We start from the raw sequence: 57,671 nt of genomic DNA on the forward strand, positions 1-57,671 counted from the left end.
TCAAAGCTTTGTTCAATCCTGTTGGTGTAATGCCATGTTTTGTATTGTATTCTATTTGTTTCTCGCGCCTGTATTCGGTTTCGTCCATTGTTTTTTGCATACTTTTCGTAATTCTATCCGCATACAAAATTGCTCTTCCATTCACGTTTCTCGCAGCTCTACCAATAGTTTGTGTTAGTGATCGCGCGGAACGTAAAAAACCTTCTTTATCCGCATCTAAAATCGCTACTAATGATACTTCTGGTAAATCCAATCCTTCACGAAGTAAGTTGATACCAACCAACACATCAAAGATACCTTTTCGCAAATCTTGCATAATTTGTACACGTTCCAACGTATCAACATCACTGTGAATGTAGCGACATCGAATTTGAATTCGCGATAGATATTTTGTCAATTCTTCTGCCATTCTTTTGGTTAAAGTTGTCACCAACACACGTTCATCTTTTTCGGTGCGAAGATGAATTTCTTCTACCAAATTATCAATCTGATTTAAACTTGGACGCACTTCAATAATCGGATCTAATAATCCTGTCGGACGAATTACTTGTTCTACAACTACGCCTTCTGTTTTGTGCAATTCATAATCCGCAGGCGTTGCACTTACATAAATTACTTGGTTTTGAATGACTTCAAATTCTTCAAATTTCAAAGGTCGGTTGTCCATTGCGGCTGGCAATCTGAAACCGTATTCTACTAAGTTTTCTTTTCTACTTCTATCGCCGCCGTACATCGCATGCACTTGCGAAATAGTTACGTGACTTTCATCGACAATCATTAAATAATCATCTGGAAAATAGTCTAACAAACAAAAAGGACGCGTTCCTGGCGCTCTTCCATCTAAATATCTAGAGTAGTTTTCAATTCCAGAACAATAGCCTAATTCACGAATCATTTCCAAGTCAAAATTTGTGCGTTCTTCCAAACGTTTTGCTTCTAAATGTTTTCCTATTTCCTTGAAATAATCTACTTGTTTTACCATATCTTCCTGAATTTGATGAATGGCATTTTGCAACACATCTTGCGAGGTTACAAACATATTTGCAGGATAAATGGTGAGTTCTTCGTATTTTTCCAACACATTATTTGTGGCAGGATCAAACGATTCTATTTCTTCTATTTCATCGCCAAAGAAGTGAATTCTGAATGCAAAATCGGCATAACCAGGAAAAACATCCACCACATCACCTTTCACACGAAACGAACCGCGTAAAAAATCGGCTTCCGTTCTGGAATATAAACTTTGCACCAAACGATGTAATAATTTAGTTCGTGAAATCACTTGCTCACGTTCTAAAGTGATGACATTTTTCTGAAATTCCACAGGATTTCCAATACCATATAAACAGGAAACTGACGCAACTACAATGACATCGCGACGTCCCGAAAGTAGGGAAGAAGTTGTGCTGAGTCGCAATTTTTCAATTTCTTCGTTAATGGATAAATCTTTTTCAATATACGTTCCCGAAGACGGCATATACGCTTCTGGCTGATAATAATCGTAGTAAGACACAAAATATTCCACTGCATTTTCAGGAAAGAATAGCTTAAATTCTGAGTACAATTGTGCTGCCAACGTTTTATTATGTGCTAAAACAAGCGTTGGTTTTTGAACTTCTTCAATCACATTGGCAACGGTAAATGTTTTTCCCGATCCGGTAACTCCTAACAAGGTTTGATAGCGTTCGTCAGCTTCAATTCCTGCAATTAATTCTTTGATGGCTTGCGGTTGATCTCCAGTAGGGGAAAAGTCAGATACTAATTTGAATTTCATAAAATGTATTTGCTTATGTCTGTATTTGGGCGTTACCACAAGGGTCAGGCTTTCGGCAGTCGCTTTTTGCATTGTCATTCCTGCGAAGGCAGGAATCCAACACAAAAGAGCTCCAACAATGCCTTAATCCTTAACGCGCTGAAGTGCAAAAATAATGAAAACTACTGAAGAAGTTGCAGTTGTGAGGAAATGTGTCTGTAAAACTTTAAACTAAAAAATCAGTATTTCGCATTTCATAATTGAGACCTTGATAATTTTCTTTGTCAATCTGTTTTAAAACAAAATCTAAATGCCAAATTAATCTATTGTATGATCCATTATCAATAGCTCTTTGACCAGTAAGCATACTTGTGAAAAATACAGGAGTACCTTCCAACTCTGAATTGTTTATAATAATTTCTGTTCCTAATTCTGGATTAAATTCAAACTCAAAGTTTGTAGATATTTTGTGTTTATTTTGTTTCATAAAATATCTGGCAGCAGTATTAGAAACTACAATAATTTTTGGCTTTGCAGATAGGATTATTTCTCTTGAAATTTGTAATTGCTTATCAAGGAAATCCTTACTGATATTATCTTTCAGTAATTCATCTACAAAACGTTGTTTTGTTTCTCGAAAGAAAAAAAAATCTAAATGAGACCATTTAATGCTTAGTTTATTCGAAATATCAACAAACTTTTTAAAATAAGGATGAATTTTTCCTTCTAAATTGTTTTCAGTCTGATCCATGCTAAAAAAGTGACTTTTTGTATCTGATCCTTTTTTAAAAGATGGATTGATACCAATAAAAAGAATCGAATTCTTAATTACTTCTTTGTGAATTGCATAACCTCTAGATATAATTCTGTCATGAACTTTGTCAGCATTATTCCAAACTGTTATTTCTTGAAACTTTGGGTTTTTCCAAATTTCTTCAATTTCATCAGAATACTTTTCTTCAATTTGAACCATATATATAGTATTATGAAATGATTTTTAGGTTGAATGTTGTAAGCTAACAATTGTTTCTTCCCCAAAAAATAAACCTAAAATGAATACAACTATTTTAATTTTTCCCATAGATATTACCGTTTCAACGTAAAATGACCTTTTACATCAAATGATGTTGGACCATCTTTTATTTCTGCTAAAAACCAATAATCGCTTGAAGGCAGTTTACGACCTCTGTACGTTCCGTCCCAACCACGATCGCCAGCACGTAAGGTTTTGATGAGTTTTCCATATCTGTCAAAGATATATACTATCGATTTTGGAAGCGTTTCGATTCCGATAATGTGCCAAGTGTCATTGAAACCATCATTGTTTGGCGTCACAAATTGAATGTAATCAATGACTACAGCTTCTTCGCTTACTTCGCCACAACCATTTACATCTGAAACAGTTACCGTATGATATCCTGGGCCGACAAATTCAAATACATTTGAAACTTGCGGCGTTCCACCATCTAACGAATATAAGTAATCTCCGTTTCCACTTGCGGTTACGGTGATTGTATTGTTGTCAGAGAAGTGTACGACATCAATATCAACAATAGTAGCCAATTCCGATTCGTTTACCGTAAAACTTGCCATTGCTGAACAACCAAACGGACTTGTGACAGTTACGTCGTAGGTTCCGATGGAAGTAATATTAATAGAAGCTGTCGTTTCACTTGTTGACCAAGCGTATGTGTTTCCAGTTGCCGAACCTGCGGTTACTGTTAGTGGAAGATCGTTTAGACATAAGGTAATATCTTCTGGAAGATTTACTTCTGGCAAAGGGTGAATTATGGTATTGAATTGAGTTGTGTCATAACAACCTGTTGTATTGTTTTCGACACGGATATGAATAATTTGTCCGTTAAACGCGCTGTATAATGTTGGTAATGGAGCTACATCATTTTGTGCATCTTCAATACTTACATGATAACTTGCTGTAAATAATGCTGGATTTTGCGCTCCTAATACGGTTGCTGTTTGTTGTGATAGATTGAATACTTGCGTAGAATCTGTACTGTTACTGATACAGGCTTCCATATCACTGACAGGATTTGCATCTGGATTCGGATTGATGTTAATGTCAATACTATCTACAAAATAACAAGTTGTATCATCATTTTCTGCTCTGATAAAGATTGTTTCTGGATTTGTAGCATAGGTGTAAATATCAGGAAGCGGATTGGTTTCAGTGTCTGCGTCTGCCGCCGAATTGTAATATGATAAGGAAACACCTGTAGCATCATCAATGATGATTTCGTCTATTTGGCGTAAATCGACTGTTCCAGGTATTTCGGCTTCACAGAAAGTAGCTTCTGTAACATTGTTTAGCAATGGTGGTAAATTCACATGTAATGTAAACGGAATTACGACATAACAACCCGAAATGGTATTGATTAATCGTACAAAAATTGGTTGCGGATTGGTTACGTTTGTATAATTTGTTGGGTCAGGAATTGCGTTGGTTCCATCGTCTGCATCTTCTTGTGTTTCGTGATAGGTGATGACAACATTATCTTGTCTGATATTTAATATAAAGAATTCAGCTTCTGTCAAATCGAAAAGAACTTGTCCATCATAATCTGTATCACAAACCGTTACATCTGGTGCCGGATTTGTTTCAGGAACTTGAATTACATTTAATTCAAAATCGACCACAATCATACAGTCAGAATCATTTGTAATTCTGGTATATATTGCATGCGGATTTGTAACGTTGGTAAATGTATTTCCAATCGGATCTACATTATTCGTTGCATCATCAAAAGATAAGTGAAAAGAGATGACTAAGTTTTGTGAAATTCCCGCACGGATTTCTGCTTCTGTGTCGGTAAGATCAAACGTGTCAATTCCGTCATTACTAGCATCATCACAGACAAAAATATCTGTTGGCTCATTATACATTGGCGCAGGACTTACTTGAATTACAAAGGAAGAAACTGCAAAACAATCTGGATCTGTATCATTTTCAATACGCACATGAATTGTTTGCGGATTTGTTTGGTTTGCGTATGAAACCGTTTTGTCAATTTCGTTTGTTTTGTCCAAAGCATCTTGATCCGTTGGATAGTAGAAAACTGTCATTGCTGTTTGACCATTTAAGATTTCATCATCTTTGATCTCCATAATGAAGTTTTCAGTTTGATCTGCATCTGTTTCACACAATTGATAAAAATCTGTGGCAATAACTTCTGGAATTGTATTTACAATAATCGGTAGTTCTACTACTGTAAAACAGCCTGTTGTAGCATTTTCTACACGAACATATGCAGATGATGTTGCTGTATTATAGACAGTAGGATCTGGAATTATGTTGGTATTCTCAAAAGCATCTGCTTCCAAGGAATGATAGCTAATGTTGATATTGGTTAAGTCTGCAATAATTTCTGGTTGACTTTGCGTTAAATCTACATCTGCAATACCGTCAGTATCTTCATCACATCTTAACAAGGTAGACGGTTGCATAACTGTTGGTGCTGGCAATATTTCAATAAGAAACGATGAAATTTCTGTACAGTTCGTTGCAGGATTGGTATACCTATAAAATATTTCTTGTGGATTGGATGAGTTTACATACGGAGCTACAATAGGATTGGCAAAAACGTTCGCATCGCCTGGTGTTTCATAATAAGATATAGTATATGTGGTATTTGCGCCTTGAATTGTGGATGTAAATGTAGTTAAATCAATTGCTACAACGAAGTCATCATCGGTGTCGCAATACGTTAACGTGCCAAGGTTTGGAGCCGTAACATTCGGATGCACAGTTAAGGTAATCTCAGCAAAATCTTCACAGCCCATATCATCTGAAAGTGTTAGGAAAATATCTTGCGGATTGGAAGTGTTTGAATATAGAACTGTAATGTCAATAGGATTTACAGCATTGGTTCTATCATCTTCACTTTCGTAAAATACAATACCCACATAATCCAAATTATTTTGAATCCTATCAAAAACCGTTTGAAGGTTGAATTCAAAAATACCATCATTACTCGGATCATCACAACGAATGACGTTTTCAATATTTGTAGCGGTTAATAACGCATTACTGTGTACCACAAATTGCGTGACCGTAAAACAACCAGCAGCATCCACAACTCTAATATATAGTGTTTGTAGGTCAATAACGGTATTGTCAAAAGCTGTTACGTCAGGAACCGGATTGGCACCAGTATTAGCATCATCAGAAGAAGTATGTACCGTAGTTGTAACGCCCGTTAATCCCATGGTAACTTCATTGAGGAAATCTGTAAAGTCAAATGTTGCAAAGCCATCGTGATCAGCATCACAAGCGTCAATTAAGTTTCGGTCAGGAGGATTCAACATAGGCGAAGTGCTAACATTTACTTGTAATGTTGTCGTTATTGCACAACCAGTTTGTGTATCTACAACACGCACAAAAACAGTATCATTTGGTGATGAATTTGTGTAGTTTCCAATGATTGGATTCAAATTGTTGTCCGCATCATTTTGCGAATTGTGATAGGTAACTCCAAGTACAGGATTCATTCCTGTGATTTCATCGTTTCGTACCGTTAAATCGATAGCAGCCGTACCGTTATCAGAACAAATATCAAAAGGTGTTGGTTGTGTAATGATAGGCATCGGATTTACCACTAAGTTGAAACTTGTAAACGCCAAACAACCATTGTCAATGTCTAACACACGTACAAAAACTTCTTGTGGCGATGTTGTATTTTGAATTGTATTTGGATGTGCATTTGTATCGTTATCGGCGTCGTTTTGTGTTGGATAATACGTAACCGTATAATTTGCAGGCGGCACAGTAGTTAGAATTTCAGCTTCTTTAGTGGTTAAATTGAAACTCTCAATTCCATCTAGTGAAGCATCATCACACAATTCAAAATCTGTGATTGGTCCAGCAGATTGAGGAGAATTTAGCGTTATTTCAACAGTATCTTCAATGACACATAGCTCAGTTCCTATCGGAATTGTGATTTCAACTCTGTGTGTTCCAGTCAGTACAGCATCATGTGTACTAGCAACACTTCCAGGAATGGTAACTCCGTTTCTAAACCATTCAAAAGTTGCTAAAGGGTTTCCAATATCTGCATTTAGTAAGTATGAATCTGCACATGTAATTACATCTGGACCTAAATCAACCGTGGCATTGAAACTATTTCCTTGAATAAAAATAGCAGAATCTGCATTTTGGTCGGTTCCGTCTGCAATAATTAATTTGATATGATACTGTTGATTCGGAATTAAGCTCGCTGTTGCTGTCAATACCGTAGTTCGTCCGTTGTAGTTGGTGTCGCCTAAGTTATAGCCTTCAAAAAATTGTTCGTTTTCGGCAGGGCAGAAGCCAACAATTTCATCGTGAATAACACTTGTACTTACAGAAATAGTTGTTCCTGGTACAACTGCAATGTTTGTATATGGTGCTGTACTTCCCGTTTCTCGGATTAAGAAAGCAAAACTATCAGAAAATCGACACGGAAAATCCTCCGCATATTCTTCCGAAGCTAATAAATAATTAAAACTTATTTGATTCGTAGCTGAGATAAAATCGAATTCTATGGAAGTTGCATTTATAGTATTCATCACGCCCAAAGCGGTTTCAATATCTGGATCCGTTCCCCAAGTTGTAGTTCCACTATTCAATGGCGCTGTATTTACGGGAGTTCCAGCTTCAGATGCACGACCAGAAGTTAGTACCAAACCATTTGCAAAAGGAAAGCCAGAACCAGCTTGATCGAAATAGGCATAACTATTAAAACCATTTACATTTCCGTTGATAGAGGATGAAACATTTGAAACTTCTACACATCCTTGAACCAATTGATCTACCAATTCTTGTAGTGTAAATGACTCGTTTGTAGTTACTTGCTGGGCAGAAACTATTTGGTAAGCGAAAAGGGTAAAAAGTGTGAAAAAAACTTTTTTCATAGGAATGGGGTTAAGTCATTGTTTCCGACAAACATGATTTTAGTTGGGCAAACTGCAATCATTCGTGTTGTATAGGCTATATAGATTATGCGCAAATATATACATAATATAATGCCTGTGAAACTATTTTTGGAGGCAACGACTTGTTTTTTAATTAACTACACATTAATACTAAAATACAGAAATCCTATGATATTAACGTAAAATGAGCTTAATTATTCTGTAAATAAACCCAACCTGTATACGTTTGTTCAAGTAATAAAGGACTTGCTAAGGTATTTTGGTCATTCAAATACAATACATAAAAGTAGGTTCCTGTGGGTAATTTTTTATCTTTTGGAGTTCCTCTATTCGCGTAACCATTCCAGCGAGAAGTTGCTTTGTTACCAATAAATATCAGCGTTCCGTACCTGTTATAAATATGAATTTCATGATTTGGATGTGCTTCTAGGTTTAGAATATTAAACACATCATTTTTTCCATCGCCATTAGGCGAAAAACCATTTGGAATGTAAATTTCACAATCTTCAACTAGGATCTCAAAAGAAGTAGAATTTGTACAACCATTTGTATTTGTAACAATTATATAAATTGTTTGTGGATTGAATGTGTTGTCGTAAGCAGTTGGCATTGTAATTTCATCTTGAAACGTTCCGTCAGCATTTGCCGTTTCGTAATACGTAAAAATGTTATTTGCTGTTGAATTTATAGTGGATTCGTTTAATGTTAAATTAAAAGTAACGGAATCTATATCGTTTAATTTACACGCGATTAAATTTGCTGGTTCATTTGCTGTTGGACTTTCTAAAAGGAGCAATTCAAAATCTCCAATAGAAGTACACAACGTAGTACTGTTTGTAGCTTTTATATACATTGTTGTTGGATAATTTACACTACTATACGAATCAGCATTGATAATCATATTCGTATTGTTTGAAGCATCTTGGAACGTTTCAAAATACCCAAATGTTAGCGAAGTTTCGGTGAATAACGCTTCTTGCGAAGTCAAATTGAAAAGTAGATTCTCGCTATTGTCACACAATTGCAGAGAAGGCAAAATTGGAAGAATGGGCGAAGTTGGAAGCAATGTCAATTCTAAGGCATTGTTATTATCTTCATTAATTTCATCAACAGTTCCTGTACCAGTTCCATCATCATCAACGACAATTAGTAAATCAAAAGTATTCGGAATCGTTGCAGGAATTGTAACCGTAATCGTTTGTTGAATGTTTCCGCCAATTGGAAGTTCTACCTGAGTTACATCGGTTGCAATCAAAATTCCATTTGCATAAAAAGCAATCGGCGTATTTTGAGGTAAAGCCGCAGTACTATTCGTATTCGAGATTGTATAGGTAAGGTCTAATTCTCTGGAATCGCATGCTGAATCAACTTGATTAATCGTAACAGTTGCATCAGGAAGTTGACTGTTTAAAACGGTGATAATATTATTAATCATCACAAAATCCTGTCCAGAAGTCAATGAAATTGTCGCTTGTGTATCGCCAATCGCTATAAAATTTTGAATGCCGTACACATCAATATCCATGTTGTATAAATTGGTCGCGCCTGTAAAACTATTTGTTCCGTTGAATGCATTATCTGCTGGATTTAGCGGAAAATTTTCTATAATATTTCCATTAATTCGCAACGTTTCGTTTACGCTTATAGCACGATCACCTTCCCATGCAATAAAGCCAATTTTTGCGCCCATATTGTCAAAAACGTTGAGGTTGGAAAGCGTAATTTCCAACATATCAGGCACACTTTCCAAACCATCATATACATTGAGTTGATTCAGCGGAAGCGCAGGATTTTCATAAATTACTGTCATTGCCCAACCGCCAAAATTCGTTCCTGTCGGGCAATACGGAGCAATCACGGACGTTAAATCGAATTCACTTACCGTATAATTTCCATTGCCTATCGTTTGCACAATGCTTGTGACATCGGCAAAAGCTGCAAAAAACGTTCTATTTGCATTCAAAGAATCACTAAACGTACGTTGTGCTGTGACGGGAATTCCGTTGAGTTCTATATTAAAATCGCCATCGTCCGAACCTGCCCAATATAAATAGGCGGCAACCATAGTTTCATTTGGATTTAAAAATAAGCTTGCGCTAGAAGATGTATTGATTACGCAAATGCCTCCAGCACCATTTTCGACAGTATTGAGTGTGTTTCCAAGTGCTGTATAATCGTACCGACCATTGAATTGTTGGAACAGGGAAATATCTTGCGCAGCCGTTTTGAACGTGTTTAAAAAACAACCTAAAAAGAGAAAAATACTGATGTACGTTAGCTTGTTCACACAAAATTGATTAATGCTTTCAAAGTAACAAATTCTGAGTTGATAAAAAAATGGGAGTTGTTTTTCTTTGGGATTTGGGTGTTTTTGGAGTATAATAATTTGTATGTTCTTCTTTGAAAACTCAAGTATTTGTTAATATTACGCTAGCGAAACCATTAATATTTACTTATGTAGTTCAGGGCAGAATCATACTTTTTAAGACAATATAATCATTTATTTGCCTGATTATTAATTGTTTAAGTTATCAATTATTCGTATATTATACTGATAATCAATTACTTAACTCAATGAAACCATCTGATAACTTAAAAGACATTTTTGGGCAAATACAAGACCACAGAAGCCATATAAACAAGCTTCATAATTTAGTAGATATCCTTCTTATTGGTATAATTGCAGTGATTTCTGGGGCAGAAACTTGGGAACAAATGGCTGGGTTTGCCAAATCAAAAGAACCTTTTTTAAAGAAATTCTTAGAATTACCTAACGGTATTCCTTCGAAAGTAACTATCAATAGAGTCTTTTCAGCTATTGATAGTGAACAATTTGAATCTTGTTTTATTGATTGGGTCAATTCAATTGCAAATTTAAGTAAAGGTCAAATAATTGCGATTGATGGTAAAACGATACGTGGCGCAAAGTCTCATGGTAAAAAATCGCCAATTCACATGGTTAGTGCTTGGGCTTGCGAAAACAATCTTGTTCTAGGTCAAGTTAAAACAGCTGAAAAGTCAAACGAAATTACTGCGATACCAGAATTACTGAACATCCTTAGTATTGCAGGAAATACTATTACAATAGATGCTATGGGAACTCAAAAAGAAATTGCAAAAAAAATAATTGAACTAGATGCTGATTATATTTTAGCAGTTAAAGCAAATCAACCGCAGTTATTAGAACATATTGAAGATGAGTTTCGGTTTTCCAAACAACTAGAAACATACACTAAACATGATTTAGATCATGGGCGTATTGAAACTAGAACATGTAGCGTAATTACTGATTTTAAGTTTATTGAACAGGACAATCAATGGAAAAATTTACAAAGTATTATAAAAATAGATAGCATTCGTGAATTTAAAAATAGTGATAAAGCGACAGAAAAAGCGACACGATATTATATTTCAAGTTTACGAAATGATGCTAGTGAATTTCAATCTAAAATACGCTCGCATTGGGCGGTAGAAAATAAATTACATTGGACTTTAGATGTAGCTTTCTCTGAAGATGCTTCTAGAAAAAGAGCAGGAAATGCTGCTCAAAATTATTCTATTCTGCTTAAAATTGCTTTAAATCTATTGAAAAATGAAACCTCTAAAAAGCTATCTATGAAAAGCAAAAGACTTGAAGCTGGATGGAATGAAGACTATTTACTCAGAATATTAAATTTAAAAGTATGATTCTGCCCTGTTATGTAGTTGCTTCTACTTTCAGATTCATTAAAAAACGGTTAGATTTGTAAGAAACATATATTTTATAATGAGCATGTGTTCATTATAAATACGTTAGCTATAATACGAAAAAATGAAAAGAACCTGCTTTATTATAATGCCAATAAGTGATAACCCCAATTATTCAAAAGGTCATTTCTTAAGAGTTTACGAATACATAATTAAACCTGCTTGTATATTGGCTGACTTCAAACCTGTAAGAGCGGATGATGTACTTAATACAAACCACATTGCGTTAGATATTTTAAAAAGAATTATTGATTCTGATATGGCACTCTGTGATTTAAGTACACAGAACCCTAATGTACTATATGAGCTTGGTATTAGACAAGCATTTAATAAGCCAGTCGTTTTAATAAAGGATTCTAAAACAAATAGAATATTTGATATTCAAGGATTCAGAGATTTAGAATATGATGAAAATTTAAGAATTGATAACGTGCAAGATATTGTCGAAAACTTAGCAGAAATTATAAAAGTAACTTTTAAAGAAAAAGACACACAAATAAACTCATTAGTAAAATTACTTGGAATAACCCCAGCAGAATTAAATGGCTCAACAAATATCTCTATTGAAACTGAATTAATTCTGAATAATTTAAGTTCTATCGACAAACGATTAAACAATATTGAAAACTTTTCAAAACCTCAAACAAGAGACAATAATCCTAAACCAGTTAATGAAGAACCTTTATTTGATGAATTTGATTCTAGCGAAGAGAAATTAACTGTAACAGAAATCAGCCAATTAAAAAAAGGAGACAAAGTTGCTCATATTCGATTCGGAATAGGTACACTAGTTAAAATTGAAGGAAATCTAGAAGATTTAAATTCTTTTATTGGAGAATTCAACTTTAAAAAAGGTGGTTACAAAAAGCTTCTATTGAGATATGCCAATCTATATAAATCCAGTAGGTAATAGCTGTTCGTTGGACAAGCCTATAATGCTTACTATGAACCTGAGTTCGATCTAAAATTTCAGAGTATTTTTTTGTCTTTTCCGCAGTATAGCAGGGATTTTTCGTTAAGAATTTTCGAATCCTTGGAGAAAATTTAGAAAAATTCATGCGGTTTTAGTTTTTCCCTAAAAGAAAAACTAAAAATACCTCTGGAAAAGCGCACTTTCTTTTGTTTCTTTTCTTTGTGCGAGCAAAGAAAACGAAAATAATGATATGAAAATGAGATACTTATTACTTATTGCGAAAATGTGTTCAAAATTTTATTTGAGTAAACTTATGTCGAACTCACGTTATGAAGTTATAAGTCAATCCAACTTCATAAAAAAACCGAAGAGTTTTATATGCTTCGGTTTTTTTAAAATATCTTTTTTTGCTCAAAAACACTAAAATACACTTCGTTGAGAAAGTCTATTATCTTGTGTCTTTCAGCAAAGCGGTCTAAAGTCTTTTATCTAAACTATCTCTTCAACGAAAAATGATTTATAAATTCTTTTAGCGTTCCACTAAATGGATCTACATATTCTACTTTAAACCAATAATCCGCTGATGGCATTGGCGTTCCGTTGTATGTTCCATCCCAACCTTGTCCTGCTGGACTTATTTGTTTCAATAGTTTTCCATATCTGTCAAAGATGTAAATTCGTGCACCTGGTTGATTTCTAAGTCCGATAATATTCCATGTCGGATGGTATTCATCGCCGTTTGGTGTAAAGAATTGCATAAAGTCGATTAACTCGAAGGTTCTTACCAATTCTCCACAACCGTTAGTATCTCTTACTGTTACAGTATGTTCACCTGGTTGTAAGTCTAAGAATGTTCCATCTATTTGCCAATTTCCATCATCTAATTGATATTCGTAATTGCCTGATCCGCCACTTGCCGTTGCCACAACATTATGCGTATCTGCAAAAGCTGGTGTGGTCACTTGTATGTCTAAAATACTTGGCGCTGATGATGCCTGATACGTCACACTATCATCAAAAGTACAATTGGTTGCATTGTTTCCATCGGTCACAATTACGCTGTACGTTCCTGCCATATCTACAGTAACTGTTGCGTTTGTTGATGTTCCATTTGGTGTTGTCCACTGATAGGTGAATCCTGCGCCAAAGTCTGAACCAATAGTCCTGATATCTGATGCGATTCCTGTATTTGCATTGACACACAGAATATCATCTGCTGGCAAGCTAAATATAGGCAATGGATTTACTTGTAACATTACTAGTATTGGATCGGATAAACAACCTGTTATGGTTTGTCTTACACGTGCAAATAGCGTTTGTGGGTTTGAAGTGTTTGTATAACTCGTTGCATTTGCAATTGCGTTGCTGTCTGCGTCTGCATCTGTCATGTTTTCATAATACGCTACTGCCATGTCCATTTGCCCGTTTATGATTGTAGCATCAAGCGAAGTTAAATCAAATACGGCGGTATTTTGATCTGCTTGATCTGTTGCACAAAGTTCATAGGTTGGTGGCGCAGTTGCCGTTGGAATTGGTTCTACACTGAGCTCCAAACTTGCAATGTTATTGGTGTTTACACATCCTGTAGTTGTATTTACTACGCGAATGAAAACCGTTTGTGGATCGGTGGTGTTTTCAAATCCGTTGGCTAATGCCGCTGTTCCTGCTAATGCATCTGCCACAGTTGGATGATACGTTACGGTAAAGTCTGCTACATCTTGCGGAGTTGTTAATAAATCTAGCGAAGCTGTGACAACATCCCAATCAAATTGACCTACATTATCATTGTCATATTCACAGAAAACATAGGTAAAAGCAATATCTGTAAGCACAGGAAGTGGATTTACCACAACTGGTAATTCTACAATTTTATAACATGGAAGCATGTTGCTATCAATCTGAATGTCGCTTTCTACTCGCACATAGATAATGACTTGTCCGTTTGCATTGGCGTTTGCCATGTCAACGTTATACATCGTTGGATCAATAATTGGATTGATATCATCATCTGCGTCCATTTGTGTAGTATGATAACTTACGCTCACATTACTTTCATTGTCTACAATTTCATCTTCTGATTGAGTTAAATCGAAAATCAGCATTCCGTTAGTTGCATCTCCATCGCTGTCGTCATCACACGCTTCTAAGATTGTTGGCGTAGTGTTTGGTGTTGGAATTGGAAGTACACGAAGTGTCATGGTAATATCTGTAGTACATCCTGCTGGATTAGTTGCTTGAATGTAAATCACTTGCGGATTCGTTACGTTTTGATACGCTGTTGGATCTGCTATTGGAGTATTACTGTTTAAATCTGCTTGATTTGCGTAATAAGTCAATGTTAAACTCGTATTTCCACCTGTGATTTCGATGTATTTTTCAGTAAGATCGAAGGTTGAAATTTCATCACTTTCATCGCCACTTTCGAGGTCATCACATAATGAAAATGCTGTTGGTTGCACAAGTACTGGCGGACCAACTACAATGATATCAAAGTCTTCAATTGCATAACAATCCGTTGCATTGTCTTCTAATCGCACCCAAATTGTTTGTTGATTGATTGTGGTATTTGTGTAATTGGTAAGATTTACAATTGGCGAAACATCATCAATGGCATCTTGTTCAGTTTCGTGATAGCTTAGCGTGAAGTTTCCTGGCGTTTGTGTTCCGTAGATTTCTGTTTGTGTTTCTGTCAAATCGAACATTGCAAAACCATCTAAATTGTCTGCATCGTCACATTCTTCTAAATCTGTGATGTTGAGTGGCAATACAGGAATTGGAATGACATTTAATTGTAATGGAGTTACCGTGAAACAACCTGTAACCGTATTTGTAGCAAGCACATAAATCGTTTGATTATCCATTACAATGTTTGTATATGGACTATTTAGCGCGTTTAAGTTATTATTCGCGTCCGCTTCTGTTTCATGGAAAGTGTAGACTACATCTGGTTCGTTGTTGATAATATCGCTGATTAGGGCATTTAAATCAAAAGCAGTAAAACCGTCATTGTCATCATCACACGTTTCTGTATCAAGCATTCCACTTGGATTTAGTGTTGGACTTGGCAGTGGATTTACTCTAAGATCAAAAGTAATTGTGTTTTCACAGCCTGTAGTATCGTTCGTCGCTTTTACAAAAATGGTTTGTACGCCAATTTCTGTATTGCTATACATGGTTGGCGTAGCAATTGGCGCATCGTTGGTTAAATCAGCCATGTTTGCATAGTATTGCAAGCTGATTCCTGGAACGTTGTTTAGTAATTGTTCTGCTAATGAAGTTAAATCAAAAACTTCAATTCCGTTGTTTAAAGAAATCGCATCACAGGCTTCTAATCCTGCAAGTTGCATCAGTACTGGAAGCTCGTTTACAATCAGCGTTAAGTTTGTAATACTAAAACAGTCTGTTACTATATCTTCCACACGAACCCAAATCACTTGTGGACTTGGTGGAATGTTGCTGTAAGCGTTTGTATTGTTAATTTCTCCTGTGTTTGTTCCCGCAATAGCGTTTGCTTGCGTATTGTAATACCGAACTGTATGCGTGGTTGGATCTTCTCCATTTAGAATGTCTGTTTCACTTTGGGTGAGGTCGAACTGCGCAATATCATCTGCGGAAGCGTCATCACATTCTGCTAAACTTACCACATCTAACCCAGCAATTTCTGGAGAATCATGCACAATCAGCGCAAGTGGAACTACATTGAAACAACCTGTAATTACATTTTCCACACGAACATAAATTGTTTGATTGTATGCGTTGATATTTGTATATGTATCAGCAAGTGGATTCACATCATTGTCTGCATCTTCTGGAGTTTCGTGGTAAGTAACTGTTACTTGCCCTGGAATTACGCCGCCTGTAACTTCACTTTCTGTACTTCTGATATCAAAAATACCAAAACCGTCGTTGTCTGTGTCGCAGTATTCTAAAGGTGTTGGAGTGTTTGCTACTGGTGCTTCACTCACAATGATATCAAAGTTAGTCACACTAAAACAACCTGTTGTACCATTTTCAACTCTGACATGTATGGTTTGTGGATTACTTGTGTTTGCATATGGGCTGGCAAGTGGATTTGTGTCGTTTAGGGCATCATTCGGAGTCAGGTAATATTGAACAGATACACCAGTTTGCGAGCCAATTATTTCTGCTGATTTTATGTTTAAATCTACGGAAGTGAACCCATCAAAAGGAGTTTCGTCACACACATTTAAGTCTGTTGGCATGTTTGCAACAGGGTTTTCATTGATTATCAAATCAAAATTCATGGTCGTATTTACACAACCAGTTACATTGTTTACCGCGCGAACATATATTGTTCTAGGAAACGTTGTGTACGGACTTGGAATTGCGCCTGTATTTGCTTCCGCTTCCGCTTGAGATTCGTGATAAGTAACATCAATATTTGATTGTCCGTTGATAATTTCTGCATCTTTCGTAGTTAAATCAAATGTAAATTGATTGGCAACATCACTACAAACAATATAGTCCGTAATTGCATTTTGAACTGGTAACGGATTTACTGTTAGTGTAATGTGTTCTCCTAATCCTAAACATGCATTGTTAGCGTCACTATCTACACGAACTACAATGTTTTGAACATTTGGCGACGCGTCATTTCTGTGATTACTAATATCTGGAATCGCGTTTATTTCCGCTAATGCATCTGCAAAGTTTTCGTAATATGTGATTGTTAAGTTTTGACCAACTGGAAATAATGCGTTGATTTGCGCTTCCGCAGAACTAAAATCGAACGTAGCAATTCCGTTTGTGTTATCATTGTCTATTTCTTCATCGTCACATACTTCATATGTTAATTGAAACGAGTTTGGAATTTGAGTTGTGGTAACGACTAAATTTACTTCTCCAGTTCTGAAACAACCATTTACCGTTTCAATTCGAGCAAAAACTTGTCCGCCATTTCCGCTATTATATGCAGTATCGTTTGGAATTGCATTCACAGCATTTTGCGCATCTGCTAAATTTGTATAGTATGTAAATGTTTCATTAGCTGAATCATTAGATAGTAACGGATTTGCTTCTGTAAGATTGAAATCAGAAAAACCATCCGTATCATCATCACATTGACTTAACGCAACAGGTTGCATGATTACAGGAAGCGGATTCACCACAACATTAAATGGAATTGTACTGTAACAATTAGCATTATCTACATTTTCAATACGCGCTACTACTGGATTTCCGCCAGCAGTTGTGTTTGTGTATGTTGTTGCTAATACATTCATAGAATCGTCTGCATCTGCTTGATTTGCATAATACGAAACATTGAATTGCATTGTATCTTGAGTCAATACTACTTGTGTATCAATTGTTGTTAGATCAAAGGTTGAAAAACCATTGGTATCATCGCCATCAGTTGCATCATCACAAACTTCATAGTCTGTAACGGCGTTTGCAGTTGGCTGATCGAACACATCGAAATCAAAAGAAATGATAGCATTACAAGTAATATTGTCATTATTTTCAACACGAACAAAAATAGTTTCTAAAGCATATGCAGTTTGATTTGTATATGGACTCGGTAATGGATTTGTGTTTACGTCAGCATCAGCTTGACTTGAATGATATGTTACTGAAAATAACATAGGATCTTGCGCTCCTAAAGCTGTAGCCGTTAGCGCATCTAAATCTAAGTTCCAAAGTCCGTCATTGTTATCATCACATATAAATTGATCGTCAACCGCATTTGCAACAGGAAGCGTAAATATAAAAACCGTTGCTTGTCCAATTAGAGGACATTCTCCATTGTTTTGATCTATTCTAACGTCATATAATCCTGCATCTGCAAGTGTCACATTTGTTAAGTTTAACTGAAAAGTGGTTTCCGCTAACGGATTTCCTTCAAACGTCCATGTATAAGTTGCTCCAGGAATATTATCAGCCATTAGCGTGTAATCTTGCGTGGTACACAATGATAAATCTGTAGTTGAAACTCCATTCTGAATAATATCTACGGGAGTGGCAAATAATGATTGAATAAAAGGCGGAAGTCCAATTCGCGAAAGATTTGTATTTGTATTCGTAATGTCTACTAAAATTCCATTTTCATTGTAAACAACTAAACCAGCAGCTGCTTCAGGGTTTTCAATAATACCTAAAAACCGACCTGATCCATTGATATTGTTAAAATCGAGTAAAGCTCTATAAATTCTTCCATCAATTCCTACTTGAATCGCTCCAGCAGAAAATGTAGAAGAATTATCCACGGTAAATTGTGATCCAGGAATGTCAGCAGCCAATAAGTCATATTGTAATAATAAGCTGTTTCCAGTTCCGCTATTTCCCAATCCTACAGTAGCGTATAATTTTGTAGCTTCAGGAGAAAATTCTACACCATAAGGCGCATCTCCATTATATAATTCTAATTCATTACTTACTACTCCAGAAGTGTTATTAAAATCATACAACATTACTTTTCCAGGCGCATTTCCACCTTCAACAATCGCTAGACCTAAGTGTGCTGCAGCTAGTTTGTCTCCTTGCGGAGAAGCTTTTAAATATCCTAAAGCATTTCGTCTGTAACCAGAAATAGGAACTTCTAACGGAGTATTACTAATAACTGGCGTTGTGTTCACTCCTGCGATATCTACTTTAAACGCGTAAAAATTATCAATAAAGTGTGTTAATACCCAAAATGATTCGCAGTCTGAACTTTTTACTGCGGATATTTTTTCGGAACATTTAAAACGAGTTTCAGCTGGATTCCCAGTATCATATGTAATTAATGGAATGTTTTTTTGTGAATTATCTACAAAACCAATTCCGTCTGTCATGTCGACTACGGAATAATTTAATCCGTTGTTAACGCCGCCATCATTATGATGTGGCTCATCAACCGTGAAAATATAGTAAATGTTTGGATCTTGTGGTTTTGGAACAATTAGCGCGGAAGATGTACTTGAACTATCGCCATTCAAACCATTTCCATTAACCATGATGTTATGATTTTGGTTCCAAACTGTGATTCCATCGGTATAGAATAATAAGCCACCATCTGGATCTGAAATAGAAGCACAACCTTCAAGCGTATCCAAACTTCCGTTTGTAACTGCGGTTACGGTTCCTGTCATAGGATCAAATTGCAATCCTGCATTCTGACCAAAATACCAGTTTGCGGCTTCGCCTTGCGCGAATATAAAAATTGGTAATACTGTAAAAATGAATAGTAAAAGTTTTTTCATCTGTAATTGATATTTTTCAAAGCATAAAAAATGCCCAATAATCTGCTATAATAACTCTTTTCTAAAGCTATTATTTTATGATTTTGAGAATTGTTATTTTTCTAAAGAGAGTACATTTGAAATAACAAATTATAAAAAATACCTACGCTTACTCGTTTTAGGGAAATAAGAGCAATTTTATAGTGAGATACTTCATAGCAATTTTGAACACTCTACAACTGCCAAATATACTAATTACGAAACAAAAAAAGAGCGAATTTATCCGCTCTTTCTGTTAAATCTGTATAATTTGTATGTTTTTTATAAATCTCTACGTTTTAAAAGCTTGTATGATAAAAAGATGTAAATAAAAACCCAAACAGCGGCAATTACAAGTTCGTACCAATGTACAGCAAAGTCAGATGTAAATGTTTTGGTAGGTTCATGTATACTTGCAAGTCTGTACGCTGGCTGATTGATTAAGTTATACATTGATGTAAACGGAAAAAACTGCGCAACATTGTCGGCAATTTGTTCATTAAACAATTCAAAACGCATTAATGGATATGCAATCCATTCTACAATATTTACAACGAATAAAAACGCCAATGCAAACACTGAGCGTTTTGTTAATACACTCGCAAATAAACAGAAACTAAAGAATGTTAAAATCTTTAAAAAGTAAGCCAGTATAAATTCGGTATCATTGAAAACGATGTCTAAATATAAATCTTGCGATGGCGCATTCAAAACACCAATAATAAGTGTAATGATAAATACTACAGTAGTCATAGCAAGGCAATATGCTACAATAAAGTAAAACTTAGAAAGGATAAGTTCTTTTTTACTTAAACCATCAATAAGGTTTTGCTTTAAAGTTCGGTTACTGTATTCGTTTCCAATCATGAATACGACGACAATAGCAAAAAATATTTTGAAATAAGCGACAAAAAATGGCACAACATGCCAAATGTATGGGAACTCAAATATCTTGGTTTGAGATAAATCAATAGGATATCCGAAGAAATTAATTTTTACAGAGGAAAGGATTAATATGGAAAGCGGTAAAATAAACGAGATGTAAATTAACACTTTACTCATTTTATTTAACCACAATTTTTGAAATTCTATTTTTAATAAACGGATCATAGTCGGTAAGGAATGAAATTAGTTAGATTGGTTTTCAGTAAGGATTAAGAATTGCTCTTCCAAGCTTTCTTTTCGTTGCACTAAGTGTGATAATACAATGCCTTCTTGAAACATTTTGGTGTTAAATTCGGATGAACTCAATGGTGCATTTAAGAAAGCAGTAATAAGTCCGTCTTCTTGTTTAATTTTACCAAAAGTGGAATCATTCTCTAAATAAGAAAGTAATTTGTCTTTATGCTCCGTTTTGAGTTCAAAAAATCCTTGACTCGAAACCATTTCATCTACACGACCCGAATATATTTTTTCTCCTTTTCGTAAAATTACAACGTGCGAACATACTTTTTCAACTTCATCCAAAAGGTGAGAAGCTAATAAAATGGTTGTTCCTTGTGAAGCAATTCGTTTTATAATCTCTCTAATTTGATGAATTCCTTGCGGATCCAATCCGTTAGTTGGTTCATCTAAAATTAAAATTTCAGGATCATTCAATAGGGCAGAAGCAATGGCTAAACGTTGTTTCATTCCTAAAGAATAGGTTCGGAATTTACTATTTTTTCGTTCTAACAAACCAACGAGTTCCAATTTGTCGTTAATTTTATCAGTAGATACATTTTTAATCCTACACACTAACCTTAAATTATCGAAAGCTGACATGTACGGGTAAAAATTTGGATGTTCAATAATAGCACCGACTTTCTTTAACGCATCGTGTACAGCAACATCGCCGTTGAACCAATGGAAATCTCCAGAAGATTTATTGACAACATTTAAAACCATTCCTAATGTGGTAGATTTTCCACTTCCGTTAGGCCCCAAAATGCCGTATACATTTCCCTTTTCTATGGTAAATGATAAGTTTTGTACTGCTTTTATATACCCGAAATTTTTACTCAGGTTTTGCAGTGATAGAATAGAATTCGAATTTTTCAATATAAATTGGTTTTTTGATTGATTGTATATAGTTGACGACTCAAATTAGGATTTGTTACAAAAGATAAATAAAAAGCCCTTATTCGTAAGGAATAAGGGCTTTTCTATAATTGGAATAATTTACTAAGATTTCTCTTCTTTATTAAAATAAACCAAGTAATAATACATTTGCTTTTCTTCATCCCAACCTTTTTCTACAAACTTCTCTGCAGATTCTGGATTGATAAAGTCAAGCTTAATTTGAATATGTGTATCTAAATTAATCGTGTTCTTAATGCTCTTTCTTGCCGAAGAAACTGCTTTGTTAGCAATTGGGAAAGTTGAAATATCTTCAATGCTATATTTCGGGCCTTTTTCTACTTTGTAATGCTTAAATTCTGGAATCAAATCTGGGTTTTCAATCACGTCGTTTAAAAATTCTGTCTCTTCAAACGTATCGTTTTTGGCAAAATGATTCACGGCTCTGTTCATAAACATTACCTCTTCTTTTTTATCTTCCGCAGGAAAAACAACATCTTTTGCAAAATTTTGACAGAACTTTAAATATTTCTTTGTGTAAAAGTTTTCATCGGCAAATGCGTCAACTCCTAAAAAGTGATCCAACCAATATTTAGTATCGTATTTATTACTGTCAACAGAAAGAATTTTGTAACCTTCTTCTTTTTTTACATTAAAAATGATGCAACCTTTGTCCAACTTATTCAATGAAACTCCTTGTTGAAACAACACTTCTAAATTAGTTCCTTTTTCTTCGAATTGAAGGAAATCGTTTTTAATCTCTGATTTGAAAATTCCGATAGCGTCAACTTTCTCGTTGTCAATCACTACATTTTCAAAATAACCAACGAATACTTCACCATTTTTAATATGTGGATGTTTTGATTGTTCAAACAATAAAGAAGTGATCTTTTTTGAATTTTCATGAACTGAAGATGGATCGTTAAAAATAGCCGTTGCAATTGTATATAATTGATTGAATTCTAAATCAACTTCATTAACAAATTGAAAATAATTTTCTTCTTTCTCTCTAAATGGTTTAAAAAAATACTCTTTCAATAAAGGCGTCAATTCGTCTGTTAACTGATATGGCGTTTCCGAAAGGAATATTTCTTCATTTCTACTTTTGTTTCCTACTTTATGAATAGAAAGGGAATCTATTTGTGCACTGTATAAATTGATCATTATAGTGTGTTTGTTTATTTCGTGTAAATGTAGTCTTCGAGTGCCTCAGACTACGTTTTTGATACAATAATAAGTTTTATTTTTCAAAAATTAGTATTTCTAAAAACTGTCTAAAGAACTCAAAGAATGTTGGCTGAGCTTTTGTCGAAGCCGAAGCTAGTTCCAGTTTTCGTCAAAATTTAAACTATCATAATCGTTGACATCCAAATCGTCATCGTGTTCGTCAAATCCGTATGGATCTTCGTCTTGGTCAGCTTCAAACTGCTTGTCTGGCGCGCTATCAGGAAGTACTCCGTGAGAAAATAATAAGTTTGGATAAATCTGTCCAGTTAGCGGATCTGCAATTTCAGCAAGTTCGACCAAAAGTGTCCACATATTCATGAAATCGTATACGTAAATCATTTTGAGTTGCGCTTCCGAAAAAATACTATCTAGCTTGGTTTCATTCATCAATAAAATAGAATCGTGTCCTTCACTCATATCAAACTGAGAAATTTCTTCTCCTTGATTCCATTCATCATCACTCACATAAAAAGAAGCCATTTCCATTCCGTCAAATCCAAACGCTTGAATAATAGCGTTGTGGAAATCTTCAAAAGTGGCATCTTCTTGAATTTCAATATCTCTAAAGACATCTTCTTTTGCATCTAATATTACTCTGAATCTATAAATCATGCTCATTAAAAAAATTGGATTGCAAATTTACGAAGTTTTCTTTATTCTTCAAGATGCTTGTTGATATTTATTTAAAGCCATTTCGGTATAATAAATACTGCTTTTTTTCGCAATCCGTCCTTTTTCCGAAGTGTAGTATTTATTTTTCGTTAAGAATTTTTGAAGCCTTGGAAAAAATTTAGAAAAATGAATGCGGTTTTAGTTTTTCAGAGAAAAAACTAAAAACACCTCTGGAAATCGAAGATTCATGAGTTCTAAAATATAAAATAGAAATCACACGAACTAAAAACGCACTTTCTTTTGTTGACGCCTGTGCTGAACTTGATTCAGTATTCTTTGTGCGAACAAAGAAAAAGAAAATTAGAACCTGAAAATGAAGTTTAAATTTCTAAGTTTTGTTAAAAATTATCTATGTGTTATTTGAAAAACTCATATTGAATTTACATTATTTACTAAATCGATGCAACGTGTACGTCATAGCCGAAAGCAAGAAAAATGCACCAACCTGATGTGCAACACCTAATATAACGGGAACATTCAGTACTAATGTGAGTACGCCTAAGATAAATTGTACGCCAACTAATAACAACAATGCGTAAATTCCTTTCTGTTGCAATGTGTTAATTGTCATGCTTTTAGACTTTCGCCAAATGATAACAATAAGAATGACAACTATATACGCCAAATAGCGATGTACAAACTGAACACCACTTTTTCCTTGATAAAAATTCGCTAAAAATGAAGGTTGTTCTGAGTAAACGGTTTCATGAATCAACTTTCCATCAGTCATTAATGGCCAATAATTATGAATAAAACCTGCGTCTAATCCTGCGACAAATGCTCCGTAAATAATTTGAAGTATTAATATGGCGAGTGTCCATTTTAGGAGTTTTCTGAATTTTAAATCTACTTTTTTTAGTGTCGGATACATCAAATCTAACGCAACCCAAAATGTATATGCAAACGTAATAAAGGCAGTTGTTAAATGTGCCGCCAATCTAAAATGTGAAACATCTGGTCTGTCAACCAAACCACTTTTTACCATATACCAACCCAAAAATCCTTGAAAACCGCCTAAAATCATTAATATAATCGATTTCTTTATAGTTGCTTTGCTGAGTTGTTTCTTCCATAAAAAATATAAAAACGGTACAAAGAAAACGAGTCCTATAAAGCGTCCAATAACACGATGAAGCCATTCCCAAAAATAAATATCTTTAAAATCTTCTAATGAAAAGTGATTGTTTAATTTCTGATACTCAGGATATTGCTTATACAAATCAAAAGCTTCTTTCCATTCAATTTCATTCATTGGCGGAATGGTGCCTGAAATAAGTTTATAATTTGAAATGGACAATCCAGAATGTGTCAATCTTGTAATTCCACCAACGACAACCATGATGAAAATAAGTATGCAACCTGTTAACAACCAGTATATAACTCTTTTGTTATCTTTCATAAGTCTTAGTTTTTGACTAAACCTAATTCTTTTCCTTTGGCAAGCATAAATTGATATGCTGCTTCGTGTTCATTTAGAATTTCGCCTTCTAAAATGGCTTCTTTAATAGCATCTTTAATGATTCCGATTTCTCGGGAAGGTTTCAAGTTAAAAGCTTCCATAATCTCTTCACCAGAAACTGGCGGCTGAAAATTTCGCACATGATCGCGTTCTTCAACTTCCACAATCTTCTCACGAACAATCTTGAAATTATTGTGATACTTATTAAACTTTCTAGGATTTTTTGTAGTGATATCTGCTTCGCAAAGTGTCATCAAATCTTCGACATAATCGCCTGCATCAAATACCAAACGACGAACCGCAGAATCCGTAACTCCATCTTGTGATAACACAATTGGTCGCGAACTCATCATCACCATTTTTTCAACAAACTTCACTTTTTCATTCAGTGGCATTTTCAAACGCTTAAAGAGTTTACGAACCATTTTTCCACCAATAAATTCATGTCCATGAAATGTCCAACCAATCTTTTTATGAAAACGTTTGGTTGGCGCTTTTCCAATATCGTGTAACAAAGCTGCCCAACGCAACCAAACATCATTTGTGTTTTCAGAAATATTATCTACGACTTCCAACGTGTGATAAAAATTGTCTTTATGTGTTTGCCCATCTTTTTCGTCAATTCCTTTTAAAGCGACTAATTCTGGTAATATATGACCTAAAAGGTTAGTTTTTTCTAATAATATAAAACCAGTTGAAGGTGTATTACTTAATAAAATTTTATTCAATTCGACCACAATTCGTTCTTCCGAAATAATCTCAATCCGATTGGAATTTCGTGTAATTGCTTCCAACGAAACCGCATCAATAGTAAAATTTAATTGAGAAGCAAATCGGATGGCGCGCATCATTCGTAACGGATCGTCCGAATACGTAATATCAGGATCAAGTGGCGTTACAATCCGTTGATCTTCTAGGTCTTGCAAACCGTTAAACGGATCGAGTAAATCTCCAAAAGTGGTTTCGTTCAGGCTTAACGCCATTGCATTCATTGTAAAATCGCGCCGATTTTGATCATCTTGAAGCGTTCCATTTTCCACCGCAGGATTTCTACTTCCGCGTTCGTAACTTTCTTTTCGTGCGCCTACAAACTCGATCTCAATCTCTTTCGTTTTAATCATGGCAGTACCATAACTTTTAAACACTTGTACTTTTGGTTTTCCAGGAAGAAGTGAAGCTACTTTTTTGGCAAGCGCAATTCCGCTTCCAACAGCAACAATGTCAATATCTTTTGCGTCGCCGCGTTTCAATAAAAAATCACGCACAAAACCACCAATTACATACGTTTCAAGCTGTAATTCGGTTGCTGCTTTTGAAATTGTTGAAAATATATCGAGTTGTAATGCTTCTTTGTAATTCATTGAATTTTGTTGTTAGTTTTTTGTTGTTGGTTGTTAGCTTTCAAACAACTAATAACTAACAACGAGCGACTACATTACGCTCTAATAACCTTAATCTCTCCATTCGATCGCAATTGAATAATTGTTGAAGGTTTGGAGGCTTTTTTATTGTTTTGCAAATTTACAACATAGTCAACACCTTTTAAAATCTCAGGACTAATTTCTTTATAGGTTTTAGGCGTTGGTTGTCCTGCGATATTTGCCGAAGTTGACACAATTGGACGTTTGAATTTTCGAATGAGTTTCTGGCAAAATTCATCATCAGGAATTCGGATTGCCAATGTTTTATCTGCCGAAACTAAATTTTTAGCAATACCAACAGGATTATCGTAAATAATGGTAGTTGGAGTATTTGTTGCTTCCAATAATTCGTAGGCAACTTCTGGAATTTCTTCAATATAACGTTCCAACATGCGAATATCACTTACCAAACAAATCAATGCTTTGCTTTCTTCACGATTTTTCAATGCGTAAATTTTAGCGACAGCTTCCGCATTTGTAGCATCGCAACCCAATCCCCAAACTGTATCTGTTGGATATAAAATGGTGTTTCCCGATTGTAACTGATCAAATGCTTTGTTGATTTCTTCTGTCATGATTAAAATCGAATTTGCTGTTTTTGTTTCAACGATTCAGACAAATGTGCACCTTTCCAAACCAACGAAAGCATAAACCATTTTTTAGGTTTGATGAGGAAACTCAAACAATAATACATCCGAATAAAAAGATACTTTGCGTACGAGTAATTTTTTCGAATTACATACATATGTGACAACATTCCTTCTTTGCTAATTGCCTCAGAAACGCCTGTGCTGACGCCTTGATAATGCAGTATTTTTGCTTCTGGAATTAACACACTTGTATAATTATGCTGTCTCATGCGGAAACAAATGTCCATTTCTTCAAAATAGAGAAAAATATTAGTGTCAAATCCGCCAACTTTCTCAAAAATATCGCGTCTAAAAAACATAAACGCACCGTTTACGAAGTTTACTGAAATAGGTTCGGTATATTCTTTTTTGCGTTTTGGAAACTGCTTTGACCAATTTTTTTCTAAGAAACTTCTACCTAATAACAACTTTCTGATTCCTTTATCATGATCGAACGAAATCACATGTTTATTATGTTCGTCGTAGTTTTGAGCAGTTGTCACACCAACTTTTGGATGTTTTTCCATATAGGAATGCAAAATTGACAAACAATCATTTTGCAACATTGCATCATTATTCAAAAACAAAATATAGGTTCCGTTGGTAAATTGTGCACCAAACATATTTCCGCCGCCAAAACCAGTATTAATCACACTTCTATGTAAAGAAACATGTGCGTGTTTTGGGAAATTTTCTTCTAAATGTAAAAAATCTTCAAGTTTGGAATTATTATCAACTACAACAATCTCATACGACAACGATTTGTCTGTGAATTTAATAACGGAAGCTACACATTCTAGCGTGTATTTTGCCGTGTTGTAATTGATGATAACAATAGAAATATCTTTCATAAATGCAGTTGTTGAGCAAAATTACATAATTTGGATTGAATTTTATACTTTTGCGCAAACACAAACCACAATTATGGGACTTCGATCAAAATTAAAAAAATACCTTTTACATAAAAGATTACCAATGGAAACCTATGTTCCTATCAAAAAAACCAAGCCTGAAAAAATGGTGGAAATGGTTACAGCTTGGGCTGGATTGGAATTAATTATTGAAGATATTTTGGAGCGTTTCAATATTGGTCGCGATTCTTGTATCGAATTTGGAGTGGAATTTGGCTATTCTTCCGTTGTGTTTTCAAACTATTTCAAAGAAGTAAAAGGAATTGATATTTTTATCGGAGACGAACATACAGATCATAAAGGAGATCATTACGATAAAACTAAAGCTTCGTTAGCGGAGTTTACAAATATTGAATTAATCAAGTCAGATTACCGTGATTGGATTCAAAAAGATACAAAGCAATACAACTTTTCGCATGTAGATATTGTTCACAATTACAAAGAAACCTACGAATGCGGATTGTGGGCAGCACAACATAGTGAATGTACTGTTTTTCATGATACAGAAAGCTTTCCAGAAGTACGACGTGCAGTAATTGACATTGCAAAAGCGACAGGAAAACGCGTGTACAACTATCCACATTGCAACGGATTGGGAATTATTGTCTAATTGAATTCTCCTAAAAAAATACTCATCATTGCGCCTTTTGCGTTCGGTTACACGGCGCATATTCAAAAGGCTTTACAACAATATAAAACTATTGATGCGGAGATTTTATACCTAGATCAACCTGCATTTTCATATAAAAATACGTTTCACAAAGCGCAGAATTTCTTTTCGAAATTGTTTTTAGGAAAGAACTTGAAAAAGACGTTTGTCACGGATAGAATTAAAAAATCAATTGAAAAACTGGGCAAACAAGATGAAATTTTTATCATTCGTCCAGATATATTATCTGATGACTTATTGAATTTCATAAAAAGCTTCACAAACAAATTCATTGCGTATTATTACGACAGCACACGCCGTTTTCCACGAAAAGTAGATCTCATTCCAATGTTTGATAAAATATATAGTTACGATCGTTTAGATGTGTCAACATATAACTTGTCTTTTTTGACGAATTATATTTTTGAAGAAAGCAATCATGTTAAATACGACTATCAATTCTTCAACATTTCTACGAATGATTATCGTTTTCCATTGCTTGAAAATCTAGCAAACTATTTGAAGCAACACAAATGGACTTACAACATTCAGGTTTACAACGGAAGCGAAATGCCTGCGGAACATGTGGAAATTATCACGACGCAGAAATCAATTTTAGAAGTTTCCGAGTTGATTCAGAAAGCAAAAATCATTGTGGAAATTCAACGAACGGAACAAGTTGGTTTGTCATTTCGAATCTTTGAAGCGTTAGGACATCGTAAAAAGTTGATTACAACCAATAAAGATATTGTAAACTACGATTTCTATCATTCGCAAAACATTCTCGTTGTAGACGAAAATAACATAGAAATTCCCGAAGATTTTGTGACTTCTCCATATATGGAAATTGACGAAACAATTCTATCAAACTATAAAATTGAAAATTGGGTGAAGCCGATTTTTGGGGTTGCGAAGTGACGATTGTTCATTTATTCAAGGCGTCAGTTCGAGTTGAGTCGAAGACGAAGTATCGAGAACTAATTTGAAGTAAAAAAGGTATTTTAATTATAAAAGGACTTCTCGATACAATTTTCTTCATTTCATTCAAAAAATTACTCGAAGCGACGAAAGACCCAAAACCCAAAAGTAAAGCGACCTAAAGCAAACTAGATTCAGCTTCCCACAACGGTGATTTTTCAATCTTTCAATCTTTGAATTTTTCAATCTTTCAATTTATTAAATCAAACTCCGATACACATCTTCATATTGCTTCGCAGTTGCATTCCAATCAAATCTTTTTGCACGTTTTATGTATGCTTTTTCATAGCTTTCTTTGTTGTTTTCAAACGTATGCATTCCTTTTTCAAAAACTTCAGCCATATATTTCGGATCGTAATTTTCCCAAAAAAATGCGTGCTCGCCACCAATTTCTGGTAACGATGTATTGTGTGATAAAAAGACAGGTTTTCCGAATCGCATGGCTTCAATTGGAGGAATTCCAAAACCTTCTCGCAACGACGGAAATACAAAAGCAGTGCAATTTTGCAGGTAATATTGTTTGTCTAAATCGTCAATTTTGCCTGTAATTAGCACACGATCTTGTAAATTGTGTTTCTGAATCGTTTCTGCGAGTTTTCCGCTTGCGTATTCTGTAGTATTATTTCCCGAAAGGATTAAATTAAAATCGGGGAGAAGTGCCAACATTTCTACTAATGTATGGAAATTTTTCCGTGGAGTAAATTCGCCAATAGAAAATAAAAACGGTCTTTTAGAAATTTGTTTTGGTTGATGATTTTGAGGAAGTGTGACTTCACGAATCGGATTTCCGTTATAAATCACGTATTCAGGAACGTTTGGAACGTCAAAATGTTCATGCGTAGACGCTTTTGCAAAATTTGAAATATATGTAATTGCGCTACTTCGTTCTAGCTTTTCGCGAAAACGGACATTGCGTTCGTGATTCATATCGCTCGATTCTTCTTCAATGAAATTCACATCATGAACCGTCAACAAATACGGAATATCGTGATATGGTTCAATCTTTATATTTTGATTCAGCGAATGCCATAAATCATACTTTTTACGAATTCGTAACAATGGATATCGCCGAAATGATTGATATTTTTTATAATCAAAGTAATTTCCAAATTCGTTTTGTAATTTACTGAGGTTTTTCGCGTGAAGCGTCATTTTAAAATCATCAATTTCAGCTTGATACAGTCCTTTTATCAAATGATAATTAAACTGTCCAAACCCAAAATGTAGGTTTTTAATATTGTGAGATTCTAAAAAAACGTTCTTCATTTTAGTCTATTTTTCGGTACATAGTCCATAATTGCAAATAGCGTTTAAACACTGAAAACGCATGCACATAACACAAAATAAATCCTTCTTTTCCATCCAAAAAGCCAAAGCGCAAAAAATATTGGTGAATAAAACGATAGAAAGGTCTAAAAATAAAATGATACACATTTGGACGTACATTTTTCTTATATAATGCTTCCGCTTGCAAACGACTGTAATGACTTAGTTTTTGATTGTAATTGTCAAAATTTTTATACGTTTGATGCGCAACAGCATGTTCTAATAATCCAATATTTTCGGTAGTTTCAATCGTTTCATGAACAGGTTTTCCGTTGTAACGACAATAATTTTTGTGAAACAATCGCACCGAAATATCAGTTTGAAAACCACTATATTTCATTCGTTTTCCCATGAAATGGAAATCACGTTTAACACGATATGCTTTCTCTGGATTTGCTAAATTTACAGTAGAAATAATTTCGTCAGCTAATGCTTTCGGAACTTCTTCATCCAAGTCAAAAAAGACAATCCAATCATTATTAGCTTGATCGATGGCAAAATTTTTCTGCTTCGAAAAATCATCAAATTTGCGTTGAATCAGCGTGACATTGTATTTTTTGGCAAGTTCTACAGTTTTATCAGTACTAAACGAATCCACGATGATAATTTCATCGGCAAAGGAAAGTTGTTGAATATAGTTTTCAATATGATCTTCCTCATTATATGTAATCGCTAAAGCACTAATTTTTGTGTTCATATAAAGATTCAGCTACTTTTTTTCCGTTGAAAATGATATTCTACGAACAAAAGTAATAATTTTACGAGGATTTAAGTAAATTAAAAGATTTAAGAATTTAAACATTGAAAGATTGTAATTCTTGAAGCGTTCAAAATAAGATTCTCGATACAAATTTTTATCTATTTCGGTTGTAACCGATAGGATAAATAAGCACTCGAATTGACGCTTTTAGAAATCAAATTACGTCATGCTGAACCACGTGCGGAACTTCTACACTGAGCGAAGCCAAAGTGTGATTCAGCATCACATAAGAAGCTAAAACAGTTGATATATAATTTAATAAACATCTCGACTGTACTAAATGCAACATTGAATTTTTGAATCCTTGAATCTTTGAATTTTTAACAAAAACCTATGCCAAAATTACCAATTTTAATGTATCACGGAGTTTCCACAAAAGCTTCTGAAAGTAAAAATTTAACGATTTCTACCGAAAATTTAGAAGCGCAATTCCGCTATTTAAAAGAAAACGGATATACAAGTCTGCATTTTAGAAAATTGCAAAACATGAAATCAACCACTGATTTTCCTGAAAAAGCCGTGATTATTACATTCGATGATGTCTACGTAAATCAATTGGAATTGGCATATCCGTTATTGCAAAAATATGGATTGAAAGCAAGTTTCTTCATTCCTTTCAAATACGTTAATGGAGTTGACGAATGGAATACTGGAAATGAAAAATTGATGTCTGTTGCGCAATTAAAAAGTATGGACGAAGCTACGATTGAATTGGGTTTACATTCGTTTTCGCACAAAAAATACCACGAATTATCTACTGAAGAAATTGATGAAGATTTCGAAAAATGCAAAGAATTTATTGTTTCTAATCAGTTGAATGTGAGTAATATATTGGCATATCCGTATGGGAAATATCCGCGAAAAAATCCTGAGAAAGATGTGTTTTTTAACTCCTTATTAAAACATAAAGTTGCATTCGGATTGCGAATTGGAAATCGGGTAAATACATTTCCTTTCAAAGATAATTACGAAGTACAACGTATTGATATTAAAGGAGAAGATTCTTTATCGAAATTCAAGTCCAAATTGCGGTATGGGAAATCTCGCTTCTTTTTGTTTTAGTATTAAAAGACAAAAGAGTTCTTTAGGGAAGAACTCTTTTGCTAATACTAAAAAAGGGTAATGTATTTATAAAAATACACTGCTCAAAACTACAATGAAATTGTTCAGCAGTTTGATTTTTTAGATAAATGAAAGGGAATTCGTAGACGAATAGTAGTAGTATGATCTTTAATCAAGCTTTACTTGATTCCTTTTTGAAGTAAAATCAATTTTACATAGCGTGAAAAAACGCCATACGCGTTAATTCCGGCGACAGCCAAACCAGGAACGCCATCCATAAATCCACGTTTTACAATATATTCATGGAAAAAACGGTACATAGGTTTAAAAGCCAAATGAAAATACGTGGCTTTTTTACCTTTTTCCAACATGCGTTCTGCTTGAAACCACGCATATGTATCTTTTTTGCTGATATAATGTAATAAACCTTTATATGTGTAATGAAGGACTTTGTTTTTTAACTGTCCAACAGTTCCGTCAACAATCAATTTTTCATGCACATTTCCTTCAAAATGACACTTTTCACGAATAACCAAACGCGTTACATCGTTGTTATGATGATACAAAAAACGATTCATGTAAAAGTGCGGAAAATTCAATTTATACGCTGTATGATTTCCCGAATTTATCGCGGCAATAATCTCTTTTTGAAGTTGATACGTTATGCGTTCGTCTCCATCTAAAAACAAAACCCAATCGCACGTAGCAAATTGCAATGCATGATTTTTTTGATTGGAAAAATTATCAAACTTCCTAGAAATTACGTTGCAATTATGTGCTTCTGCAATCGCAACTGTTTCGTCTGTACTAAGTGAATCGATCACAATAATTTCATCCGCAAATTGCACCGAATACAGAGCATCTTTTAGATACAAAGCTTCGTTATACGTTGGAATTATGACAGATAGTGTTGGCATGATAAATTTAAAACACAAATTTACTAAAAAACTTTATATTTGCAGTCTGTATGACAACAATAGACACTTCCATAATTATAAGTACGTACAACTCTCCTGAGTGGTTGGCGAAAGTTTTGCACGGATATAACAATCAAACGTATCGATTGTTCGAAATTGTAATTGCTGATGATGGTTCGAAACAAGAAACCATCGATTTAATCGAAAAAATAAGCAAAGAAGTCTTTTACCCAATTGTGCATGTTTGGCATGAAGATAACGGATTTCAGAAGTCACAAATCTTAAATAAAGCCATTGTAAAATGTAGTTCGCCATACATCATAATGTCGGATGGCGATTGCATTCCGCGCGCGGATTTTGTAGAACAACATGTAAAGCAGCGTGAAGAAGGTTTTTTCCTTTCGGGAGGATACTTTATGCTTCCAATGAATATTTCAGAACTTATAACCAAAGAAGATATTTACGAAGGCAATTGTTTTGATGTTGCATGGTTGAAGCAACACGGTTTAAAAACTTCCTTTAAGAACAATAAATTGACTTCGGCTGGCTTAAAATCTCGCTTTCTAAATGCAATTACACCAACAAATGCAAGCTGGAATGGACATAGTTCTTCTGGTTGGAAAAAAGATATTGTTGCCATTAACGGATTCGACGAACGCATGCAATATGGCGGACAAGATAGAGAACTCGGCGAACGTTTATTCAACTACGGATTAAAAAGTAAGCAAATTAGATACAGCGCGGTTTGTGTACATTTAGATCATCCGAGAGGTTATAAAAACCAAGAATCGATTAATAAAAACTTAGCGATCCGAAAAACTACGAAAGACGAGAATAAGAAGTGGACGGATTTTGGAATCATCAAATAGTTGTCAGTTATCAGTTGTGAGTTTTTGTCATTCCTGCGAAGGCAGGAATCCATTCGTTATGCAGGGTTTGAGTTTTTAGAATATTTTCTTATTTAAACTGCTCGTGATATGCTTTCACATGATGCGAAAATTCTTCTTCGTAAAAAGGATATGAAATACCATAAATTGAAATTTCAAATGCAAGTTGATCAGAACCCGTTATTTGATTCCCAATACCTATAATTTCTGTATTTTCTTCAGATTTTACTATTAAATTTTTAATTGTTGAAGTGTCTAGGAATTTTTCTTCTGGATCATCACAAACCAGTTCTATTGCGTGTTCATTGCAAAATTTTTTAAAATAATCGTATCCAAAATGATCAGATAAAAAAGTTATTTCACCAAAAACAACGCCCATCGGCGCATCAGCTTTTTCAAGGAAAGTAGTTCCAATTTTAATGTTTTTTAGAAATATAGAATATACTTTTTTCATAAGATGAACTTTCTAACAAAATTAACAATCAAACATAGAAAAACTACTTTGATTTTATACTATTCATCGATAGTTCTGCTGAGTTTACCCAAGCACAATTTTCTGTCGAAAATCATTCCAAATGACGTTTTGTGTATGTGAGAATTAGAACTTCAATCTATATTTCGTCAAGCTGAACTTTTACATTGAACAAAGTCGAAATGTGATTCAGCTTCCCACAACTAGCTAAAAATTTAAAATTTAGCATTCAACACTTATAATTTATATGCTCCAACTTTCCAATACGTTTTCTCTTCATCCGTTTTTACCGTAGAAAAATCGAGTTGTTGTAGTTTTTCGAAGTATTCCCAACAACCAATTCCTTCACGGTAAATAGAGACAATCAAAATTCCGTTTTCTTCTAAATGTGATAACATTCGGTCAAGAACGTGTTGCTTTTCAGTTTCATGTACATAATAAAATGCTTCATTAAAAATTATCACATCAAACTTACGCGTTGGTTTATACGTGTGAATATCCGCAGTGACAAATTCGGCTTTCGGAAAGTTTTTGGTTTTTGCTTTTTGAATCGAGACATCGGAAAAATCCATTCCTAAAAAATAACTAAACATTTCAGCATCTAAATATTCGTTTAAAACGCCTTCGCCAGCACCTAAATCAAGAATACTTGGTTGTTTTTTTCCGTGCGATTTAATAAAATTGATAATCGTATTGTAACGAGAAGCTTCAATCGGATTGCGCAAATTGTCCCAACGCCCTTTTTTATATTGCTTATTCCAACGTTGTTTTCTGCGCCAATTATGAAATTTATCTATGATATTCATGCTATTTTTTTAAGTGTAACGCTAAAAATTGTTCCAACTTCGGAATAATCATTTCAGGTGTTAATTGTTTGTATAAATCATGCGGATTTTCTTCAATTTTCTTGCGTTCTTCAAATGTAAACGTATCAAATAAATCGGGTTTTTCCTCTAATAAATGAATGGATTCGTGTTGTTTCCCATCTTCAAAACTCGCCCAATGATCTTTATTTACATACGGAGAAAATATCGTAAACGTTTGTTTGTTCAACGCTTTCGCAATGTGAACTATTCCACCTTCATTCGCAACCATTAAATCGCATGCAGACATTAATCGCACAAAACCGCGAATACTATCTTCATAAATGTCCAAAATAATACTTTGCTTATTCGCGCAAAGCTCATAAATTTTATCTGCTTCCACTTTTTGATTCGGCGCATAATTAAACAAAATATGAACTTTATAATTCGAGGTAATATAATCAACCAATTCGGCAATGTATTCGTACGGCATTGATTTTTGTGGTGTACTTCCTAAAATGCCCAACATCAACACAGGATGTTTGTAATTGTCAAGTTTTTTATAATTTTTTTCAGCTTCCGTTAGTGTGATTTTTGGTTCGTAATCAGGATTCTTCAACGGAAAAACCGACGTAATCAAATTGATTCGATCTTCAATTGCTTTTCCACAAATTTGTGTTTTTTCGTCTAATAAATTAATCGGATGCGAATAGAAGTGAAGCGGTAATTTTTTATGTTTTCGTTTATTTCCAATTCTGTATGCAGCTTTTGAAAAATAACAAATCAAGCGACTTTGCAATTTGGAATACGGATCAAAAATGATATCATACTTAGCTTTTCGAATTTTGAAAATCATTTTAATCAAATTTGGAATCTTTTTCAGTTCCTTTTCATTGATCGGAATGATGTTATCAATATTCGGATTGTTCTCTAAAACGCCTGTGGTAAAGTCATACGCCATAAAATCTACACGACTTTCGGGGAATACTTTTTTAATATTATTCGCAATTACAGAACTTATCAAGACATCTCCAATACGTTTATTCTGTATAATTAATATTTTTTTCATGTAGTATAATTGATGAAACAGGCAATATGTGCAAAATATTATTTTTTCGGGGTTTATTAAAATTTCATTTCATCTATTTATAATTTTTATTTTATTTCTGTCAATTTCACATATCTTTGAAAAATAACTTTATAGTATGCAAATCGTACATATTCACGCAAAATATCAAGATAAAAGAGACGAATTACTCGCTTTTATCAATGCATTTGAAACCAACGGTGAATATGTAACTAAAGGCGAACGAAACGTAATTAAATCGTTTAATTTACAAGGCGAAAAGATAAATGTGAAATCGTTTCGTGTGCCGAAAGTATTCAATAGTTTTGTGTATAAATTTATCAGACCTTCAAAAGCAAAACGTTCATTTGAATATGCAGAAAAGTTATTGTTGAATGCCATAAAAACGCCTTTTCCAATTGCGTATGTGGAAAATTATTCCGCTTTTGGCTTGAAAGAAAGTTATTATGTGAGTTTACATATTAACTATGATTTCGATTTTCGCGCGTTAATTCACGATCCATTATTTAAAGATCGCCGAATTATTTTGGAACAGTTTGCCGAATTTTGCTTTCAGTTGCATGAAAATAACGTCAACTTTTTAGATCATTCTCCAGGAAACACGTTGGTTGTAAAACGAGACAATAACTATGATTTTTATCTAATCGATTTGAACCGAATGAAGTTTGAATCCATGAATCTTGACAAACGCATGGAAAACCTAAAACGTTTGTGGCTTTCCAAACAAATGGTTCATATTATTAGTAAGCGTTATTCAGAACTTGCCAACAAACAACTCTACGAAGTACAAGATGTATTACTCAAACACAGTACGAAATTCAAGCGGAAAATTAATCGCAAAAAGTATTTGAAGAAGAAATATTTGAAGAAGAAGTAGTTTTTTAGTATTGAGTTATGAGTTATGAGTTATGAGTTTGGATTCGCTCTGCTTTTGGATCGCTTACGCTCTTAGATTTTTAGACTCGCTTTGCTTTTGGAATATTAGTATCGCTGTCGCTTTTGGAAACGACTTTGCTTTTAGTATCACTACGCTTTTGGTATTTTGGTATGTGAATTATTTACATATTAGATAAACTTATAAACCTTTCAACTTTTAAACTAAAATTTTACTGTTAGACTCGCTTTGCTTTTGGTCGCATCTAGATATTTTCGATTTTTATTCATAAAAAAGCGGACTGAGAAAATCTCAGCCCACAATTATATATTTTCTAAACTTCGACTCCGCTCAGTTTACTTTGTCCAATAAGTCCAACAATCCAAGCTAGTCTAACAAAGTCCAACGATCTAAGTAGCCTGAGGCACTCGAAGGCTAAACCGCTACATCATGTTCGCGCAAAGCATCATTCAAAGACGTCTTTTTGTTCGTACTTTCTTTACGTTTCCCGATGATTAATGCACATGGAACTTGATATTCTCCTGCAGGAAATTTTTTCGTATAACTTCCCGGAATTACCACTGATCGAGAAGGCACAATTCCTTTCATTTGAATTGGTTCATCGCCAGTAATATCTATAATTTTTGTAGAAGCTGTCAACACAACATTTGCGCCTAAAACGGCTTCTTTTTCAACCCGAACGCCTTCCACGACAATACATCTGGAGCCAATAAAAGCATTATCTTCAATAATAACTGGTGCCGCTTGCAAAGGTTCTAAAACGCCACCAATTCCAACGCCGCCAGATAAATGTACGTTTTTACCAATTTGCGCACAACTTCCAACAGTTGCCCACGTATCAACCATAGTTCCAGCGTCAACATATGCGCCAATATTTATATAACTTGGCATCATAATCACACCTTTAGAAATGTACGCGCCATGACGTGCAATCGCATGTGGAACAACTCTGATTCCTTTTTCGGCATATCCTCTTTTCAGTGGAATTTTATCGTGAAATTCAAAAATTCCAGCTTCCATCGTTACCATTTTCTGAATCGGGAAATATAAAACGACTGCTTTTTTAATCCATTCGTTCACTTGCCAACCAGTTGAAGTTGGTTCTGCAACGCGCAATTCTCCAACATCCAATAAGTCAATTACCTTTCGAATTACGGCTTGTGTATCCGAATTTTTCAATAATTCTCGGTTTTCCCAAGCGTTTTCAATGGCTTCTTTTAGTGCGATCATGTATCTGTGTTTTTAGTAACTTTTTATATATTTTTTGGGCGTGTCCTCCGAAAAAACGGAGGTCAGGCTATTCGCTGTATCTTTTTGGTTCATTTCGATAGCTACGCTAGGTATTATCAATCAAAATGTATTTTGATTTCAATAATGCTCAATGTGCCAAAAAGGATGCCGCTTCTATCCTTCACGCGTGTGCTGAATAGCGTGGAAGTGCAAATATAAAATCTTCCAGAGAATATTTAGACAAAAAAGAAATATCTAACAGATTCTATCAATTTTAGAAGAAATTTATGGTTTTTAAACAGTTTGTTATTTGTTAAGAATCATCTAGTAAATAAGCTACTCTAAATTTATAAATGCCGAGAATCATTTGTTGTGTATTCAATTTAGTTAACATAATATTGAGTAATACATAACCACAAAAACTTTATGCCATGAAAAAAAGAAATCTTAAAAATTTGAACTTAAACAAAAAATCTATCTCTAATTTAAGTAAAAACGAAATTAAAGGAGGAACAGTACTAACAGCATTTTGTTGGTCAAATCTTTCATGTCCATCTTTAACCTGTTCAGAAGGTGTTGTATGTGATTTTATAAAAGAAAAACTCTAATAACCTGAGTTCGATATAAAATTTCAGAGTTTTTTTTGGCTTTTCCGCAGTATAGCAGGGATTTTTCGTTAAGAATTTTCGAATCCTTGGAGAAAATTTAGAAAAAATCATGCGGTTTTAGTTTTTCCCTAAAAGAAAAACTAAAAATACCTCTGGAAAAGCGCACTTTCTTTTGTTTCTTTTCTTTGTGCGAGCAAAGAAAACGAAAATAATGATATGAAAATGAGACACTTATTACTTATTGCGAAAATGTGTTCAAAATTTTATTTGAGTAAACTTATGTCGAACTCACGTTAATAGATTAAGAAAAGTAAGCGTTTCGACGTTCACTTTTTGTTTTTATACTCGTATTTTAAAGCTCTTTGTTTCTAATTAAGTAACAAATAAACAAAAGGAATCAAGCCTGAAACTGCTACAATTTATACAGTTACCTCTTGTTATACCAATTATTATTTAAAAGGAGCCTAAAATAATTTGAATTATAGTGTTTCCAGATGAAATAGAAAATCAAAGCATAGCATCGTTACGGTTTTATTTTATATTGAAATATGGGCGCAATAGAAACAAATTATTAGGTGCATTTTAAGTGATAATTGGTATTAGTCATTTTATCTTATTCAACTATCAATTTTACAAACGGTGGAATATGCTCATCATTAAAATTTAATTAACCATAAAACTTTATACCATGAAAAAAAGAAATCTTAAAAATTTAAACTTAAACAAAAAATCTATCTCTAATTTAAGTAAAAACGAAGTAAAAGCAGGAGCCGCTGCAAGTGTACCGACTCTTACTGTACTTTCTTGTTGGTCATGTTTATCTTGTCCATCTTTAACATGTACCGAAGGTGTAATATGTGATTATATTAGAGATGAGATGTAAATTTTTAATAAATTAAGAAAAAGTGAACGTTTCGGCGTTCACTTTTTGTTTTTAGCATACTTTCTTCCATTCAAAAATTTCCCGATAAATGTGTTTCGAACGAAAAAATGATACGTTACAAAACAAATTACTGTAGTTAAAAATGTGACTAATAAAAACTTTGGAATGGCTCCAATAGGTAACTTCCAGACTGCAATTGGTAAGATAATCGTTAGTGGTAAATGAATTAAATATACCCAATATGAAGCATCTGAAATGTAACGCATCCGCGCGGAATGTTTACTTCCGTACCGAATGAAAAGTCCTGTGATTCCGAAAATAAATAACCAAACAATCAACGCGCTAAAAAGAATTAAGAGCGAAGAATTACTCGTTGGTTTCAAGTCTAATCCTGAATATTGAATAAGCACACCTTGACTTATCACTAATATAATTCCGAGAATTACACACAACCAATCGTAGTGCATAATTGTATCTAAATGTTGTTTCGACTTGTATAAAATCCAGCCGACTATATAGAAAAATAGATAACAAATAAAGGTTTCAGCATTCGGAATTAAAGAAGTTGAAGCTGCAATCATTGGTGTTTTTAAAACTGAAAGTATCGCAAACATGATTCCTGAAAAAAATACAATTCGTACGAATGGTTTCTGAATAATCCAATCAAACACTTTTGTAATTTTGGAAGTCACTTTTGGGATTCTTTTCATGAGTAATGCCAGTAAAACTGAAAATCCTGTCGTATAGATTAAGTAATATAAAAACCATAAATGCGCCGTTCCATTTGGTAAGTAGCTGGAGATTTCAGTAAAAGGAGCAATTGCTTTCGCGAAAGCATCTGGCAAACCGCTAAACGCAAAATTTGAATATCGAAATACAAATCCAAGAATTGGCGTTAAGATTAACAGAAATACAACAAACGGAAATACAATTCGTGACACACGATTTTGAATCATTTTGAATGGTTTTCGCTCGTAAAAAAGCATCGCACCAAAAAAACCTGCAATCAGAAAAAAGATTGGCATTCGAAAGGAATGTATCAACAAAACTAAAAAATCGGTGGCAATATGTGTAGATTCAGGATCTTTTAAATTCCAAACTTCACCATGATCTGTTACATTATACGTCACTGCGGAATGCAACAAAATGCCAAGCAACATCATAATGGCGCGTAAAGAATCTAGGGAATGTATGCGTGTGGTTTTTTCCAAGAATTTGGTATTAGCTTTAAATTTTGACCAAGTTCCTGTTTTTTAATGAAAATTGATATACTTGTTGAGAAATAATTTTGTTTAAATTGAAAAAATATCTAATCAAAAAAATCTTTGTCAAACACATTGCTTTTTGCGATTCTAGCAAGTGGAAGTAGTACAATGATGATTATTATATCAAGAATGAGTAGTGTGAGAAGTGCTGTAAATATATTTACTCCTTCACTATTATTATTATCAAACATTGGTGTGATTCCATAAAATATTGAATCAATAAATATGGCATTGAATAATATTAAAATCACTACAACTATTTCTATTAAGGCTTTATATATAGCTGTAATAATGCTAGTTGCAATAGCATAAATTATCATTGTAGTAAAACTTGTAACAATGAAAACAAGTACTTTTTTCCAAAAACCAAAGCTGGAAAAGGGTTCAATTTTATTCATAAAAACAATAAAAATAATCGCTGCTATAAAAAGTGTAACTTGGAAAACTGACGATGGACCTGGTTTTTCTGACATAATTAATTTAATTAAAGTTTTTTAATAAAATTAATAAGCAAATTTTGAAATTCATAACGGTTTCCCGTAAAGACATACATTTTAACAATCCAACAATCCAACAATCCAACAATCCAACAATCCAACATTTCGACTTCGCTCAATGCAAGCAATCCAACATTTCGACTTCCCTCAATCCAAGTAATCCAACATGTCTAAAATAATAATTCCGCCAATCTTTATTCACATTAAAATATAAACCTTATTTTTGCCAAAATTTTATATGGCTCGTATTCTAGCAATTGATTATGGAAAGAAACGAACGGGAATTGCCGTTACCGACGAGATGCAACTCATTGCTTCTGGTTTAACGACAGTTCGTACGCACGATTTGATTCCATTCTTAAAAGAATATGTTGCCAAAGAAAAAGTGGAACTGTTTTTGGTAGGAGAACCGAAACAAATGAATTATGAAGCTTCCGAAAGTGAAGTCTTAATTGTAGAATTCATTCGATTGTTAACCAAAGCAATTCCAACAATTCCAATAAAACGTGAAGACGAACGTTTTACTTCAAAAATGGCGTTTCAAACCATGATTGATAGCGGATTGAAAAAGAAACAACGTCAAAATAAAAGTTTAATAGATGAAATAAGTGCAACGATTATTTTGCAATCTTATCTATACAAATAATACGAATATGATAGTACCAATTGTCGCTTTTGGCGATCCAGTTTTACGAAAAGTATCCGAAGATATTACACCCGAATATCCAAATTTAGATACGCTGCTCGAAAATATGTTTGAAACCATGTACAATGCGTATGGTGTAGGATTGGCAGCACCACAAATAGGATTGCCAATTCGTTTGTTTATGATTGATGCGACTGGTTTTGCAGAAGATGAAGAACTAAGCGAAGAACAACGTAAACAATTAGAAGGCATGAAAAAAGTGTTTATCAACGCAAAAATTACTGAGCGCGATGGTGAACCGTGGGTTTTCAATGAAGGTTGTTTGAGTATTCCAGATGTTCGTGAAGATGTTTTCCGTCCGGAAAGTATCAAAATTGAATACATGGACGAAAACTTTGAAAAGCATGTAGAAGAATATGATGGTTTGGCGGCAAGAGTCATTCAGCATGAATACGATCATATCGAAGGAATTTTATTTACTGATAAACTATCTCCACTAAAAAGGCGTTTATTAAAAGGAAGATTGACAAACATTTCGCGCGGACGCATAAAAGTAGATTACAAAATGCGTTTTCCTGATGCCAAAAAAATACGATGAAATAAAATGATGGGAAACGTACAATCTGTATATTTGCCATCCTAAATTTAGAAAAAAATAGACTATGGGTTTAGATAAAATATTAGCGATTTCTGGGAAACCAGGACTTTATGAATTAAAAAAACAAACACGTAATGGTTTTGTTGCAGAATCATTAACTGATGGAAAAAAAATCTCTGTAAGTTTACGTCATAACGTGAGTTTACTTTCTGAAATTGCTATTTATACGCAAACGGAAGAAGTTCCATTAGCACAAGTTTTAGAAAAAGTAAAAGAGAAAGAAAATGGTGCAATAACGTCTGTAAATCATAAAGAATCAAAAACAGTATTAGCAAATTATTTTTCAGAAGTATTACCAGATTACGATGAAAGTAGAGTATATCCAAGTGATATTAAAAAAGTAATTCAGTGGTACAATTTGTTACATTCTAAAGGAATGACAGATTTCTCTGTGGAAGAAGTTTCTTCAGAAGAAGAATAACACACAAGTACAAAGTTTAGTCATAAAAAAATCCAGCAATTTGCTGGATTTTTTAGTTCTATAAAAGTGTAAAATTACTTTTTCTTAATCACTGAATTTGCTGCTTTTGCAACTGCGTCAGTGTATTTTTTGTCTGCACCTTCTTCAACCATTCCGATAAACATAATACATGTTTCAGCATCGTACTCTACACAATAAATCGTATTATTCAACGTTGTTCCTTCTGCTTCGCTTGTACCAGTCATATACAAAACCTTCACGCCATTAATTTCTTTTTCACCTCTATCGGTTACTTTAAATTTATCCGTTTCGTTTTCGTTCATCTTCTCTTTAGAAGCTGCATACGTTTCAGGAACCATCATTGTCATGATCACTGCTTTTGGACTTTCAGAAACATACGTATTTGGAGTAACAGCTGTAAAAAGTGTTTCATCGACATCGATGTCAACCTTTTTACTCATCATTTCCATCACTTTCTTAGCTTTCGCCTTGTCTTCTTCAGTTCCTGCCCCTTGTGCTTGCACATTGAATCCTACGAATAGAATACATAGTGCGATTAGTGTTTTTTTCATTGTTATTTTAGTTTTAAGATTTCAAAAATACGAAATTGAATATTATTTTTATTAAAATCCTGTATTTATATGGTTTAGGAGTAGACATAAAGTGTGCCAAAAAACGGTTTCAGCTTTTCTACTATTTTTTTTTGATTAATTTATTTTAACTAAAAATTTTCATTCGAATAATTCATTTCCAATAATTGATGTATTCTTAGTTAATTTTTCGTCTGGAAGCGAATCTTTAATTAATTTATCTAAATTATTTGGAGCAATCATTTTTTCACACAAATACAAATCTACTTTACTCATATTTGAAATTTCTGTAAAATTGCAATTTTCAAAACTCGCACTTAAATAGAAACACTTTAAAAAATCTGTATGTGCGAAATCACATTTTTCGACAATAATACTAGAAAGATTACAGTTGATCAAAGTGCAATATGAAATGTCTGTATCATATATCATAGCATACGAAAAGTCAATTCTGTGCAATTCAGAACTATAAAAATTTGATTTAGTGATAGATGCATTTTCAAATGATGCACCTTGTAAAGAGCAATATGATAAATCGGTATGGTTTAAATCAACTTCATGAAAATTCACACCTTTCAGGTTTGAATGACTCAAATCTTGGTAGGACAAATTATAATACAAATGCCGTTGCGAAAGTGACCATTTTAACAATTGTACAAACGTATCTTTATATTGTGATGGAATATAATTTTTGTCAATATCTAAATGTGAAAAAATTGTCCAAAAGCCATAAAAAGTATTGATTGCGCTTTCAATTTGAGGACTTTTTTTTCGATTCGAATCGTGAAAATTTACATTCAAAAAAGAATTAAAATATAGCTGTAAACGTTCTTTTAAATCGTTTTTGAGTCTAATATCCTTTTCATTCTGAATCAACTCAATCAAATATTCAGTAACTTCTTTTGATATAATTTTACTACTCAAAATGTCGCTGATATGTTCCAATGCATCTTGCCAAGTATCAATAAAATATTCACCGTTGGCACGTTTATCAATTAATTCTAAAAACCCATGCCAAACCTTTTCAGCGACTAAATATTCCTGTAAAGATTTGTGTAAAAATTCAATGGCATAATTGCTACTGTCTTCTTCCACAGTATCTGTTTTTTTTCGTTTCACTTCTTGAAAGTAGAAGGAAATCATAATACTTTTCAAAGAATCTCTTAAATTATCTTTTTCAAGTTTATTTAAAAAACTCTGTGTAGCTGGTAATTCCTCCAAATCTTTTTTGCGAATATATTCGTAATCACCTTGAAAAATGGAAAGCGCAATATCTCTAATATATCTTCGTAAACTCGTTTTAGTAAGTCCAAGTAAATTATCAATCTGTCCTTTCTTTTCCCACTTTCGTCCAATTAAAGTATCAAACAATTTATTGTAAATATCTGTCCTGTTGGAAAGTGCATCGTAATCAATTTCTACTTTAGAAATTAAATGTAACAAAATAGGTTGGCGAATCAACTCGGAAACATGTTCAATATTTTGGTTGATGTATTCCAATTGTTTACTATCTAAGTTAGAATCTGGATGAAATAAGCGATACTTTGCAACCCATTCTTGCTGACGTTCAACATCAAACTCATTCAGCGAAAGAACAATGAATTCGTTCTTTTTCAAGCGCTCTAAATTTACATAACCGTACCGAGAAGTGATAATGAATTTCGTGTTAGGTAAAAGCGTAGAAGCATTTCCCAACTCTCTACAAAATTCATCAATATCATTACTATTTAAACCTTCTTTCATATACAATTCGTCCAAACCATCAAGTATCACAAGGTTTTCTTCTTTGCGCTCAAACTCTATTTCAAAAATATCAGCAACAAAAGAAGAAATAACCTTGATTGGATTATTGATTAATTCTTTAGTCTCAGAAATATTACGAAGTTTAATAAGATAATAATTTGTGTCAAGCTTTCTTCTTTCTTCTATCAAATTATACAACGTTCGGTAACACAAAGACGTTTTTCCTTGTCCAGGATATCCAAGAATCATCAAACAATTGGCTGCAGCATTTTCAAGCGTGTTTTCATCTTGAATCTCATTTTCTGTGTAATCATAAATGAGGTCGTGCACATTTCGATAGTTTCCCAAACTCCAAAAAACTCGTTCATTATGATACCGGTTTTTTTGCTCTTCTTTGGTAAGACATTCTTTAAAAACGGAAAAATCTGGAGCGACATATAAATTTGCTAATGTCATACCATTTTGATCGCCTAAGATTGTTGAGGTGTAAAACTTTGTTAAGTACAGTAAATAGAGTTCTTGAGATTTTCTATGTTGCGTAAAGTTTTTGAAAGGATCATTTTTATAAACTTGCCCAATTGATTGATAGTAATAATCTTTAGAACTTCGTTCCTTAATCATAGCGATATATAAAAGCCTTTCAAAATTGAATGTTAAATTACCAGCGAATAGTTTTTCAACTCCTATGGTAATCATGCATTCTTGAAATAGAGTTGTAAAGTTTTGTATAAATTCATTTTTTTTGTAATTATAAAAAAAATCAAAATCAATTTCTATTTCCAACCTTTCTAAATCCTCTTGTAGTGGTTTGGTGCAATTGATTTGTTTTGCAAAATTTATGTTTGAGAATAATTCTTGGTTAGACCAGATAATATGATAGCAAACTCTTTCCAGAGAATTGAAAATTAATCCATATACTTTTTTTTCATCAAGTTCAGCAACTTTTATGACATTCACATTGAAAAAAGTCGAAGCTATTTCATCTATCGGTTTAGATGGATTGTCTTTAACAAGCAGGAAAAGATTTTTAAAAAATCCTTTTTCGATCTTAAATTTTCGATTATAATAGGCAATGGTTTCTTTTGGTATAATATTTTCAATCATAAATAACGTGAGAATTTCATCTAAAATAACCAAAATAAAAATCGTACCCAATAAGACTTTGACAAACAACACTTTTCTTAGCTATACCGTTTTATTTGAACAAAAGTGTAAATGTCAGTTTTGATAGAATGAAACATAAAGATTCTTATTAAAATCAGTAATTTTGTCATTCTTAAACGAACCTTATGAATTCCAGAAAAGCACAAGTAGAAGCCTTTGATCGTTTGTTAACTATTATGGACGAATTGCGCGCGCAATGTCCGTGGGACAAAAAACAAACGCTCGAAAGTTTACGCCATTTAACGATTGAAGAAACGTATGAGTTAGGCGACGCAATTCTGGAAAATGACTTAAATGAAGTCAAACAAGAACTCGGCGATTTACTATTACACATCGTATTCTACGCAAAAATAGGAAGCGAAACGAACGATTTCGATATAGCAGATGTTGCAAACGGAATCTGTGAAAAACTCATCAATCGTCATCCGCATATTTACAGTGATGTTGTGGTAAAAGATGAAGAAGAAGTGAAACGGAATTGGGAAAATCTGAAACTAAAAGAAGGAAAAAAATCGGTTTTACAAGGCGTTCCAAAAAGTTTACCAGCATTGGTAAAAGCAAACCGAATTCAAGATAAAGTTGCTGGCGTAGGATTTGATTGGGAAAAACCCGAACAAGTTTGGGAAAAACTAGAAGAAGAACTGGAAGAATTCAAAGTAGAAGTTGCAAAAAATGACAAAGAAGCAATGGAAGCCGAATTTGGAGATGTATTATTTTCGATGATTAATTACGCACGTTTCCTCAAAATAGATCCTGAAAATGCATTAGAGCGCACAAATAAGAAATTCATAAAGCGTTTTCAATACTTGGAACAAAAAGCCGCTTCGCAAAACAAACAACTCGTAGATATGACGCTTGCTGAAATGGACGTTTTCTGGGAAGAAGCTAAGAGGTTGTAGTTTTCAGTTGTCGGTTATCGGTTTTCAGTTTTGAGTTGATTTCGCTTTGCTCAATCATTTGTTCATTTGTCTATTTGTTTGTGATCTGTGTTTAAAATAGTGTTTCCGTCAAACCAAACTTGATTTGGTTTCACATAACCGTGAGCCATGATTTGGTGTGAAACTGCACTTCGACTCCGCTCAGCACTCGGAATAAAAATCAAAAAAGCCGTTTAGTTTTAACTAAACGGCTTTTGTATATATAAAATATTCTATAATTTCATAACTCATAACTCATAACTCATAACTCATAACTGAGCATCGAGCAGAGCGAAATGCGAAATCTACAATGATCGCAACTGATCCAATTTCCCTTTCCAAGTTTCTAACGCTTTCTTATGTCTATCAAGATCTTGGTGTACTTTTTTCAACATTGGACTGTTAGAAGACGAATTGGAGAAAAACTGTAAATTATTTTCCAACTGACGAATTTCGGCAGAAATCTCATCCGTTTTTCTACGAATAAAAATCTTCTCAGAATTAATCTTTTCTGCATCTAAATTATCTAATCGATTGCTATACTTAATCAACTCAGATTCTTGCTTGTCAATATCCAATTTCTTGAACAATCCGTCAATAACTTTATTGAACTTATTATCAATATTTTTCTTGCTAAACGGAACACGACCAATGGATTTCCATTCGGCAATTTTTTCCTTAATCGTTTCAATATCTTGTTTCGTATCGCCCGATAATTCTAGGGTTTCCATTGCTTCTAACAACGCTTTCTTTTTCTCTAAAGCTTCTTCTTCCTCTTTATTAGCTTCGTTTTTCTGTGCGTGTAACTTGTCAAAATAGTGATTACAAGCATTTTTAAATTGCTTCCAAACCTTGTCAGAAATTTTCTTTGGCACATGTCCAACCTTTTTCCAATCGGCTTGCACTTTCTTCATTCTTGGCGTCGTATCATTCCAATCGTCGTTATCTTTCAACGATTCTGCCAACTCAATCAACGCTAATTTCTTCGCTAAATTATCTTGTTGTTCTTTCTTTAAAGACTTGTAAAACGTATTTTTATTCGCATTAAAATCACGAACAGCATGCTTAAATTTTGACCAAGTTGCTTCGTTAACTTTAATCGGAACTTTTCCTGCTTTGAAAAATTCTTCACGTAACTTTTCAATCTCTTTAATCTTATTCTGCCACTGATTGTGAACTGTATAACTTCCAGTAGAAATAGCATTAATCTTCTCGATAATTTCTTCCTTTACGACTAAATTCTGTTCGTAAACCTTATCAATATTTTTAAAATAATCTTGACGCCTGTCATGAATTGACTTTGTAGCTGCGCTGAATTTATTCCAAATGTCTTCACGTAATTCTTTTGCAACAGGACCAATATCTTCTTTCCAAAGTCTGTGTAAATTTTGCAATTCGCGGAATGCGTGAATCACATCATTTTCCTGCGCTAATTCTTCAGCACGTGCTACAATTTTTTGTTTTTCAGTATAATTATGTTTAAAATCTAAATCGCGAAGATCTCTATTCAAGTGTAAAAAGTCGTAAAAACGTTCTACATGATGATGATACGTTCGCCAAACATTATTGTATTGCGTTTTCGGAATAGAACCCGCAGTACGCCATTCTTCTTGAATTTTCTTAAATTGTTTATACGTTGTGTTGATGTTTTCTTCCACATTCAACAAACCTTTCAATTCTTCAATTAGTGCTAAACGTCTTGCTAAATTGGCATGTAAATCTTTCTCTAAACTCTTATAATAATCTGTGCGTTTGCTGCGATATGCATTGTACGCGACGTTAAATTTTCCTTTAATTGGCAATGAAAAATGGAAGTCAATAATATTACCGCCTTCCGCTAAAAAGTCTTCTTTACTTTGTTCTAAAACTTCGTTGAATTTTTGATTGAATTCAGATTTAATTCCATCAACATGATCTTTTATTGCTTGAACCTTCTCGTTTTGCACCAATTTTTCCAATTCTACAACCAATGCTTCCATAGTCATAGTATCATATTCTAGCACAGGAATTTCGTGGCGTTTATTAGCACTTTCATCTTCCGAATCTTCGGCAACGCTTTCACTGACTTGCTTCACAGCTTCTTGATGTTCCTCTATCGTTTGCTCTGATTCATCTGCAACTTGTTCACTTTCAACTTCAGCAGTTTCTACAACAGTTTCATTTTCAGTGTTTTCAGCTTCAACTTCATTCTCACTTTCAACTTCAGCAGTTTCTACAATCGTTTCATTTTCAGTAGTTTCAACTTCATTCTCGCTTTTAACTTCAGCAGTTTCATCTTCGGTAGCTTCAATTTCCGCTTCAACTTCATTTTCAGTTTCTACAACTTCTTCACTTTCAGTGTTTTCAACTTCATTTTTAGCTTCAGTAGCTTCAACTTCATTGGTTGATTGTGATTCTAAATTTCCTTCTGCGTTTTGCAGGTTATCATCTTTTTCTTCTAACATCATAAAAATGTTTGGGTTCGTTTCGTTTCTTTTTCTAGCTTTAAAACTCGAATATACTAACAACTAACAAAACGACAAAGTTTTACAGATGAGAAACCTCCATAATCGGCGTAAAAAAGGTGGGTTTATTAAGAATTCCATATTTTCCAAGCTTTTTCTGCTTGAAATTCTAACATTTTGGAACCATTTACAATTTGAGCGCCTTGTAAGCGTCCGAGTTTCAGAAAGGTAGTTTCGGACGGATTGTAGATTAAATCGAACAATAAAAAGTCTTTAGAAACATATTTATACGGAATATCTGGGCAATCTTCAATTTTTGGAAACGTACCTAAAGGCGTACAATTCACAATTATTGAATGTGATTTCATGATTTTTTCGCTTAAATCTTGATAGGATATGGATTGATTATTTTTCGGTTTCCGAGAAACATATTTATACGAAATATTCAATTCTTCAAACACAAATGCAATCGCTTTTGATGCGCCGCCAGTTCCTAAAATTAATGCTTTTTTATGATGCCTTTTAAGATGTGGTTTGATTGATTTTTCGAATCCGTAACAATCTGTATTGTATCCTTTTAGACTTCCATCTTTTTGAATTTTAATCGTATTTACAGCACCAATTTTTTTTGCTTTTTTGTGTAAATCATCTAAGTACGGAATTACCGTTTCTTTGTACGGAATTGTTACATTCATTCCTTTGATTGTGGTGTTTTTTTCAAAAATCTTAGGAAAATCTTCAATAGATGGAATATCAAAATTTACATATGAATAATTAGCTAGTTTTAGCACTTTAAATTTCTTCGTGAAATATCCTTTTGAAAACGAGTAGGAGATATGTTTTCCGAGCAATCCGAATAGTGATTTAGACATTTTTTGTTCGTTTTCCATACCAATCTATAGCTAACACTACTGAAATTCCGATGCCAATAAAAAATACAGCAATCCACGTTTCGCTTGCAGAAATATCAGGAATGAGTCGTTTGTAATTTTGAATAATTTGCTTTCCGTTTGAATCTTGCAAATAGACGCCAGCTTCGTTTACTTTGTAAATGGTTTCTTTCCAAGGCCAAACTACGCCAAGTGAACCAGAAATAAATCCAATAATTATTGCCGTTGTGATATTTTTGTAATGTTTTAAGACATAACTTAAAAGGTGCGATAATGTAACCAATCCGACAGCAGAACCTGCAGTAAATACTGCTAAAATCTTTAAATCGATAATGCGTTGAGAATCGCTAGTAAAAGAAAAATCGCCACGAACTATATCTGAAATTGTGTCATATAATGCATTTACAGAATCGACCAATAATAATACATAGTTTCCGAGTAATATTAAGATAAACGAACCAGAAAGTCCAGGCAATGTCATTCCTGAAACACTGATAATTCCACATAAAAAGACAAAACCTAAATGATCATTTTTCATTGCAGGATTCATCAAACTAATGGCAATTCCAACAGAAATTCCAATCAGCAAACTTAGGATTGTAGTTCGATTCCAGTGGTTAAAATCTTTTGCGATGTAATAAATAGAACCGAGAATCATCCCAAAAAAAGCAGACCAAACATAGAGTTCGTAATGCTGAATGAAATAATCAAGGATTTTGGAAACACTAAAGTAACTGATTAACATTCCCAGAATCAATAAACTTAAAAACCGTCCGTTTATGTATTGATAGAAACCTTTAAATCGTCCGTTAAAAAGTAGTTTGAACGCTTTTCCATTAACGCGTTGCAACGAGAAGATAAATTCTTCGTAAAAACCAGCAACAAATGCTACGATTCCGCCAGAAACACCAGGAACTTTGTTCGCTGCGCCCATAGCCAAACCTTTGACGATAAGTAAGATTTTATCTTTGAGCGTTCGCGTGTTTTGCTTGCTTTTGTTCGTGTTAATCATTCATGATTTTTATTTTTTCGCGTTGCGAATTTTTCCATCATAAAAATAGTCAGAAATCCGATAACCATCAACACAATTGCGAAAAGAAGTTTTGGATCTAAGTTATTTACAGTTTCAAACGTATTTGGTAAGATGCTTTTTCCGTACACATTTACTTCTTCTCCATGCGAATCAACTCGTGTTCCGGTGATTATTTTCCAAGGCCAAATCTTATTTAAAGAACCTAATATGAAGCCTGTTAAAATGGCTAATGTCAGGTTTTTATAGTTGTTGAATAACCATTTTAAGATTTTTGAAAATGATAGTAAACCAATAATTGCTCCAACTGCAAAAATGGCAATGGTTTTAAAATCTCGCTCGTCAATTGCATTCAAAACTGGTTCGTATGCACCTAAAAGTACTAAGATAAATGCACCTGAAATTCCAGGAAGAATCATGGCGCAAATTGCCAATGCGCCAGCAACGAATATAAACCATGACGAATTTACACTTTCTTCGCCACCTGGTAATGTTGTAATGTAGTAGGCTACAATCGCGCCAAGCGTAAAACCTAGAATAGTTTTCCAGTTCCAGCTTTCTATTTGTTTTCCGATGAATAGAATACTTGCAATGACCAAACCGAAGAAAAACGCCCATAATAATATAGGTTCCGTGTTTAGTAAGGTTTTTATGAGTTTTGCCAACGAAAGTATACTGATTCCGATTCCGATCATTAAGGCAAGCAGAAAGTTTCCGTTGAGTTGTGTCCAAGCAGCTTTAATTCCGTCTTTTCGTAAGGTTTTGAAAAGACTCAAATTTACATTGTTGATCGAAGTGATCAATTCTTCATAAATTCCAGAAATAAAAGCGATTGTTCCACCAGAAACGCCAGGCACAACATCGGCTGCGCCCATTGCTAAACCTTTGAATGTAATTATTAAATAATCGAATAGACTTCTATTCATGTGTAGCTAGTTATTAGTTTAATTTCATTCATAAGTAATTATGAATACTACACGCAAAAGTATGGAATTTTATGTGGACGGTTTTTTAAATTCTGAAATAATATTTTTGACCGAAACACGCATAAAAATACTTGGAAAAAGTTTTTCAAATTGCAAGTGTTGTGTAAAGTTGTTTCGCAATGCATTTTTTAGATGAAACGTTCCTTTTGTTTGTTCGCCTAGCGTGAAATAGATTCCTGCCAATCGGTATTCAATTTTTGAATGATCTGGAAAAAATTCCAACGCTTGCAAAAGTACATGAACGCCATTGCTGTATTCGCCTAGAAGCTTTAAAATATCTGCCCAAGCAATCCAAGTAGACAGTTCATAGTTTCCTAATTCGACCGTTTTTTGATAGGCAATATCTGCTTCTTCATAGAGTTGCAATGCTCTGTGAATTTCTGCACTTCGTCTCCAATATGAAACATTTTCAGTATCAATATTAATCGCTTTATTGATGTAATGCAACGCTTTTTGATAGTTTTCTTCCTTTATATAATAGTCTGTAATTGCTGTCCAACCTTTATCTAATAACGGATCTTCATGAACCGTTTTGTAGTAGAATTTTACTGCTAAGTCTTTTTTGCCTAGCTTTTCATAACATTTTCCAATGCGTAAGAATGCAAACGAAGTTGGATCGTCTAAATCTAACGTTATTTGATAGTTGTGAATTGCTTCTTCGTATTCGCCTAGTTTTTCGAGTACTTTTCCTTTTTCAAGATATGCACCAATAAAACGATCGTCAGCAATAATAGCAAAGTCAAAAGCGGCTAATGCTTCTATAAATAATTTTTTGGTGTAATATTGTTTTCCTAATTGATGCCAAGCAACTTCCGAATACGGATTTTTGTCTATGTAACTGTTTAAGTATTCAATAGCGCCGTCAATATCTTCTAAAAACTCAAAACAATAAATCGCGTTGTATAAGGAAGAATAATCGTCCATATCAAACTCAATACACTTTAAAAAGTGATGTTTTGCTTCTTTAAAATCTTCAATAAATAAATATTCCATTCCAATTAATGAGTTGACATCTGCCATATCATCTGTGAATTCCAACGCCATTTTTAATAACTCAATGGCTTTGTAATGTTGATCTCTTTTGGAATAGATATTTGCTTTCTGAATATAGACTTCAGCATTATTCGTCTCTAAAACATAGAGTTTGTCTAGTAATTTTTCGGCTTCATTTAGTTTGTTTTCATACACCATCAATTCGATTTCCATGAGTTTTAAATTCACAGAACTCGGATGTTGTTCTAAACTTATTTTTATAGCTTTTTTGGCTAAGGCAACTTTCCCTGAATCTAAGTAATGATGAATGATATCTTCAAATTCAGAAGAGTCAAAAAACAAAACATTGTTTGTCTTCAACATCGATTCAAACTTCGAAAGCGCTAAATTTTGATCTTCATTAGAGCTAAATAGCATAAGCAATACGCGTTTTTAGATTTCTATAATATTAAAAGTAGTTGATGCAAGTGTTGTTTTTTGGGTTTGAAGCCAATTGTTTTCAACAAAGTAATCAACAAGTGTTAATTATTGCCTGTGAGACAATTAATTGATTTTTAGCGGTTTGTTCTATTTTTCGGTTGTTTTGATGACTATTTATAACGAATTTTGGTTTTATTTAGTCTTTTATGGTTCGTAAAACTTTCATAATAACGGCGCAACCTTGCTTAATTTCATCTTTTGAAATCGTTAATGGTGGCGTAATTCGCACGGCTTTTGGCTCAAATAATAGCCAAAAAAGGATCAAACCTTCTTCCAAACAACCTAATATTATTTGATTCGCAACAGCTGCATTTTTCACAATTAGCGACAACATTAATCCTTTTCCGCGAATTTCTTCAATGTATTTGTGTTGTAATAATTCTCGGAATAATTCTTCTTTTAGTACTGTTTGAGCCATTAAAGTACTTTCTGTAATTTCTTTTAATGTTGCCAAACTTGCTGCTGCAATTACTGGATGACCGCCAAACGTTGTTATATGTCCTAGTTTTGGTTGCTCTTGTAACGTGTCCATTATTTCTGCGGAAGCTGTAAATGCTCCAACAGGCATTCCGCCGCCCATTCCTTTTCCCATTACTAAAACATCTGGTATAACATCATAGTGTTGAAAGCCAAATAGTTTTCCTGTGCGACCAAATCCGGGTTGTATTTCGTCTAAAATCAACAATGCGCCGACTTCTACACAACGTTGTTTTACTTTTTTTAAATAATTATTTGTTGGAACAATAAAACCTGCGCCACCTTGAATAGTTTCTAAAATAACGCCAGCCGTTTTCGTTGTAATTTTCTCTAAATCTTCTTCATTATTGAACTGAATAAAATGGACATCGGGCAATAATGGTCTGAAAGCTTGTTTGCGTTCTTCAAAACCCATTACGCTCAATGCGCCATGTGTATTTCCGTGATACGCATTGTTTGCAGCAATTAATTCCGAACGTCCTGTGTAGCGTTTTGCTAATTTTAAAGCACCTTCAATAGCTTCTGTTCCTGAGTTTGTTAGGTATGTTTTTTCTAACGGATTTGGCAATAGAGAAGCTAACAATTTTGTCAATTCCACTGCTGATTTTTGCACATATTCTCCATAAACCATGACATGCAAATAGGAATCTAATTGCTTTTTAATCGCATTGACAACTCTTGGATGTCTGTGTCCTAAACTACATGCAGAAACACCAGCTACAAAATCTAAATATTCTTTGTTATTTGTATCATAGATGTAACTTCCTTCCGCATGCGAAACTTCCATTGCGAGCGGATGCGGCGTTGTTTGTGCTTGGTATTTTAAAAAATCTTTTTTCATAGAAATTGTTTGCAAAGATACGAAGTTAATTGGTGGGTTTTTGATTGAAAAATTAAACATTAAATAACGTGAGTTCGACATAGTTTTACTTAAGTAAAATTTTGAACATATTTTAAAAATAAGTGCTAAGTATTTGATTTTCATTTTTTTTTATTTTCGTTTTCTTTGTTCGCACAAAGAAAAGAAACAAAAGAAAGTGCGCTTTTCCAGAGGTATTTTTAGTTTTTCTTTTAAGGAAAAACTAAAACCGCATGAATTTTTCTAAATTTTCTCCAAGGATTCGAAAATTCTTAACGAAAAATCCCTGCTATACTGCGGAAAAGACAAAAAACACTCTGAATTTTTATATCGAACTCAGGTTAAATATACAAAGTGATAATTTTGTAAGGGAATCTTGAAATTGTGTAAGACGTAATTGCCAATTCTGTTGCATCTTTGTAATGTAATTAAGAAATGAATTAGCAAATAATAAGAATATAAAGTTTTGGTTGGTTATAAAAAGAGGATGATATCTACAAAAGTCATTCTCTTTTTTGTGTTTAAAGGTTTAAGAAATCTATTCGAAAAAGAATAACGAACATCGATTTTTCATTTGAGAAGTTTCTCAAACTTGTTTCCCAATACCCAACAACCCAAAACCCAAATTCCTAAGACCTAAAAACCCTATTCCTTTTTCACCTTCGGTTGCGCAACAAGTTTCTTCTTCTCGTAGACTTTCTCCTTTTTCTTCTCTGGAGGAACAGCTTTTACAGTAGGTTTTAAAGCTTTTTCATCAGAATCTCGTTTTTCTTCCAAAGGATCCATTGCATTGTTCACTCCGCGGATTACTGGTAAGACTAAATTATTATCATCTTCATCAAAAATATCCTCTTTGGAAAACATACGTTCATCGCCACGCCAAACAAAACCACGTAGTTTTCGGGCATTTTTTGGTAAATCTTTATCAGGATAAATGACGCCATCTGGTCGTGTGAAAAAGGTAATATCTTCTATTTGACTCTCGTTTAAAGTCAGATTAATTGCGCTACAAATGGTTTTATTGATTCCAATAAATTCATTTTCATCATTGTACATATAATAGACAACTTCCGTGTTTTTTACGACATCAACTTCTCGCAGTTTGTTTTCTTCAAACTT

The 57,671-nt window shown here is 33.8% G+C and carries 44 protein-coding genes (2 of these 44 only partly in view); 13 read left to right on the forward strand and 31 right to left on the reverse strand.

From position 1 onward, the window contains the following. The 4 genes from uvrB to IMCC3317_RS21185 form a co-directional block, all read right to left on the reverse strand. On the reverse strand, positions 1-1,774 hold the 5' portion of the coding sequence (gene uvrB / locus IMCC3317_RS21170) for an excinuclease ABC subunit UvrB (protein WP_160131467.1). Its footprint begins 215 nt before the window's first position; only the first 1,774 of its 1,989 coding nucleotides appear in the window; the start codon lies at positions 1,772-1,774; the stop codon falls past the left edge of the window. Positions 1,775-1,979: 205 nt separating this feature from the next. Continuing rightward, entirely contained in the window at positions 1,980-2,726 is a 747-nt protein-coding gene (locus IMCC3317_RS21175) for a hypothetical protein (RefSeq protein WP_160131468.1), read from the reverse strand. 113 nt (positions 2,727-2,839) lie between these two features. After that, positions 2,840-7,660 carry a T9SS type B sorting domain-containing protein gene (locus IMCC3317_RS21180; RefSeq protein ID WP_160131469.1) on the reverse strand — a complete coding sequence of 1,607 codons (4,821 nt, stop codon included), beginning with the start codon at positions 7,658-7,660 and terminating at the stop codon, positions 2,840-2,842. 211 nt (positions 7,661-7,871) lie between these two features. After that, positions 7,872-9,968, reverse strand: a complete 2,097-nt coding sequence (locus tag IMCC3317_RS21185) for a T9SS type B sorting domain-containing protein (RefSeq protein WP_160131470.1) — start codon at positions 9,966-9,968, stop codon at positions 7,872-7,874. Between the two features lie 287 nt (positions 9,969-10,255). On the opposite strand from IMCC3317_RS21185, the gene IMCC3317_RS21190 reads away from it, so the two are divergent. Both IMCC3317_RS21190 and IMCC3317_RS21195 read left to right on the forward strand, forming a co-directional pair. Further along, positions 10,256-11,368, forward strand: coding sequence for an ISAs1 family transposase (locus IMCC3317_RS21190; RefSeq protein ID WP_160128944.1), 1,113 nt, complete (start codon positions 10,256-10,258; stop codon positions 11,366-11,368). Positions 11,369-11,492: 124 nt separating this feature from the next. Then, a complete protein-coding gene (locus tag IMCC3317_RS21195) occupies positions 11,493-12,338 on the forward strand; it encodes a hypothetical protein (protein WP_160131471.1) in 846 nt (281 codons plus the stop codon). 497 nt (positions 12,339-12,835) lie between these two features. Here the strand turns inward: IMCC3317_RS21195 and IMCC3317_RS21200 are convergent, their stop codons facing one another. The 9 genes from IMCC3317_RS21200 to IMCC3317_RS21240 form a co-directional block, all read right to left on the reverse strand. After that, a complete protein-coding gene (locus tag IMCC3317_RS21200; RefSeq protein WP_160131472.1) occupies positions 12,836-19,540 on the reverse strand; it encodes a T9SS type B sorting domain-containing protein in 6,705 nt (2,234 codons plus the stop codon). Between the two features lie 300 nt (positions 19,541-19,840). Further along, the gene (locus tag IMCC3317_RS21205) at positions 19,841-20,668 is read right to left on the reverse strand and encodes an ABC transporter permease (RefSeq protein ID WP_160131473.1); all 828 of its coding nucleotides are present in this window, start codon (positions 20,666-20,668) and stop codon (positions 19,841-19,843) included. A gap of 18 nt (positions 20,669-20,686) precedes the next feature. Next, entirely contained in the window at positions 20,687-21,598 is a 912-nt protein-coding gene (locus tag IMCC3317_RS21210) for an ABC transporter ATP-binding protein (RefSeq protein WP_160131474.1), read from the reverse strand. Positions 21,599-21,721: 123 nt separating this feature from the next. Next, positions 21,722-22,780, reverse strand: coding sequence for a nucleoid-associated protein (locus IMCC3317_RS21215; RefSeq protein WP_160131475.1), 1,059 nt, complete (start codon positions 22,778-22,780; stop codon positions 21,722-21,724). A 156-nt stretch (positions 22,781-22,936) separates the two neighbouring features. Further along, entirely contained in the window at positions 22,937-23,455 is a 519-nt protein-coding gene (locus IMCC3317_RS21220) for an IS1096 element passenger TnpR family protein (RefSeq protein WP_160131974.1), read from the reverse strand. A 445-nt stretch (positions 23,456-23,900) separates the two neighbouring features. Beyond that, complete coding sequence (locus IMCC3317_RS21225; protein WP_160131476.1) at positions 23,901-24,914, reverse strand: COX15/CtaA family protein; 1,014 nt, start codon at positions 24,912-24,914, stop codon at positions 23,901-23,903. A gap of 5 nt (positions 24,915-24,919) precedes the next feature. Continuing rightward, a complete protein-coding gene (locus tag IMCC3317_RS21230) occupies positions 24,920-26,335 on the reverse strand; it encodes a CCA tRNA nucleotidyltransferase (protein ID WP_160131477.1) in 1,416 nt (471 codons plus the stop codon). A 74-nt stretch (positions 26,336-26,409) separates the two neighbouring features. Beyond that, on the reverse strand, positions 26,410-26,970 hold the full coding sequence (locus IMCC3317_RS21235) for an L-threonylcarbamoyladenylate synthase (protein ID WP_160131478.1): 561 nt from the start codon (positions 26,968-26,970) through the stop codon (positions 26,410-26,412). Positions 26,971-26,972: 2 nt separating this feature from the next. Beyond that, complete coding sequence (locus IMCC3317_RS21240; protein ID WP_160131479.1) at positions 26,973-27,875, reverse strand: glycosyltransferase family 2 protein; 903 nt, start codon at positions 27,873-27,875, stop codon at positions 26,973-26,975. Here IMCC3317_RS21240 and IMCC3317_RS21245 point away from each other — a divergent pair. Both IMCC3317_RS21245 and IMCC3317_RS21250 read left to right on the forward strand, forming a co-directional pair. Then, positions 27,850-28,545, forward strand: a complete 696-nt coding sequence (locus tag IMCC3317_RS21245) for a class I SAM-dependent methyltransferase (RefSeq protein WP_228054871.1) — start codon at positions 27,850-27,852, stop codon at positions 28,543-28,545. The genes IMCC3317_RS21240 and IMCC3317_RS21245 overlap by 26 nt on opposite strands. Beyond that, entirely contained in the window at positions 28,546-29,502 is a 957-nt protein-coding gene (locus IMCC3317_RS21250) for a hypothetical protein (protein ID WP_160131480.1), read from the forward strand. Between the two features lie 258 nt (positions 29,503-29,760). On the opposite strand, the gene IMCC3317_RS21255 is transcribed toward IMCC3317_RS21250, so the two are convergent. Then, on the reverse strand, positions 29,761-30,828 hold the full coding sequence (locus tag IMCC3317_RS21255) for a glycosyltransferase family 4 protein (protein ID WP_160131481.1): 1,068 nt from the start codon (positions 30,826-30,828) through the stop codon (positions 29,761-29,763). A 1-nt stretch (position 30,829) separates the two neighbouring features. Next, positions 30,830-31,585 (reverse strand): glycosyltransferase family 2 protein, encoded by a 756-nt coding sequence (locus IMCC3317_RS21260; protein WP_160131482.1) that lies wholly within the window; start codon positions 31,583-31,585, stop codon positions 30,830-30,832. 396 nt (positions 31,586-31,981) lie between these two features. Between IMCC3317_RS21260 and IMCC3317_RS21265 the strand changes: the two genes are divergently transcribed. Beyond that, positions 31,982-32,710, forward strand: a complete 729-nt coding sequence (locus tag IMCC3317_RS21265; RefSeq protein WP_160131483.1) for a polysaccharide deacetylase family protein — start codon at positions 31,982-31,984, stop codon at positions 32,708-32,710. Between the two features lie 179 nt (positions 32,711-32,889). On the opposite strand, the gene IMCC3317_RS21270 is transcribed toward IMCC3317_RS21265, so the two are convergent. Beyond that, positions 32,890-33,627: a glycosyltransferase family 2 protein gene (locus IMCC3317_RS21270; protein ID WP_160131484.1), complete on the reverse strand. Its 738-nt coding sequence runs from the start codon at positions 33,625-33,627 to the stop codon at positions 32,890-32,892. 50 nt (positions 33,628-33,677) lie between these two features. On the opposite strand from IMCC3317_RS21270, the gene IMCC3317_RS21275 reads away from it, so the two are divergent. Next, complete coding sequence (locus tag IMCC3317_RS21275) at positions 33,678-34,496, forward strand: glycosyltransferase family 2 protein (protein ID WP_160131485.1); 819 nt, start codon at positions 33,678-33,680, stop codon at positions 34,494-34,496. Between the two features lie 88 nt (positions 34,497-34,584). Here IMCC3317_RS21275 and IMCC3317_RS21280 read toward each other — a convergent pair whose 3' ends face one another. The 3 genes from IMCC3317_RS21280 to IMCC3317_RS21290 form a co-directional block, all read right to left on the reverse strand. Next, the gene (locus IMCC3317_RS21280; RefSeq protein ID WP_160131486.1) at positions 34,585-34,968 is read right to left on the reverse strand and encodes a hypothetical protein; all 384 of its coding nucleotides are present in this window, start codon (positions 34,966-34,968) and stop codon (positions 34,585-34,587) included. Between the two features lie 254 nt (positions 34,969-35,222). Continuing rightward, a complete protein-coding gene (locus tag IMCC3317_RS21285) occupies positions 35,223-35,792 on the reverse strand; it encodes a class I SAM-dependent methyltransferase (RefSeq protein WP_160131487.1) in 570 nt (189 codons plus the stop codon). 1 nt (position 35,793) lies between these two features. Continuing rightward, positions 35,794-36,858: a glycosyltransferase family 9 protein gene (locus tag IMCC3317_RS21290; RefSeq protein WP_160131488.1), complete on the reverse strand. Its 1,065-nt coding sequence runs from the start codon at positions 36,856-36,858 to the stop codon at positions 35,794-35,796. Between the two features lie 136 nt (positions 36,859-36,994). Between IMCC3317_RS21290 and IMCC3317_RS21295 the strand changes: the two genes are divergently transcribed. After that, positions 36,995-37,753 (forward strand): lipopolysaccharide kinase InaA family protein, encoded by a 759-nt coding sequence (locus IMCC3317_RS21295; RefSeq protein ID WP_160131489.1) that lies wholly within the window; start codon positions 36,995-36,997, stop codon positions 37,751-37,753. A 432-nt stretch (positions 37,754-38,185) separates the two neighbouring features. On the opposite strand, the gene IMCC3317_RS21300 is transcribed toward IMCC3317_RS21295, so the two are convergent. After that, positions 38,186-39,001, reverse strand: a complete 816-nt coding sequence (locus IMCC3317_RS21300; protein ID WP_160131490.1) for a 2,3,4,5-tetrahydropyridine-2,6-dicarboxylate N-succinyltransferase — start codon at positions 38,999-39,001, stop codon at positions 38,186-38,188. A 431-nt stretch (positions 39,002-39,432) separates the two neighbouring features. Here IMCC3317_RS21300 and IMCC3317_RS21305 point away from each other — a divergent pair, with 431 nt between their 5' ends. Together IMCC3317_RS21305 and IMCC3317_RS21310 are read left to right on the forward strand one after the other, a co-directional pair. Continuing rightward, positions 39,433-39,609 (forward strand): hypothetical protein, encoded by a 177-nt coding sequence (locus tag IMCC3317_RS21305; RefSeq protein ID WP_160131491.1) that lies wholly within the window; start codon positions 39,433-39,435, stop codon positions 39,607-39,609. Between the two features lie 688 nt (positions 39,610-40,297). Further along, positions 40,298-40,492, forward strand: a complete 195-nt coding sequence (locus tag IMCC3317_RS21310) for a hypothetical protein (RefSeq protein ID WP_160131492.1) — start codon at positions 40,298-40,300, stop codon at positions 40,490-40,492. A 38-nt stretch (positions 40,493-40,530) separates the two neighbouring features. Here the strand turns inward: IMCC3317_RS21310 and IMCC3317_RS21315 are convergent, their stop codons facing one another. Further along, a complete protein-coding gene (locus IMCC3317_RS21315) occupies positions 40,531-41,703 on the reverse strand; it encodes an acyltransferase family protein (RefSeq protein WP_228054873.1) in 1,173 nt (390 codons plus the stop codon). A 98-nt stretch (positions 41,704-41,801) separates the two neighbouring features. Next, positions 41,802-42,230 carry a hypothetical protein gene (locus IMCC3317_RS21320; protein ID WP_160131493.1) on the reverse strand — a complete coding sequence of 143 codons (429 nt, stop codon included), beginning with the start codon at positions 42,228-42,230 and terminating at the stop codon, positions 41,802-41,804. Positions 42,231-42,492: 262 nt separating this feature from the next. Between IMCC3317_RS21320 and ruvX the strand changes: the two genes are divergently transcribed. From ruvX to IMCC3317_RS21335, 3 genes are all read left to right on the forward strand, one after another. Continuing rightward, positions 42,493-42,900 carry a Holliday junction resolvase RuvX gene (ruvX, locus tag IMCC3317_RS21325; RefSeq protein WP_160131494.1) on the forward strand — a complete coding sequence of 136 codons (408 nt, stop codon included), beginning with the start codon at positions 42,493-42,495 and terminating at the stop codon, positions 42,898-42,900. 7 nt (positions 42,901-42,907) lie between these two features. After that, entirely contained in the window at positions 42,908-43,498 is a 591-nt protein-coding gene (gene def / locus IMCC3317_RS21330) for a peptide deformylase (RefSeq protein ID WP_160131495.1), read from the forward strand. Positions 43,499-43,562: 64 nt separating this feature from the next. Continuing rightward, on the forward strand, positions 43,563-43,979 hold the full coding sequence (locus IMCC3317_RS21335) for a DUF5606 family protein (RefSeq protein WP_160131496.1): 417 nt from the start codon (positions 43,563-43,565) through the stop codon (positions 43,977-43,979). A 74-nt stretch (positions 43,980-44,053) separates the two neighbouring features. Here the strand turns inward: IMCC3317_RS21335 and IMCC3317_RS21340 are convergent, their stop codons facing one another. Continuing rightward, complete coding sequence (locus IMCC3317_RS21340; RefSeq protein ID WP_228054875.1) at positions 44,054-44,551, reverse strand: hypothetical protein; 498 nt, start codon at positions 44,549-44,551, stop codon at positions 44,054-44,056. A 159-nt stretch (positions 44,552-44,710) separates the two neighbouring features. Next, a complete protein-coding gene (locus IMCC3317_RS21345; protein ID WP_160131497.1) occupies positions 44,711-47,416 on the reverse strand; it encodes a pentapeptide repeat-containing protein in 2,706 nt (901 codons plus the stop codon). Between the two features lie 185 nt (positions 47,417-47,601). Between IMCC3317_RS21345 and mazG the strand changes: the two genes are divergently transcribed. Next, positions 47,602-48,375, forward strand: coding sequence for a nucleoside triphosphate pyrophosphohydrolase (mazG, locus tag IMCC3317_RS21350; RefSeq protein WP_160131498.1), 774 nt, complete (start codon positions 47,602-47,604; stop codon positions 48,373-48,375). Between the two features lie 323 nt (positions 48,376-48,698). Here mazG and IMCC3317_RS21355 read toward each other — a convergent pair whose 3' ends face one another. From IMCC3317_RS21355 to IMCC3317_RS21385, 7 genes are all read right to left on the reverse strand, one after another. Then, positions 48,699-50,840: a DUF349 domain-containing protein gene (locus IMCC3317_RS21355; RefSeq protein WP_317172558.1), complete on the reverse strand. Its 2,142-nt coding sequence runs from the start codon at positions 50,838-50,840 to the stop codon at positions 48,699-48,701. Positions 50,841-50,965: 125 nt separating this feature from the next. Then, positions 50,966-51,727 carry a shikimate dehydrogenase family protein gene (locus tag IMCC3317_RS21360; RefSeq protein WP_160131499.1) on the reverse strand — a complete coding sequence of 254 codons (762 nt, stop codon included), beginning with the start codon at positions 51,725-51,727 and terminating at the stop codon, positions 50,966-50,968. Then, positions 51,702-52,739 carry a DUF368 domain-containing protein gene (locus IMCC3317_RS21365; RefSeq protein ID WP_160131500.1) on the reverse strand — a complete coding sequence of 346 codons (1,038 nt, stop codon included), beginning with the start codon at positions 52,737-52,739 and terminating at the stop codon, positions 51,702-51,704. The genes IMCC3317_RS21360 and IMCC3317_RS21365 overlap by 26 nt, the downstream gene beginning before the upstream one ends. Beyond that, positions 52,736-53,683 carry a DUF368 domain-containing protein gene (locus IMCC3317_RS21370; protein WP_160131501.1) on the reverse strand — a complete coding sequence of 316 codons (948 nt, stop codon included), beginning with the start codon at positions 53,681-53,683 and terminating at the stop codon, positions 52,736-52,738. Before IMCC3317_RS21370 ends, IMCC3317_RS21365 begins: the two co-directional genes overlap by 4 nt. A 69-nt stretch (positions 53,684-53,752) precedes the next feature. Beyond that, a complete protein-coding gene (locus IMCC3317_RS21375) occupies positions 53,753-55,153 on the reverse strand; it encodes a tetratricopeptide repeat protein (protein WP_160131502.1) in 1,401 nt (466 codons plus the stop codon). Positions 55,154-55,352: 199 nt separating this feature from the next. Continuing rightward, on the reverse strand, positions 55,353-56,534 hold the full coding sequence (locus IMCC3317_RS21380; RefSeq protein WP_160131503.1) for an aspartate aminotransferase family protein: 1,182 nt from the start codon (positions 56,532-56,534) through the stop codon (positions 55,353-55,355). A 663-nt stretch (positions 56,535-57,197) separates the two neighbouring features. Beyond that, on the reverse strand, positions 57,198-57,671 hold the final stretch of the coding sequence (locus IMCC3317_RS21385; protein WP_160131504.1) for an OstA-like protein. 1,236 nt of this gene lie beyond the right edge of the window; only the last 474 of its 1,710 coding nucleotides appear in the window; the start codon falls outside the window, past its right edge; the stop codon is at positions 57,198-57,200.

This window comes from Kordia antarctica (genome assembly GCF_009901525.1).
Taxonomy (GTDB): domain Bacteria; phylum Bacteroidota; class Bacteroidia; order Flavobacteriales; family Flavobacteriaceae; genus Kordia; species Kordia antarctica.

Coding starts and splice junctions, on each gene's coding strand:
- IMCC3317_RS21310 (WP_160131492.1), top strand. CDS start 40,298: ATGAAAAAAAGAAATCTTAAAAATTTAAACTTAAACAAAAAATCTATC.
- IMCC3317_RS21295 (WP_160131489.1), top strand. CDS start 36,995: ATGCAAATCGTACATATTCACGCAAAATATCAAGATAAAAGAGACGAA.
- IMCC3317_RS21220 (WP_160131974.1), bottom strand. CDS start 23,455: ATGATTTATAGATTCAGAGTAATATTAGATGCAAAAGAAGATGTCTTT.
- IMCC3317_RS21255 (WP_160131481.1), bottom strand. CDS start 30,828: ATGAAGAACGTTTTTTTAGAATCTCACAATATTAAAAACCTACATTTT.
- def (WP_160131495.1), top strand. CDS start 42,908: ATGATAGTACCAATTGTCGCTTTTGGCGATCCAGTTTTACGAAAAGTA.
- IMCC3317_RS21365 (WP_160131500.1), bottom strand. CDS start 52,739: ATGATTAACACGAACAAAAGCAAGCAAAACACGCGAACGCTCAAAGAT.
- IMCC3317_RS21215 (WP_160131475.1), bottom strand. CDS start 22,780: ATGATCAATTTATACAGTGCACAAATAGATTCCCTTTCTATTCATAAA.
- IMCC3317_RS21230 (WP_160131477.1), bottom strand. CDS start 26,335: ATGAATTACAAAGAAGCATTACAACTCGATATATTTTCAACAATTTCA.
- IMCC3317_RS21190 (WP_160128944.1), top strand. CDS start 10,256: ATGAAACCATCTGATAACTTAAAAGACATTTTTGGGCAAATACAAGAC.
- IMCC3317_RS21195 (WP_160131471.1), top strand. CDS start 11,493: ATGAAAAGAACCTGCTTTATTATAATGCCAATAAGTGATAACCCCAAT.
- IMCC3317_RS21300 (WP_160131490.1), bottom strand. CDS start 39,001: ATGATCGCACTAAAAGAAGCCATTGAAAACGCTTGGGAAAACCGAGAA.
- IMCC3317_RS21345 (WP_160131497.1), bottom strand. CDS start 47,416: ATGATTGAAAATATTATACCAAAAGAAACCATTGCCTATTATAATCGA.
- IMCC3317_RS21270 (WP_160131484.1), bottom strand. CDS start 33,627: ATGCCAACACTATCTGTCATAATTCCAACGTATAACGAAGCTTTGTAT.
- IMCC3317_RS21200 (WP_160131472.1), bottom strand. CDS start 19,540: ATGAAAAAACTTTTACTATTCATTTTTACAGTATTACCAATTTTTATA.
- IMCC3317_RS21225 (WP_160131476.1), bottom strand. CDS start 24,914: ATGAAAGATAACAAAAGAGTTATATACTGGTTGTTAACAGGTTGCATA.
- IMCC3317_RS21265 (WP_160131483.1), top strand. CDS start 31,982: ATGCCAAAATTACCAATTTTAATGTATCACGGAGTTTCCACAAAAGCT.
- IMCC3317_RS21285 (WP_160131487.1), bottom strand. CDS start 35,792: ATGAATATCATAGATAAATTTCATAATTGGCGCAGAAAACAACGTTGG.
- IMCC3317_RS21180 (WP_160131469.1), bottom strand. CDS start 7,660: ATGAAAAAAGTTTTTTTCACACTTTTTACCCTTTTCGCTTACCAAATA.
- IMCC3317_RS21320 (WP_160131493.1), bottom strand. CDS start 42,230: ATGTCAGAAAAACCAGGTCCATCGTCAGTTTTCCAAGTTACACTTTTT.
- IMCC3317_RS21370 (WP_160131501.1), bottom strand. CDS start 53,683: ATGAATAGAAGTCTATTCGATTATTTAATAATTACATTCAAAGGTTTA.
- IMCC3317_RS21260 (WP_160131482.1), bottom strand. CDS start 31,585: ATGAACACAAAAATTAGTGCTTTAGCGATTACATATAATGAGGAAGAT.
- IMCC3317_RS21245 (WP_228054871.1), top strand. CDS start 27,850: ATGATAACAATAGAAATATCTTTCATAAATGCAGTTGTTGAGCAAAAT.
- IMCC3317_RS21275 (WP_160131485.1), top strand. CDS start 33,678: ATGACAACAATAGACACTTCCATAATTATAAGTACGTACAACTCTCCT.
- IMCC3317_RS21280 (WP_160131486.1), bottom strand. CDS start 34,968: ATGAAAAAAGTATATTCTATATTTCTAAAAAACATTAAAATTGGAACT.
- IMCC3317_RS21235 (WP_160131478.1), bottom strand. CDS start 26,970: ATGACAGAAGAAATCAACAAAGCATTTGATCAGTTACAATCGGGAAAC.
- ruvX (WP_160131494.1), top strand. CDS start 42,493: ATGGCTCGTATTCTAGCAATTGATTATGGAAAGAAACGAACGGGAATT.
- IMCC3317_RS21205 (WP_160131473.1), bottom strand. CDS start 20,668: ATGATCCGTTTATTAAAAATAGAATTTCAAAAATTGTGGTTAAATAAA.
- IMCC3317_RS21175 (WP_160131468.1), bottom strand. CDS start 2,726: ATGGTTCAAATTGAAGAAAAGTATTCTGATGAAATTGAAGAAATTTGG.
- mazG (WP_160131498.1), top strand. CDS start 47,602: ATGAATTCCAGAAAAGCACAAGTAGAAGCCTTTGATCGTTTGTTAACT.
- IMCC3317_RS21360 (WP_160131499.1), bottom strand. CDS start 51,727: ATGGAAAACGAACAAAAAATGTCTAAATCACTATTCGGATTGCTCGGA.
- IMCC3317_RS21335 (WP_160131496.1), top strand. CDS start 43,563: ATGGGTTTAGATAAAATATTAGCGATTTCTGGGAAACCAGGACTTTAT.
- IMCC3317_RS21355 (WP_317172558.1), bottom strand. CDS start 50,840: ATGATGTTAGAAGAAAAAGATGATAACCTGCAAAACGCAGAAGGAAAT.
- IMCC3317_RS21375 (WP_160131502.1), bottom strand. CDS start 55,153: ATGCTATTTAGCTCTAATGAAGATCAAAATTTAGCGCTTTCGAAGTTT.
- IMCC3317_RS21340 (WP_228054875.1), bottom strand. CDS start 44,551: ATGAAAAAAACACTAATCGCACTATGTATTCTATTCGTAGGATTCAAT.
- IMCC3317_RS21240 (WP_160131479.1), bottom strand. CDS start 27,875: ATGAAAGATATTTCTATTGTTATCATCAATTACAACACGGCAAAATAC.
- IMCC3317_RS21305 (WP_160131491.1), top strand. CDS start 39,433: ATGAAAAAAAGAAATCTTAAAAATTTGAACTTAAACAAAAAATCTATC.
- IMCC3317_RS21290 (WP_160131488.1), bottom strand. CDS start 36,858: ATGAAAAAAATATTAATTATACAGAATAAACGTATTGGAGATGTCTTG.
- IMCC3317_RS21380 (WP_160131503.1), bottom strand. CDS start 56,534: ATGAAAAAAGATTTTTTAAAATACCAAGCACAAACAACGCCGCATCCG.